Below are 49,996 nucleotides of genomic sequence, written 5' to 3'. Positions count from 1 at the left end.
GCGTCAGGTTTAATTCTTCGCGGGCAGGAACGAGACCACCGCCCCCATCTCCGGCTTGAGGTACGTCCCCGGCACCTCGCCGTCGGGCAGCTTCACCGAACGCCACGCCTACCGCCACGCCTCCCGCCACGCCGAACCAGTCAACGGGAATGTTTATTGCCTGAAAAATTAGACCTATAGCTACAGGTGTAATTACTGTTAAAACTAATCCTTGAAAAAGTAACTGACGTTGGATAGCATTTTGACGCAATAACTCCCATCCCTTCCGCCAATTCATTTCCCCTTCAGGAATATACCCACCCCCGAATGTATCCACATACCACCGCAAGGCTTGGGGAAAGAAAAACACCCAATACAGCAGGCGCAGATAATCTAAGGGGTTCCACAAAGAGAGGCGACGCTTCAACTTAGGGGCTAAGTCTAGGCGGGGTACAGGGGTCATTATTCAACCTCCATCATCACCCGTGAAGAACCTAACCCCCCAGGCCCTTCCAGGGAAGGTAGAATAGGAGCAATTTTGCTCTCCTCTCCTTGTAGGCTAACGTGTACGTACAAATCGTAGTTACTTTGATATCCGGGTTTTACCCCCCTTAATCCCCCCTTGTAAAGGGGGGAAACAAGAAAATCTAGTTCCCTCCCCTTTCCAAGGGGAGGGTTAGGGTGGGGTAATTCGATAACTTGTGTGTACACCGTAGCCCCTTGTAGGGGAGAGGTCAAAGCAGTGTCATTCATTGCAAACTCTCCACATACCGCGAATAAGTTCGATAACACAATTGCATCAGTTTGCGAGGATGTCCGCCACTTTCTTGGATGAGTTGGATGATTTCATCTTCAGTAAAACTCACAGAAGTTCTAGCCAAACGGTTGGTAATAAAAGCACGCATAGTAAATTCATCCCAAGGATGAATGTGTTCCTCTTGGCAAATACCTGCCAACGGAGAAGTATTACCTTGCTCCTGACTATCCTTAAAAAGGTTGTTCAAAGGTTCGGTGGCAGCTAAAATCAGCTTCAGCGGAGCATTACTCCCTTCGGCTAAACCGCGCAAATAATCCCTTATGTTGCGAGTAAAACCTTCGCTTGTAAGTTTTCCTACATTGTCTATAGCCAGTAGTATTTTACAACTTCGCAAATTGCGGGTTAACTGATAGTCTTTACTGTCAGGTATACCGATCTCGTGGCACAATTCACTATAAAATTGACTTTCATTATGAAGTAAATTCAGGTCTAAGAAAACTGGCTGACGTTCGCTTTTGAGAAAATTTCTCGCCTGTTGGTTAATCATCCATAGCAGCGAAGATTTGCCGATTCCTTCTTCTCCAATTAAAACGATACTACTACCACTATTCAGTACTTCAAATATTCGCCGGATTTCGCGCTCTCGATCAAAAAAGAGATACTTTTCTTCTACTCTGCCACTAAAAGGAATAAAGGGATTTTGATTTAGGTCAGATACAGTATTATTAGTTAACTCTGGAGAAGTAGTATAATCTGGTTCTGGTGCAGTGGTATAAGATAGTTTTTTAGTAGAGTTATTATAATTTTTATCAAAAAAGTTTTCAAGTTCTTCCTTAAAATATCTTTTCTCAAGATCGTCTATATTTAAAACTTTCTTAATTTTATCAATTAATTTTTTACCTATTTCTCTGAAATACTGTTCTGTATATGGTTTGCCATTAGATTTATATATTTGACAAATCATATCGCCATAATCCATACCTTGCCAACTTAGTAGAAAAACTTTTTCTTCTAACTTGCCCAGTAATACTACTTTTCCTTTTCTCTCCTCAAATATTTGCTTAATAGACTCTAATGCTTCTTCAGCTTCCATTTAACCTGATTGAGTTGGTAGAGTAAAGTTAACACTTAGATATAAGTTTAGTATTTTACAGCAAAACCTACATAATCCTACGTCTATGTAGATATTCTTTGTATTTATGACCTAATCCTACATTTACCTACATCCTACGTATAACTATGAACTACAGGCGAGTATATAGACATCGGAACAACAGAGGAGTGCAAAACGATGTCTGCTTACTATCCTGTAAATGAAAATTTAGTTGCACAGCAACAGCCAATAGTTCAATCTCTAGATGTTCTAAGTCAGTCAAACAATACAGAACAACTTCTCGATATCGCTGAAAATATTACTGCTGCTTTAAGCAAATCAGATACAGTGGAATTAGTTCAAGCTGGGGGTCAGACAGCAGAAAATATTTTTAAGGTCTTAGTCCAATATGGTGGTAAACCAGTTGCAATTATCCTGGCTACTGCTGTTCTGATTGCAGCTACGGCTATACCGATCTTAGCTGTAAAAGTATCTCTGGGTCAGATAACTCAAATCGATAATATTTCCCAGACAAAATGATAGTTTTGTGTTGGGTTGCGCTTTGCTTAACCCAACCTAGATTTTACTGCTTCATCTAATACAAAAGGGCGGTCAAGATGCCCACCCCACAAGAAGGTTAGAAAGAATTAAGAACTTTTTGCTAGTACCGAATTCGCGGATCTACATAAGCATTTAAAATATCAATTAAAATGCTGGCGCTGACAACGATCGCACCAAAAAAGACTAGCACTCCCTGGACTGTGGGATAATCGCGATCTGCGATCGCTTGATACAGTCGATTCGCTAACCCAGGCCAAGAAAATGTCACTTCTGTCAAAATTGCCCCACCCAACAGAGAAGCAAAAGTTAATCCTAACACTGTAATTACTGGGATTAGAGCATTCTTTAAGGCATGGGAGGCTAAAATTTTATTTTCACCAATACCTCTGGCTCTAGCGGCTTCTACATAATCTGCTTGCAAGGTTTGTTTTAAATTAACTCGCACAATTCGCTCAAAAATCCCACTCAGCAAAATTCCCAAAGTCAGACTCGGTAGGGCAAGATGGTGCAAAGATGTGAAAAACTGGGTGAGATTTCCACCGAGTAAGCTATCAATTGTATACAATCCCGTAACAGGAGTGGGAGCCGGAAGATTAGGTGGAAAGCGGTTGGAATTGGGAAACCAACCCAGTTGGACTGAGAAAATCAACTGCAAAAGCATTCCCGCCCAAAACATGGGGAGTGCGTAGGTGATAATCCCAAACAAGCGCCCACCAACATCAAAATATGTCCCAGGACGAGAAGCTGAAAGAGTCCCAACCGCAATTCCGACGATGAGTGCAACCGCCATACTACATACTGCTAACTCCACCGTCGCCGGGAAATATTGCCCAATTATGTCCCAAACATTCTGTCCGCGACTCATTAAAGACGTTCCCAAGTCAAAGCGCAGTATGCTTCCCAAATAATTGAGATATTGTAGCCACAAAGGAAAGTTTAAACCTAGTTGTTTCCGCAATTCTTCTTTTGCAGCTTCCGGCGCACGTCCACCAAGAATTGCATCTGCGGGATCTCCTGGTGTTGCTCTTAATAAGAGAAAGACAATGGTGATAATTGTTAATAGCTGGAGTGGTGCAAGAAGCAACCGAGAAACTATGTAATATTGTAAAGCCTTAGAGCGAGACATATTTTAGTTATTTGTTATTTGTCATTTGTCATTTATAAAAATAAATGGCAAATGACAGAGGACTAATGACTACTTTTTAATTGTCTGGTAAACCAGAATTTGGGTTGGGTTAAGTTGTACGCTGTTCACACCTTTTTGAGCAAATACATAGTCTTTACTTTGCCATAAGGGAACATAAGGTACATCAGCAGTTACTTGCTTTTGAATTTCTGCAAAAATTTTCTGACGCGCTTCGGGATTCAGTTCTTTGCGTTGTTGATCGATCAGTTTATTCATCGCTTCGTTATAGTAGAACGAACCCTGAGTTTGACTGCCTCCATCTTCACATCCTTTAGCAACTGAACCTTTGTCACAAGACAAAAACGGCTGGACGTAATTATCTGGGTCTAAAAAGTCTGGATACCAATCAAGTAAAGCTCCTGGATATAATCCTTTGGCAATGTCTTTAAAAAATGTTGGCCCTTCAGCAGGGGTAACTTCAAATTGCAGAATTCCATCCATTTTGGCATCGACAAGAGATTTGAGGGTCTGTGCTGCCAAACTACGAGTAGGCGAACTAGAAGGATACCAAATTTGGACTTTTGCCGGATTTTCTTTGGAGAAACCAGCAGTAGTTAACAATTTTTTAGCTTGATCAAAGTTAGCATCGCCATAAGCATCTTTGAATAATGGCACAGAAACTTTAAATGTTGTGGGAATCATGCTATAAAGCGGATCTGCTTGACCAAGCAAGGCCCGCTCATTTAAGAGTGGACGGTCAATTATTGACGCGATCGCTTGTCTGACTTCTAATTTATCTAAAGGCTTTTGATTCCGATTCAATACCAGATAGCTTACTACACTACCTTCAGCTGCGATCGCTTGCCAATCCCCTTTTTTACCACCTTCTTCTAAGCTCCGATTTTGATCTGGCTGTAGCGAAAGATAAGCTACATCTACAGCGCCTGTACGGAAAGCATTAAACAAATTAACCGGACTAGTTTGAATTTGGAGGTTAACACCCTTGTTAATTGGTTTTTCTCCCCAATATTTATCAAACGTATCAAATCTTATTGAATCAGTACCATACTGCGCTAACTTGTAAGGGCCAGTTCCCACAAAAATATTCGGCTTAAATTTACCAGCGCCGAGTTCGTAAGCTTTTGGCGAAACTGCACATACCCCAGGAAACGCTAGCAGTGAAGGAAAGGCTGCAAAGGGCTTTTTCAGCTTAATGGTTAACTCATACTCACTTGTACTTTTTACCGAATCTACTATATCACCTAGTAAGAATGAAGGTTTTCCTTTATTTTGAATAAAGCGGTTGATGGTAAACGCCATTGCTTCGGCATTGAAGGGAGTTCCATCGTGAAAAACCACTCCCTGACGTAAGGGGATGGTATAAGTTAAGGCATCTTGACTGACTTTAGGTAATGCTGTCGCAAGCTGGGGCTTAATTTCCGTACTACCTGGTTCGTAGGTGTAGAGGCGATCGCTCATATTAAACACCAAACCCAAGGATGCCAACTCATAAGCATCAGCTGGATCAAGGGTTCTCGGCTTTGCTGTTGTACCTATCGTAATACGACCATCACCTGTAGGGCTATTTACAGAACCCGATGGTGGCGTAGGAGGCTGTGGACGAGGAGCGCAACTAACAACTAAAAATAAGCATAGACAGAACAAAGATAGGAATTGTGTAATCCGACCCCACCGTTGCACGGACAAGGAAAACCAGGTCATACAGTTAAATTTCATGTAATGAGAAGTCAGTGATCATACTATATATTTGCTAGTTTTATAGAAAACTTTACAATTAATTACTGCTTGAGATCCTTTTTATAGAAGATTTTGCTCGAATAGATAAATTTATGTGTATTCAGGATCATTAACTAAAAACAATTAAATGCTTACTATAATATGCAGAACTTTACCTCATCATAATAATTCAAACTTCTAAATTAACTGTTCCAAATTTGGAGAAGTAGAGTCAAGAGAAGAGTAATTTAATATAAAAATTTCTTTTCCCTTATATCGTCCACCTTTAAAGTTATCTTGCTTACTTTTCGCATTTTTTTGATCATCACTTCTACTAATTGTATAATTCCATTCTTTGTCGTGTATTTCCAATGCCCATTCATATAGATTTCTAATTGTGTCGCTATTATCGTAAGTTAGAAGGAATTTTATTTTTTCCTTATATCTATTTAATATTTGGCATAGCCTGAAATGATCGTCTTTAGAAAATGAATGAGCATAAAGTTTATCTTGATCTGCATTGAAATAAGGAGGGTCAATAAATAAAAAAGATCCATTGGGTACAGATTCGATAACTTCTTCAAAATCGAGATTAGTAATTTTAACGTTTTGAAGTTTCTCTGAAGTTCGACGTATGTTTCTGGGCCAATTCTCTGGACGCATACTGTATTTGTCACCATACCCCCAATAACAGTTTTGATGATTCATAATCCCAGAGTAGGAGGTTCTGTTAAGGTAAAACCATCTACCAGCTCGTTCTAATTGATTTTGTGGAATAAATTCGTTTTTGTAATATGTATGTCTTTCTTTCGTAGCAGATTCACCTGCTAAAAATTTGATTAATTCTTCTGGTTGATCTCGAATTGTTAATAAGGTATTTATTAATAATTCATCAATATCATTGAGCCAATTAATATGTACTTTGTCTTTTACAAAAAAAATAGAACCACCCCCCGCAAAAGGTTCAATATAATAAGAGTGAGAAGGAATATGATTAAGAATCAAATTTCGAGCATAAAATTTGCCACCAGGATATCTAAATGGTGAGTTTATCGGTTTGTCCATAGTTACCTAAAATCTTCCTAATGTTATGCTTGGCATTTAGTATCCAAAGCATACATTAAATTTATTGTAAAGTTAGTAACAGAATACAATTATTAGCTCAATATTTAAATATGTAATCTTGTTATTATTTGTACAGAGCTACGTCTAATACAAGGAAGAATTTATTTTTATTAAAATTAAGCAATAATAATTTAAATAGCTTTAATTTAAATTATTATTAGTTATACATAATTAACAAATAATATAAGATATCGTAATCGTAAACAGCAGATTGAAAGTTTAATAGTGAGACTAAAAGCGTGAAGTATTTCTTTCTATCTGAGGGATGGGCAGTTGCTAGAGTCTGGGCATCTGATGGACTCTGGCAAGTAACTGCATGGCGACGGCAACCAGATATTCAGCGAATGAATATTTGTTTAGTGGAAGAAAACGAATTGCTATGGCTTTATCGAGTTGAAGAAGCCATTTTAACCGTGGAAGTGAAGCCGACAATACCAGTCACAGCAGGTACTAGCATAGGTCAAGTAGTACTCAAGCGTTTGATGAGTGCTGAACAGGTAATTGAACGCCTAAACACAGCTGAGGCAAAGTGCCAACTGCAAAATATCCATTTGGTGGTTCAGTAGGATCGGTATTGGATATTGGGCATGGGCATGGGCATGGGCTATGGGGAATTGGGTATGGGCTATGGGGCATTGAGCATTAGTTATTCTTTCTTCCTTTGCTTCCCCTGCCTCCCCTGCTCCCCCTGCCCTCTGCCCCCCTCATATAAGTTAAAGATTAAAGATAAGTAAATTTAATCTCCAAGAGGGATTGGTAGCGAAAAAACTTTGAGATGCTACGCGATCGCATCAATTTACACGCTTGCAAACAATTCCATCAATAGTTACACTTTTTAAAACATTCTCATTTTTTGCTTGGCGGTGGCTACCCTACAAGGTAAACCTCCCGAAGCGAGTAAGCATTGCCTCATCTCCCACGCTGTCTAACTTATAAGACTAACTGTGGTAGTACTCTGGCTCTGGCAATAACAAAAAACAAGAGAGAGTTTTCTGAGTGGCGAATTTCGTTCCTTAGAATCTCAGTAAGAAAATTGCTTTGTAAACTAACTCATCGAGGAGGAGCGTAGTCGATGGGACTACCCTGGTACCGAGTACATACAGTCGTTCTGAATGATCCAGGGCGACTGATTTCTGTACACCTGATGCACACAGCCTTAGTAGCAGGCTGGGCTGGTTCGATGGCACTCTACGAACTGGCTGTTTATGACCCTAGCGATCCAATTCTCAATCCGATGTGGCGGCAAGGGATGTTCGTCCTACCCTTCATGTCGCGTTTGGGCGTTACCCAATCTTGGGGTGGTTGGAACGTTACTGGTGGCCCAGCAAGTGATCCTGGCTTTTGGTCATTTGAAGGCGTTGCTGCGGCTCACATTGTTCTTTCCGGTCTTTTATTCCTAGCTGCCGTATGGCACTGGGTTTACTGGGATTTGGAACTCTTTAGAGATCCCCGCACTGGTGAACCTGCTCTAGACTTGCCAAAAATGTTTGGCATTCACCTGTTCTTATCTGGTCTACTCTGTTTTGGATTTGGTGCTTTTCACGTCACCGGACTATTTGGCCCAGGAATATGGGTTTCTGATGCTTATGGTATAACTGGGGCTGCCCAGGGAGTAGCACCAGAATGGGGCCCAGATGGTTTTAACCCATATAACCCTGGTGGCATTGCGGCTCACCACATTGCTGCTGGTGTTGTTGGTATTATTGCAGGGTTATTCCACCTCACAGTTAGACCTCCCGAACGGCTCTACAAAGCCCTACGGATGGGTAACATTGAAACAGTACTTTCTAGCAGTATTGCAGCAGTCTTCTTTGCTGCTTTCGTTGTTGCTGGTACTATGTGGTACGGAAACGCTGCCACTCCCATCGAATTGTTTGGCCCTACCCGTTACCAATGGGATCAAGGCTACTTCCGTCAAGAAATTCAGCGCCGCGTCCAAACTGACGTTGCTCAAGGTGCAACCCTTGACCAAGCTTGGTCGCAGATTCCTGAAAAACTGGCTTTCTATGATTACGTCGGTAATAGCCCCGCTAAAGGCGGTCTATTCCGTACAGGGCCGATGGTGAAGGGTGATGGTATTGCCCAATCTTGGCAAGGTCACGCCGTATTCAAAGATTCTGAAGGACGGGAATTGACCGTGCGTCGTCTCCCCAACTTCTTTGAAACCTTCCCAGTAATTTTGACCGATGCTGATGGAGTTGTCCGCGCTGACATTCCCTTCCGTCGGGCAGAATCAAAGTATAGCTTCGAGCAATCTGGTGTCACCGTCAGCTTCTATGGTGGCGATCTGAATGGTAAAACCTTTACAGAACCAGCTGATGTGAAGAAGTATGCCCGTAAAGCTCAAGGTGGCGAAATCTTTGAATTTGACCGCGAAACCTTGAACTCTGATGGTGTATTCCGCACCAGTCCTAGAGGTTGGTTTACCTTTGGACACGCTGTATTTGCTCTGCTGTTCTTCTTTGGTCATCTCTGGCATGGCTCTCGGACAATCTACCGAGACGTATTTGCAGGTGTTGATGCGGATCTAGAAGAGCAAGTTGAGTGGGGGCTATTCCAGAAAGTGGGTGACAAATCAACCCGCCGGAAGGAAGCCCTTTAAGATACTGGGGACTGGGGACTGGGGACTGGGGACTGGCAAGACTTTTCCAAATCCCCAATACCCAGTACCTAATCCCTCATTAACTAGCTGGATAGGCAGGAATTCATAATATGGAAAGCGTTGCGTACATCTTGATTTTTACTCTGTGTATAGGTACTATCTTTTTTGCGATCGCATTTCGCGAACCACCTCGCTTTGAGAAACCAAAAGATAAGTAGATCCTAATTACCAGACGTTTAGCTGATTTAAAGAAGTTAGTATCCGTTGCTACTAATTGTAGGAGCAACGGATATTATTGTGTTTGTCCTTTGTTAATTTTAAATACTAAGTAAATAACCAATCATTTTTATATTGTGATATAATTTCCAATCTTGGGAGTAGATATGTGTTAATACTAGCTTTTCTGCGCTAGGATGAAAAAGGATGTTAAGTGTAAACTGCCATAGAACTGCTTACATAGTACATCGCGCTTGTCGCACAACCTTTACGGAGACTAGAACCAGGAACAAATCAGCATGGTCAATCAGAATTTAACCGCTACAGAAATTGGATTCACTCACGAAGATTTCGCTGCTCTACTTGACAAATACGATTATCATTTTAGCCCTGGCGATGTTGTGCCAGGAACAGTTTTCAGTATAGAGCCGCGCGGCGCTCTGATTGACATTGGTGCTAAAACCGCAGCATATATTCCTATACAAGAAATGTCTATTAACCGGGTGGATAGCCCGGAAGAAGTCTTACAGTCAAACGAAACGCGTGAGTTTTTCATCCTTACCGATGAAAACGAAGATGGTCAATTAACCCTTTCCATTCGCCGTATTGAATATATGCGGGCTTGGGAACGCGTGCGACAGCTGCAAGCAGAAGATGCCACTGTCCGTTCTGGCGTGTTTGCAACCAATCGCGGTGGTGCATTGGTAAGGATTGAAGGATTACGTGGCTTTATCCCAGGTTCTCACATCAGTACTCGCAAACCTAAAGAAGAATTGGTAGGCGAAGAACTGCCATTGAAATTCCTAGAGGTGGATGAAGAACGTAACCGCTTGGTTCTATCTCATCGTCGGGCGTTGGTTGAACGCAAGATGAACCGCCTAGAAGTCGGGGAAGTAGTAATTGGTACAGTTCGTGGTATCAAACCCTACGGTGCTTTCATCGATATTGGTGGTGTCAGTGGTCTACTACACATTTCTGAGATTTCCCACGAACATATTGATACACCTCATAGCGTGTTCAATGTCAATGATGAAGTGAAAGTGATGATCATTGACTTGGATGCAGAAAGGGGTCGCATTTCCCTATCTACCAAGCAGCTAGAACCCGAACCCGGCGACATGATTAAAAACCGGGATTTGGTTTACGATAAGGCAGAAGAAATGGCTGCTAAATATCGTGAACAACTGTTAGCCAAGCAACAAGGTGCTACTGCTGCGCCTGCTGCACCTGCTGATGTTTTAGCAGAAGAAGATATTCCACCAGCAACAGAACTTGAAGACGAGATTCCACCAGCAGCAGAACTAGAAGAAGAAATTCCACCAGCAGCAGAAATTGAAGAAGTAACCCCAGTAGTTGCGGAAGTTCAAGAAGAGATTCCAGCAGCCACGGAAACTGAAGAAGAAATTCCAGCAGCTATTGAAGAATAATACATTTTATAGTTTTACTTGTTTTTAAGTAAGAGTATTAAATCATTGTATAAAGAGGGAAAAACCCTCTTTTTTTATGTGGAAAATTGGGAACAGTTAGGGGTTAGGAATAAAAACTCATAACTTCTGACTAAATAAGTGGGGTGAAATATTGTGGCAACTATTAAATGTAGAAAAATCACTTTTGATAATATTCAGGCAATTTTGTTTGACAAAAACGGTACTCTAGAAGATTCAGAAACGTATTTGCGATCGCTCGCACAAAAGGCAACAAGATTAATAGATGCTCAAATCCCTGGAACTGGGGAACCCCTATTAATGGCATTTGGCATTAATGGCAATCTTCTAGATCCGGCAGGCTTGATATCGGTAGCGAGTCGCCGCGAAACAGAAGTTGCGGCTGCGGCATATATTGCCGAAACAGGGAAAGGATGGTTTGAATCCTTAAAAATAGCCCGTCAAGCTTTGGATGAAGCAGAAAAATACATCGAACAAACTCCTTCACCGCTATTTGTGGGTAGCTTAGACTTGTTAAAATACCTATGCAAAGGAGGCTTAAAACTCGGTATCCTCTCAGCTGCAACAACCAATGAAGTAAATAAATTTGTAGCGCATCACCAATTAAGCGATTATATCCAGTTAAAAATGGGAGTAGATGAGGGACCGAGCAAACCAGATCCAGTCCTATTTTTGCAAGCTTGCGAAGCATTGGGAGTTGAACCAGGTGCTACCTTGATGGTAGGTGATGCCGTTGGTGATATGCAAATGGCACGTGATGCTAAAGCCGCAGGTTGTATTGGTATCACTTGGGTGGGTAAGTCAGATAATGTTCGAGGTGCAGATGTGGTGATCAATCAACTTGATGAAATCCAAATTTTAGAAGATTAGCAGCTTTAACAAGTTGAATTCGCAGAGGTTACGCAATACTTCTAGGTTAAGGGGAAAAGGGGAAGGGGAAAGAAAAAACCTTTAACCCTTACCCTTTTCCCAAAATCCGATTCCGAATTAAAAATGCTTAACCGAGAAGTATTGAGAGGTTATGGGCACACAAACGAGAGTTACACCGATTTGGGCTAAGGTTAAATCAAGAGTCTGAAACCCGCCTGTGCGGGTTTTGACTTTATAGACGCGGTTTCTAACAGCCGATTTTAGGTTAAGTTGACTAAAGCGAAATATCTTGCTAATATCATACTATTTTTTCTGTGTCAAGTAAAACTGGCTAAAATATTAATTACTTCTCGCAATTGTGAAACAAGCCATGCAAAACACAGAAACGACGTTAAGGCTTCGCCTGTGGACAGTTGAAGAATACCATCGGATGGCTGAGGCTGGGATTTTTGGTGCAGATGAACGAGTAGAACTCCTAGAAGGAAAGATTATTTGGATGATTGCTAAAGGGACAGCCCATCGTTCAGCAGTGGGAAGAACAGATAGATTACTGCAAAATAGTTTGAGGAATCGGGCTTGGGTATGTATTCAAGACCCAGTAAAGTTAAACGCACGATCTGAACCAGAACCGGATATAGCTGTCGTTAAAGTAGATCCACTAGACTATGCAGATCACCATCCCACTCCAAAAGAAGTTTATCTGATTATTGAAGTAGCAGATAGCAGCCTGAAACTAGATTGTGAAATCAAAGCTCAAGCCTACTCGCAAGCGGGAATTACAGATTATTGGGTGTTAGATGTGGTTAGTCGTCAATTGCACGTCTTTCGAGAACCAACTCAGGATGGCTATCAAAGTGAAGTGATTTTGGCAGAAGATGCGACTATTTCACCTTTAGAGTTTCCTGATTTGAGCATTACAGTTTTAGAAATGTTACCGCCCGTAATTGTAATTGCTGAAAGTTAATTTTATCAAAAATAACGTGTTTAAGCCCGCCGTAAGCATACCCAGAGTGACAAAATAAAGTTACTTTCTAATATTAATATTATTTATTTTTGTCCCAAGAATTGATTGCTCTTTATCCTTCATTAAAAATTTAGAACTATTAATTTTCATAACTTCATAATTTTCTACCATAAGTACCGAACCTAAAGTAGCAATCATATCTGCAATAGATATCTTAAAAACTAGTGGTATCCTTAAATTCAAAAAGGATTTTGGCATAGTTTTAACATTTAAATACAATTTTTTTTGACTTACGTACCATACCCCGGTAAATTTATTCCCTGTTATAAGTTCTTTAGGTTTAGAGAAAAGCAATGTTTGAACCGTGGTTTGTTCATAAGTCATATCATCTTTAAATTCAATAGTAACTTTTTCGGAGGACGTATCAAAACGCCATTTCCCAAAAAGTAAAATTTCTATTTCTATATCAGAATGCTTACTATTACTCATGTTTATCCTCAAATTAGCTTTAGCTCTAATTTTTCCTATTCTTAATAAATGTGCGATTATCGCATAAGAAAGTTTCTTGACAAGTTTTTATACGAGAAAAGAATAAATGCATCTGCCAAACTAACCAAGACTTGACCCGCCAAGCTCCCATTGAAAGGTGTTCTGTAGATGATTTTTGGGCTAAGTCAAAACTATGTTGATCGTAGTGTAACCATTGGGCTGGCAAGTGTCCCATCGGTGTCATAGGTGACAATTTAAAAGTTAGTTGCTCATAGTCTAACCAGTTTCCCTCTTTTCGCCAACCAAGGCGATCGCCAAGTCTTTTTTCTGTTTCGTAGTCTACCTGACCACCCATTTCACTCCAGATAGTTTGCTGAACAGTGAAGCCGAAATAGCCATAACTATATTGATCCCAAAGTTGATCGATAGTATGAAGGTCTTGACAAGAAAAGTTATCAATATCTTCCTTATAAACTTCATTCCAATAATTTTTACTCATGACTTGTAGCATTATTTTAGTGGTTTCAATATCAGCCTCTTTCCAGTGATGTTGTGCTAGGAGATCCCGCAATTGGGTATAATCAATAGCTTTATTGCTGGGAATTTTTTTTGGCAACGTAACATTATTATTAGTTAGCCCTATCAATCCTGTTTCTTCAACAGGAGATAGAGAATCTGTAGAGACAAAATTTACTTCTGCTATACTTAGCGCTTTTCTTTGATCTGTTAGTTGCTTGGATATATAGTTAGATATTAAATCAATGCCCTTGTCTAAAAAGACATCATTTTCACTCAAATCAAAATTATGGATTTGCCAATCTAATAATTGAGATTGAATAAAAGCATCTTTTAATCTGGCTTTTTTCTCATAACTTGTCACCATGAAATCGAGAAAACTTTCAGAAATAGCCTCGTTTTTTTCCAGGTTAAATAAGTTTGATTGATGCTTTAAAATATTATCACCTAAATTTTTAATATCTCCAACAGTTGCATAAAAATATTCATCTACTTTTATGACTTCATCTATTAAAGATTGAAAGGGACTAAAGTAATCTTGTAAAGAATTTTCAATGTTGATTGCAGTGTGGGCAATTTTAGCTATTTCCTGACGAATTTTATAAGCTTTTCTTTGATATTCGTAAATCTCTTGATATACTTCTAAATCTTTTACTATTTGTTGAACAACTTCTTTTTGATTTTTTGTATCTTCTGCAAGATTTTTAATTCCTTCACCAAGCAATTTTATTTTTTCTAGCATTAAGAAATAAGCATTACTCAGTAGCAAAACTGCTTTGAGATTTTCTTGCTTTTCCCATGTTAGCTCATCAAGTATTTTCGGATTGTTATGATTTTTTAGCTCTAATTTACTTCTTTCGTCTTCTAAGCTTTTTATAGCCAAATATTTTTGTTTAAATAATTCTTTTAAGTCATCCGCAAGATTTAATAAAAAATCATGATAATTATCTTTGTAATTTTCTAAAAAATCAATAATATGACTGTAATCTTTAATAAATAATTGGATTTCCTCAAAAACTTCTCCTTGGCTAATTTCTTCTTTTCGCTTAATTATCCCGCCAAGCTGATGACGATATCGAACGCCTTCTTTAATTAATCTTTGACGTTCTCTAATTTTTTTCTGAACTATTTTTACAGCATTATTTTTTAGAACTGGTAATTGATAGGTTCTTTCATAAATTGAAATAGTCTTGTAAGTAATTAGTTGTCTTTGCTGTTTAGTTAGCATGACCTTGATTTTAAAAAGTAAAAATATTCGTTAAGCTCGTACCCATTTCAACACCTTTGGGTCTTTGTCATAGCGGTAGGTAAAGCCATCATTAGCAGTAATGGACTTCCCAAGGCTAGCCTTGCTTCTGATGGTGTTAATGCTACAGTCTGTTAATATCTGCATTTCTTTATGAGAAAGACCTTCGACTGTATCTATCTCAATAGATGTTTCTGGTTTAGCTTGGGATTCATTGTTGGGTAAAACATCTATTGTGATTTCAGGCTTTTTAGGAAGATTAATGACAACTTCTTTTGCTTTTTGTAGTTGATAATCCTGTATGCTAATAATTTGCCAGCTAGAATCTCCTGATAGTTCCAAAACCCATTGATGATAATTAAATAAACTTTCTCTATGTCCAACACTGATAAAAGTTGTTTTTGTGTCTTGCAACTGTTGATATAAACTCTCTTCATTTTTCAAATCTAAAGCACTTGTTGCTTCATCTAATATAGTAAATCTAGGATGAGTAATTAGTAGTCGTGCAAATGCAAGGCGTTGTTGTTCTCCTAGTGATAATATGTTCTCCCAAGGAACTTCTGTATCAAAGCCATCTACTCGACTCAACAAGTTTTGTAGGTTGACTTGTTGCAAAACTTCTTTGAGTTCTGCATCGGTCATCTTACGAGTTGTATTGGGATAGAGCAATTGTTCACGCAAAGTTCCCAAAATTATATAAGGACGTTGGGGCAAAAATAACACTTCTTCTAATGGAGGTCGCACCAGACGACCAGTACCTGCATTCCACAAGCCAGCGATCGCTCTCAGCAGAGAACTTTTACCTCGACCACTTGGCCCAACAATCAATAAACCTTCTCCAGGTTGAACCTCAAGTGACAAATCTTCAACAATCACCTGTTCATAGTTGGGTGTTTGTAAAGTGATATTCTCAAAAGCGAGATGGTTTTCTTCTATTGTTTTAATAGTACTTACTTTCTCTGGTTCTTTGGTAACAAATTCTAACGCATCTGTAAACTCACCCAAACGTTTAACGTAACTAGAAAATCGTCCTGAAGTTGCAAATTCTCTAATTAATTCTGCCATAGCAGTAGCAAACAAATTACAAGCTAAACTGGCTTGAGCAATTTCTCCAAATTCAATTTCACCTTTAATCTGTAAAGGACCGAATACTATAAATGGAAATATTTGGATAACCGCCTGATATCCTCTATTAAAAATATCCTGAGTTAACTCCCAATTAATCTTGCGTTTAGCACTGTGAATAATATTATTAAATCTTTGCTGGATTATATTTAGTTCTTTTTTTTCTCCCTGAAAGAAAGCTATTGATTCAGCGTGATTACGTACATGAGTCAGGCTATAAGCATAGTTTGCATCAAATTCGAGTTCCTCTTGTTTAATTTTATTCAATTCTTGAGCCAAATAAACAGCAATTAAATTGCCTATTATCGTATAAACAACCAATACAACTGCAACAAATTGGGAAAGAGACCAGATAATTATTAAAAAAGTTGCCATTTCCAGCACTTTTTCTAGGAAAGTAGCCGAAAACGTGAGAGCATTTCTGATTAAAGGTTCAATTTCTTGGGATATTCGTTGATCTGGATTATCAATATCGGATTTGAAATTGATTTTATAATAGGCACGATTGCTTAAATATTTTTCTAAAACATGATTATTTAGCCATTGATACCAATCAAGAGCGATTTTTTTTCTAACAAATTTAGAAAATCCTACTAAGAGTGTTACGCAGATAAGGGCAGCACCATAAACTAATAATGTATTAATAAATTCATTAATATCTTTTTCTTCAGTAATGATATCTAGCAAATAGCGGCTAACAAAACTATTAAAGGCAGTTACGCCGACAAGCATTATTATTAATAATATCAGGATAATGAGCATTCCCCATGCACGAATCACGTCTGAAAATGCTCGTCCCCATGCCTCTGTGGGATACCAGTAAGGGTCTGCGATCGCTTTGATATCTTCCCAAAATTGAGTAAAAGCTGAAGGGGTATTGGTTAGGGATTGATTATGAACGGTTTTAGATTGCATATTCTAGAAATCAGTTAAGACTCTTGAGGCTGACTGAATAATTTTGGTATTTTACTATATTGACTACATTCTTTGTTTTGCAATGCTTTTAGGGTTTTACAGTAATGTGCAAACAAAGTCTATATGTTTTAGCTGTAGGATGTAGCTCGCGGATATTTTTTCCCATCCCATGAGAGTAGCGAGCTACTATACGAGAGCATAGATTATTTAAAGACCCCATTTTTCCATAACTCTAATACCTCGTTGGCTGTAAAATAACGTTCTTGCTCAACAGCAAGAGATTTGATCACTGAGCGCATTTTTTCATATTGATTTCTGGGTTGGGGATTTTGTAATTGCTTTTCAAATAGATATTGAAAATTACTGACTCCACTCCATTTGCCGAAGAGAACTTCTATAGTGCTGTAACGCAAAGCAGCGTAGCTTTGAGGATCGCTAAACAAAGAATTGACATGGATACCTGATTCGTGGCGTTGAGCAGTTTGAGAGTAAGGGGGAGCAGGACGAATCCCCAGTTGCTCAATGTAATTAGTCACTGCGGCGATCGCATCATAATTAATCCCTTTGACTTCGATTCCGAAACGGACTCGCAATCCATTTAATACCTGCTCGATCGCAACATTTCCAGCTCTCTCACCAATCCCGGAAAATGTACCCGATACTAAAGTCGCTCCAGCCATAACGGACTGGAGAGTATTTTCGAGAGCCAAGCCCATGTCATTGTGGTAGTGTACCCCGAAAGCAACGCCTGTTGTACGTTGGAGCAGATCATTAACCCAGATATAGCTCTTTTCTGGACTGAGGATTCCGACTGTATCACAAAGCAAAAAGTGTTCAATATAAGGGCTACATGAGCGGATACATTGCACTAAAAAGTCAAAATCGGCTCTTGAGGCATCCTCGGCGGCAAAATCTACCCTAAGACCAGCAACCTTAGTGGCATAGCGCAAATTTTCGACAATTGTATCAATAGCGTTTTGGCGAATTATCTCGATTACTTTTTTAGGGATATCGTCATCAATGGTTTTTCCTTTAAACTCATTCAACAAACGGATCTGAGGATCTCGCAAAAACAGCAGGCGATCGGAAAGACCATAAAAAAGAATAATGCGCTTAACTCCGTACATTTTGGCTTTATCAATGTACTCCTTTCCCATTAAGGTACAAGCAGTGATCAGACTATCCAATCCCTCTAATACTAATGATTTGACTAATTCTTCTTCTTGTTTACAAACACTGGGCATGATAGCGAGTCCATGTACTCCCGTTTGAGCAATGGAATAGGCAAGTTTTTGTTTAGTTGGATAAGAGAAGAAGATGCCTGCTTGTTGTTCTCCATCACGCAGGGTTTCATCGGAAATTCTGATAGAAGTAGTTTCCATTATACCTATTGCAGAATCATTTTATAGTGGACTAAAAAAGGGTAAGAATAGACTATTGAAATACTCTATTCTGCTGTATTTACCATCAAATTATGTAATTGTGCGGCTAATAGTTTGACATTGGGTTCATAAAGCATTTGTCCGTGGTTTCCAGGTACAGAAATTACTTTGACAGGCTTTTGAGTATAGGTTTGCCATCCCCAATCGGGTAGATCGTAATCAGAAAAAGCTTGGAGTTCTTGCAAGACAATCTCCTTAACTTCTTGAGCGCGGAATAAAACAATAGGAGCAGAAATTGGATGAGAAGGCTGATAATTTGCGTAATTGAGCGTTAGCACTTTCATCACTTTCATATTGGTTTTGAGTAAAGAAAGGGTGGAGTGTTCCGGTAAAACATTATTTTGGTACAAATACTCTGCTGCTAGATTCCACCTAGCCAGATCATTAGGTTGAGCAGCTAAATCGTCGTATTGTAGTCTTAAAGAAACTCCCTTTAATACTTCAATTCGTCGAATTAATTGCCAGATCCAATCAAGCTCTGCTCTATCAGTAAAATACTCAGGCTGAGAAACCAGTCCAGCATCCAAGATAGCTAGTAAACTTACCGTTTCACCTTGCTGTTCGAGTTGGGAAGCAATTTCAAAAGCAACGGCACAACCTGAAGAGTATCCTGCTAATATATATGGGCTTTTCGCTTGCTGTTGACGCAATATATCAATCAATTGATTTGCATGGGTTACTACTGATTCAGGGAGTGCGCTAGAGCCGTCTCTTCCTGGAGTTTCGAGTCCATATACTGGTCGCTCAGTTCCTAAATTGATGGTCAAATCTCGAAAATAGAAGCCATGTCCGTTTGCGCCAGGAAGAAAAAATAGAGGGGTTGCATTTCCTTGAGGTTGGAGTAAAAGTAAATCGGGATTTGACTGTTGAAGCTCAGTATTACAGAGTTGTTCTGCGAGTTGAGCAATAGTAGGATTCTGAAATAAACTACTTAAAGAAAGATGTTGCCCAAACACCTGTTGAATATTATTGAGCAGTTTGATTGCTAATAAAGAATGACCGCCCAAATCGAAAAAGTTATCATGAATCCCAATATCTTGATGTTCGAGTACAGCAGACCAAACTTGCGCCAGTTGTTGTTCAATTTCGTTACGTGGAGCTACATATAAGCCCTCAATTACTCCATTTGGAGTAGGTAAAGATTTCCGGTCAACTTTGCCATTGGGAGTTAAAGGCAACTCATCCAATACGATGATCTGAGCCGGAATCATATAATCGGGCAGACAGGATTTTAGATGATTTTTTAATTGGGTAGACAAATCATTATTGATTCCCGTTACATAAGCAATTAAACTCTGGTTACTCTCAGTTTTATATAAGGTGACAATTGCTTCTTTAACTAATGAATGTTGCAACAAAATCGATTCAATTTCACCGAGTTCAATTCTAAAGCCCCGTAATTTAATCTGATCGTCTATTCGACCCAGATATTCAAGGTTTCCGTCAGATTTCCATCTTGCTAAGTCGCCAGTTTTGTAAATTCGCTCAATTTGACCGAATAATTCAATTTTGATAAATTTTTCGGCTGTTAAATCTGGACGATTTAGATAGCCTCGTGCCAAACCCACACCAGCGATGCATAATTCTCCAGGTATGCCAGGAGGTAATGGTTGGTTGTGAGGATCTAATATATAAACGCGGATATTAGATAATGGTTGACCAATCGGTGGTTTCTTTCCATTAGGATGACAAAGTGCGATCGCAGCATTAACCGTAGATTCTGTAGGCCCGTAACAATTGAATAAATACTGCTCTATTCCCCACTGTGCCACCAATTCTGCTGAACAAGCCTCACCACCAACAGTTAGACACTGCAAATCGGGTAAGGTTGCTTGAGGCAAGACAGATAAGGCTGAAGGAGATAAAAATCCGTGTGAAATTTTATGATGAGTTAAGAAGTCAACTAAAATTTGACTGGGTAACAAGGTTTCTTTTTTAGCAAGATACAAGCAAGCACCAGTGACGAAGGTAGTCGCAATTTCAGCAACAGATAGATCAAAACTAAAGGAACCAAACTGAAGTAAACGGCTGTTTTGTTTAACTTGAAAAGTTTCAGACCAAGCCAAGCTTAAATTGACAATTGCTTGATGCTCAATCATTACCCCTTTTGGTCGCCCCGTCGAACCAGAAGTATAGATTACATAAGCCAAATTATTAGGCGTACTTTGAGGGCTAGGATTTTCTTTTAACGTAGTAAAAGTTTCCTGATCCAAACAAATTACTTGACAGGGTTTTTTCAGTTCAGCGATTGGTAATTGATTTAGCAGAAAACTTTGGGTCAGCAACACTGATGTCCCAGAATCTTCTAACATGAACTCAATACGCTCTTTAGGATAGTTGGGATCAATCGGCACATAAGCCCCGCCTGCTTTCAGGATAGCGAGTACACCGATAATCATTTCACTAGACCGTTCAACGCAGATACCAATTAAAGTGTCTGGTTTAATTTGGTGATTTTGAATTAGATAATGAGCAAGTTGGTTCGCTTTTTGATTGAGTTGCTGATAAGTTAAGCTTTGGGATTCAAACACCAAAGCGAGATTATTAGGGTTTTTAGCAACTTGTTGTTCAAATATATCAACTAAAGTTTTATCGTCAGGATAATCTTTTTGAGTTTGATTCCAGCGTTGCAGTTGCAGAAGTTCGGGCGCTGTCATCAAAGGTAAAGTATTGATAGGTTGTTGAGGATTATCAATAATTCCCTTCAGCAGAACTTCAAATTGTTCCGCCATTCGTTGGATAGTACCCTTTTCAAAAAGATCGGTGGCGTATTCCCAAGTTAAATATAACTGGTTATTAGATTCTATTACCATAAGTGCTAAGTCAAACTTAGCAAACGGATAGCTTAATGGAAACCATTCAATCTCTAATCCTGGCAAACTTAGGTCGGGACTTTCGTTATTTTCCAGTGCTAACATGACCTGGAATAAGGGGTTATGGCTCATACTGCGTTCTGGTTGCAACTGTTCTACCAGATACTCAAAGGGAATGTCTTGATGAGAGTATGCATCTAAACAATTTTGGCGAGTTTGTTGCAGGAACTCGATAAAACTTTGCTCAGGCTTGATTTGGTTACGCAGTATCAAAGTATTGACAAAAAAGCCAATTAATCCTTCCGTATGGCTATGGATGCGGTTAGCAATAGGAGAACCAATACATAAGTCTTCTTGGCGACTGTAACGAGAAAGCAAAATACTGAAAGCCGCCAACAAAGTCATAAATAAACTTGTCCCTTGTTGTTGACTTAGAGTTTTAATGGCAAGAGTTAAGTCAGCCGATAAAGAATAGCGATCGCGATCGCCTCGGTAGCTTTGCTGCGCTGGACGAGGATAATCGGTAGGCAACTCCAGTAATGGAAGAGCATCGCCCAGTTGATTTTTCCAGTAATTAATCTGATTTTCTAATACTTCCCCTTGTAACCAGTGGCGTTGCCAGTTTGCGTAGTCGCTATATTGAATGGGCAATGGTGCAAGTTTTGGGGTCTTACCTTGAGCAAAGGCGGTATAGACTTGCCGTAACTCACGAACAAAGATCCCCATTGACCAGCCGTCACTAATAATATGGTGCATATTGATAAGCAACACATATTTCTGCCCTTTGAGTTGTAGCAGTTTTGCTTTAAACAAAGGCCCAGTATTTAAGTCAAACGGTTCTTGAACATGAGCATCGATAAAACGCTGAACGCTTGTTTCTTGATTCCCAGTCCCTAATCCCCAGTTCCCAGTCCCCAGTACCTGGTACGTTAAAACTTCGATGTCGTCTAAATTTGCGATCGCAACCTGGGGTTGTCCCGCCACTGTGGGAAAATACATTCTCAGACTGTCATGCCGATTAAGCAGATAAGCCAAACTAGAATGCAAAGCATCAATATTGAGGTTTCCATCCAGTTGTAAAGCGATCGGCATATTATAACTAGCTGATGGCCCTTGGAGTTGCCCTAACAGCCAGAGGCGTTGTTGAGCAAAGGAAAGCGGTTTGGGGACATCATTTGGTAAAGTTGGAATTTCCTCTGCCATGACAGATCCAGCTTTGGCAGAATTTAAGAAAGCTAATATATCTGCTTTGTTGGCTTGAATTTCTTGCTTGAGTTCAGAAGTTAAGGCATTTTTACTAGTACGAAGCCGTAACTTATCATCTTCAGCCCAAATTTTGCAGCCTATGTTCTGCAAACGAAGCATTAAAGAAACTATTTGCTGATTTTGTGTCATAGTCATAGTTCAATTTCCTCTTCGTCTGAGTTTAAAGGTTGTATATCTGCTGTGGAAAAATTAACCCAAATGCAGCTATCTATATAATTTGCCAATTCGCTGAGGATAGGAGACTCAAATACTTGACGCAGTGGCAGTTCTACTTTAAAAGTGTCGCGGATGCGGTAGCACATTTGGGTGGCTAATAGGGAATGTCCTCCCAACTTGAAGAAGTTATCATGGCGGGCAATCGCTTCATATTTAAGCAGCTTCGCCCACAATTCGGCCAGCAATTTTTCTGTCGGGGTTACAGGCAATTCAATGTTTGTTGATGAAATGGTTGCATTTGGTGCGGGTAAAGCTTTGCGATCTACTTTGCCATTTGGTGTTAGCGGCAGTTTTTCTAAAACAATAAAATGGCTAGGAATCATATAATCTGGAAGAGTTTTTTCCAGATTATCTCGCCATTCTTCTAATAACGCTGGCTCAACTTGATTGGTGCGATATTGTAATGGTTGGTTAGCATAATGTTGCCAAGGTTTCAACCGCAAATTTCCCTCTTGATTAAATCTTGGTAGTGTCACCTGTCCAGGAATATTCCGTTGAAAAACAACATCGTAATCAGAAAATTCTGTGGGGCTATATTGGATAAAAGCCGTATAGGGCAAATCTCGTACTAAATTTCGGAATTCTTCGGGTTCTATCCCTGATCTGACTTCGGCAACAGCGGCTTTTAAGTCTGAAATAGTACCATCCAATTGACTAATTTTTTCTAACAGCAACATTTCTGAAGTTAGACGTGCATTCGGAATATTCTTAATACCTATAAAATCGGGTTGCTGAGTAGTTAAAATTCTCTCGATTGTTTCTAAATTAAGTTCCTCAGTTTGCCAATCTAACCATTCAGGTTCCACAATGGGAGTATCTGTTTGATCCAAATGTAAAACAACGTCATAACGAAAACGGTTCATTTCCGTCTGACCATCACCTCGTTTCAATTGAATTTGTACATGACTAATCCGAGGAAATCGTTGTTTTAGGGCGATAAATAAATCAGGGTCAATTAGTAACTCGCCTTCGGTGTGAATACTTTTTTGAATCTGTTGACGCAAATCCTTAATTGATAATTCATCAGGGGCACGATAAAATTTCACTGCGGTGTGAAAAACCTCTAGTAAATGGAGATTTCGCACATCTCCAATAAATATTTTTCCTTGATTTCTCACCGCACTAACAGCACCTCTGATAACTTCTAATAAGTAATCTAAAGAAGGAAAATACTGAATAACAGAATTGAGTATTACCAGATCATAATTATTTGTCTCAATACCGTTAAATTGGTTAGCTGCACTTTGTTTTAAAGTAACTTTTTCTTTGAGAGATTGCTGTTGAAGATGTTGTTCAATATAATGTAACCCTGCTGTGGCAATATCTGTACCCAGGTACTTTTGACAATGGGGAGCAATTTTTAACAATAACATCCCAGTCCCGCAACCGATTTCCCAGATCCGTTTGGGTGCAAGTTCCAGAATTTGGTCAATAGTTTTATCCCGCCATTCTTGCATTACAGCTTTGGGATAAGGTTTATCTGTATAACTATCATTCCAGCTAGCCAAATTCAGCGTTGGGTCATCTTCTGGATCTTGTGATTTATGGTAAGCATCATTGAAAACTTGTTGCCATAATTCTACCTGTTCACCTTGAAGGTCTTCATCCTCTGTTCCTGTTGGGACAATGTATGCTACTAGACGTTGATCGAAATCACTGTCCTCTCGGATAATGACAACTGCTTCCTGAATTTTTGAGTGTTTGAGTAAAGACGCTTCAATCTCACCTAATTCAATGCGGAAACCACGAAGTTTGACCTGGCGATCGATGCGACCTAAATATTGCAAATTGCCGTCAGGTAGCCAACGAGCTAAATCGCCAGTTTTATAAATCCGCTCAGTTTGGTTGAAGAGATTGAGGTCAATGAATTTTTCAGCACTCAAATCGGGACGATTCAAATAACCCTGTGCTAAACCCGCACCTGCAATGCAGAGTTCCCCAGGAATACCAGGAGGAAGGGGTTGGTTATAGGTGTCTAGAATATAAATCCGGGTGTTAGCAATGGGCTTCCCGATAGATACCACAGCGCCTTGAGAATAGTTTTTTCTCTCAAAATTATTTATCTGATAAATATCTGACCAAATAGTGGTTTCTGTCGGGCCATAAAGATTCCAGAGTTCAGCACTTCTTTCTAGTAGTTGATTAGCAAGTTCCCAGGTTAAAGCCTCACCGCCGCAGAGGATTTTTAGTTGTGTTGAACCTTTCCATCCGGCGGCTAATAATATGCGCCAAGTCGCTGGAGTCGCTTGCATGAAAGTGATACCATTAAGCAATTGTTCTGATAACTGTAAACTGTCAGAAGCAATTTCACGACTGACTAGAACAATTTTGGCTCCCACTATAAGAGGCAAATAAATTTCTAGTGCAGCAATATCAAAGGATATAGTGGTGATAGCCAGAAGAGTATCGGATGCAGCTATTCCAGGCTTTTCCTTCATTGAATATAAGAAATTCGTCAGTGAAGAGTGACAAACTGCTACACCTTTTGGCCTTCCCGTAGAACCAGAAGTATAAATTACATAAGCTAAATCATCAGGGCTACTTTGTAAGTTGAGATTATTTGTTGGCTGATTAGCGCATGTTTCTTTCTCTAGAAATACTACTTGACAGGGGTTTTTTAGTTTTTCTAGGGGAAGTTGCTTTTTGATGGGGTTTGTTGTTAGTAATACAGAAGTATTACTATCTTCCAGCATTAAATGAATGCGTTCTTGAGGATAACTCGGATCAATCGGCACATAAGCACCACCCGCTTTGAGAATAGCAAACAAGCCAATGACCATTAAGAGCGATCGCTCCACACAAATCGCAATTAATGGATTATCAGGTAATTGTTGCTCCCTTTTGAGTTCCAACAAATAATGGGCTAGCTGGTTAGCTTTTTGGTTGAGTTCTTGATAACTCAGGCTTTGATCTTCAAACACCATCGCAATGTTATCGGGCATTTGTGCTGCTTGTTGTTCAAACAGACTCACCAAAGTCTGATTTTTGGGATAATTGATCTTGGTTTGATTCCAAATTTGCAGTTGTTGAATTTCTGCGGTTGTGATTAAGGGTAGTTTACTGATCGGTTGTTGGGGATTTTGGGCGATTGCTTCTAGCAAGACTTCAAAGTGTCCCGCCATCCGTTGAATTGTTTCTACTTCAAATAAATCTGTGGCATATTCCCACATACAATGGAGTTGGCCGCCCCTTTCGCAAAGATCCAGTGTTAGGTCAAACTTGGCAAATGGTAAACTTTGCTCTAAATATTGAATATCCAGCCCTGGTAAACTAATATTTTTCCCTGCTTCTTGAGTATTTTGGAACACCATCATCACTTGGAATAAGGGATTATGGCTCAGACTGCGTTCTGGTTGTAACTGTTCTACTAAATACTCAAAGGGAATATCTTGATGAGCGTAGGCATCTAAGCAAGTTTGGCGGGTTTGTTGGAGTAACTGACTAAATCCTTGCTCTGGCTTAATTTTACTCCGCAATACTAAGGTGTTGACAAAAAATCCAATTAATGATTCTGTGTTGCTATGGGTGCGGTTAGCGATCGCAGAACCAATACATAAATCCTCTTGACGGCTGTAACGAGATAGTAAAATACTAAAAGCCGTTAACAGGGTCATAAACAAACTAACCCCGTGTTTTTGACTGACGATTTTGAGTTTCTGAGTCAGTTCACTGCTTAAAGGATATTCCTCACGCCCACCTTGGTAACTTTGTTGCGCTGGACGGGGATGATCGGTAGGCAAATCCAGCAATCGGGGAGCATCGCCTAGTTGTTGTTTCCAGTAATTTTCCTGGCTTTCTAAAATCTCCCCTTGTAGCCAACTGCGCTGCCAAGCTGCATAATCGCTATACTGAATCGGCAACGGTGACAAATTTGGAGTATACCCCGTAGCAAAAGCAGCATAAGCTTGTTCCCATTCGCGCTTAAACACACCCATTGACCAGCCATCGCTGATAATGTGGTGCATATTAATCATCAGTACATTTTTCTGTTCGCTAAGTTGCAGCAGTTGCGCTTTGAACAGGGGGCCAGTATTTAAATCGAAGGGTTCTTGTGCATGGGTATCGGCTAAACGTTGTACAGTTTCTGCTTGAGACTGAGGATCGAGTGACTGTAAATCTGCGATCGCTAGTACTTCTATATCCTCCGAATTTTGGACGACTACTTGCGCCTCTCCCTCCAGTGCTGGAAAATAAGTGCGTAGAATGGCATGGCGATCGAGGAGATAATCAAAACTTGCACGCAACGCCTTTATATTCAACTTGCCGTCAAGTTGCAGCGCTGTTGACATATTGTAGGTAGCCGAAGTTCCTATGCCTTCAAGTTGGTCTAAAAACCAGAGTCTTGATTGGGAAGATGACAAAATTTTGGGAGCATTTTCAGGCTGTGGTGTAATCGGTGGTAAGGCGACACTCGAAGTAGCCTTGTCAATTTCCCCAGCCAAATCAGACAAAACACTTTGCTCAAATATCTTGCGGACGGCTACTTCTACTCCAAAACTGTCACGAATGCGGGCAACCAATTGGGTTGCTAACAGGGAATGTCCACCCAATTCAAAGAAGTTATCTTGACGACCAATAGACTTAGCTTTTAAAAGACTTTGCCATAAAGTAGCCAGCAGTTCTTCAGTTGGAGTAACAAGGGCTTCAAAGTTAGTAGAAGTAGCTGTATCTGGTGCTGGTAATGCTCTACGATCTAGCTTACCGTTAGGGGTAAGGGGCAACTGATCCAATACCATAATCTGGCTAGGAATCATGTAATTCGGCAGGTGAATTTTTAGGTAGTCTTTGAGTTGACTGCTTAAATTGCTGGATTTTTCCGATGCCGTGACATAAGCTACTAACCTGGGATTATTATCAGTTTCATATAAAATAACAACAGCTTCTTTAACTAAAGAGTGCTGCAATAATAGCGATTCAATCTCACCAAGTTCGATTCGGAAGCCCCGTAGTTTAACTTGATCGTCAATGCGACCGAGATATTCAAGATTTCCATCGTCTCTCCATCTTGCTAAGTCGCCAGTTTTGTAAATTCGCTCAGTTTTGCCAAATATTTCAACTTCAACAAATTTTTCGGCGGTAGTTTCTGGACGATTGAGATAGCCTCGTGCTAAACCCACTCCAGCGATGCACAATTCCCCAGGAAGCCCAGGCGGTAATGGTTGATGATGAGCATCTAAAATGTAGATGCTGTTATTAGCTATAGGTTGCCCAATGGAAGGTTTTTTCCCATTCGGTTCACAACTAGATATACTGGCGATAACCGTCGATTCCGTCGGCCCATAGCAGTTAAAGAAACGTCTTTCTGTGCCCCATTGTGTAACCAACTCGGCTGCACAAGCTTCACCACCAACGATTACGGCTTGCAAATCCGGTAACGAGGCTTGAGGTAATACATATAAGGCGGAAGGAGATAAGGTGAAATGGGAAATTTTGCGATCGCGCAATAAGTCAACTAAAGTTTGACTAGGTAACAAAGTTTCTTTCTTAGCTAAGTACAAACAAGCACCTGCGGATAAAGCAGTGGCAATTTCACCAATAGACAAATCGAAACTAAAAGAGCCAAACTGAAGCCAACGGCTATCGTATTGAACTTGAAAAGTTTCAGCCCAGGCTAAACTTAGGTTGACAATTGCGCGATGCTCAATCATTACCCCTTTGGGTTGTCCCGTTGAACCAGAGGTATAAATTATATAAGCTAAATTATCAGGAGTACTTTGAGGATTGGGATTATCTGTTAATGCTGAATTAAAATTTTCTCGATCTAAACAAATGATCTGGTGTTTCAGTTTAGTTAAAGGTAATTGCTCTTTGAGGTGACTTTGGGTTAGCAACACCGATGTCCTAGAATTTTCTAACATGAACTCAATTCGTTCTTGAGGATAATTTGGATCAATCGGCACATAAGCTCCACCCGCTTTGAGGATACCGAGGACACCAATAATCATTTCTAAAGAACGTTCAACGCAGATACCAATTAAAGTATCTGGCTTAATTTGATAATTTTGAATTAAATAATGAGCTAGTTGGTTTGCTTTTTGATTAAGTTGTTGGTAGGTTAAGCTTTGAGATTCAAATACTAAAGCGAGATTATTAGGGTTTTTGGCAGCTTGAGCTTCAAACAAGTCAACCAAAGTTTGATTCAGGGGATAATCAGTTTTAGTTTGATTCCAGTTTTGGAGTTGCTGACGTTCGCTTTCTGCTATTAATGGCAGATTATTAATGTTTTGTTGAGGATTATCAACAATTCCCTGAAGTAAAACGGCAAAATGCCCCGTCAGCCGTTGAATGGTTTTAGCGTCAAACAAATCGGTTGCGTATTCCCATTCTCCTACCAAGCCTTGAGGAGTTTCACGGAACATCAGCGACAAATCAAACAGCGTCGTTGTGTTTTCCCACTTGAAACGGGTTAGGGTTAATCCAGGAATTTCTAATTTCTCTTGGGTTTCATTTTGCAAACCAAACGCCACTTGAAACAGAGGATGATGAGAAAGCGATCGCTCTAAACCCAATTCATCGACTAGTTTCTCAAAGGGTAAATCTTGATGGTCATAAGCATCTAGGGTTACTTGCTTGACTCGTTCGAGTAATTCTAAGAAACTTGGATTCCCTTGTAGATTGGTACGTAATGCCAAGGTATTGACAAAAAAGCCAATTAGGGATTCTGTCTCACGACGGTTGCGATTAGCGATCGCAGAACCAACTACAATATCCTGTTGACCACTGTAGCGCGACAATAACAGCGTAAATGCTGCAAGCATTGTCATAAACAGGGTAGTTCCTGACTCCTGACTCAAACGCTTCAACTTCTCCGTTAAATCTTGATTGAGTTCTAAAAACTCACTCCGTCCCCTAAAACTTTGCACTGATGGGCGGGGTCTATCTGTGGGAAATTCTAACAGAGGCGGGACTCCGGCTAATTGTTTTTGCCAGTAATTGAGTTGGGTTTGCAGTACCTCTCCCTGCAACCATTGTCTTTGCCAGTGGGCGAAATCGGCATATTGTAGAGATAATTCCGGTAAAGGAGAAGGTTTTCCAGCGCAGAAAGCAGTATAAAGGCTGAACAATTCCCGGCGAAAGATGTCCATTGACCAGCCATCACAAACAATATGATGGATAACCAGCAACAGCAGATGAGATTGATCGGCCAGTTGCAACAACTTTACCCGCAGCAAAGGAGGATTTGATAAGTCAAAGGGCTGTTGTAATTCTTCTGCTGCTAACTGCTGCGCCTTGCTTAACTGGTCTGCTTGTGTCAATTGTCGCCAATCTAGCAGTTGCATTGTCAGTTGAGGATGAGCATGAATCAACTGTATCGGTGACTCATCGGCAACATAGAAACTAGTACGTAAGACCTCATGACGTTGGACAATTTCTGCGATCGCTTTTTCTAACGCACTTATATTCAAAAATCCGCTAATTTGCCAGAAAAACGGTACGTTATAGACACAATTTTCGCCTTCTAGTTGGTCGAGAAACCACAGTCTTTGTTGAGCAAAGGAGAGGGGAAGGTGTTGCTCTCTTGATACGGGTGTTAGGGGTGGAGTTAGCCTGTTATTATTTTGTGCAGATTGTTGCTGCTTTTTCAGCTTTTGTAAAACTAATTCTCGCTTTTCTGGTGAAAGTCCTTCTAGACGTTTTAGTATATCGCTCATAATATTTATTGTTTAAAATTAATTTTTTATCGAACCACAGAGACGCAGAGAACACAGAGAGATAACAAAAATATTGATTAGTTGAATTAATACTTACAAAAGCAATTCTTGCGTCACTTCTTGGTCTGATAACTGATCAACTTCCTTTAAAATCTGTGCTAGGGCATCATTTTCTGCTTGTTCAATCTGGTGGGCAATCGCTTTTTGAGCAAGTTCAGCAATGGTCGGATTTTCAAACAGATAACGGAGAGGAAAATCTACAGAAAAGGCTTCTCTTAATCGAGAAATCGCTTGTGTAGCTAGTAAAGAATGTCCCCCTAACTCAAAAAAGTTATCGTGAATTCCAACCTGTTTTACTTTGAGAACTTCAACCCAAATCGTAGCTAATTCTTGTTCGGTAGATGTGCGAGGAGCAACAAAATCAACCTCTAGATTTCTTTGGGAAGTATCTGGTGCGGGCAAAGCACGGCGATTGATTTTACTATTAGGTGTTAAGGGGAATGCCTCTAGAAATACGAAGGTGGTGGGAATCATGTAATCAGGCAGCTTTTTCTTGAGGAAGTTTCGCAGTGTACTAGGCGTTGGTTGATTATCTTTGGTGACAAGATAAGCCACTAAATACTTATTACCAGGTTCATCTTCTCGCACAATAACAACAACTTGCTTGATGTCAGGGTGCTGATTTAAAAATGCCTCAATTTCTCCTAATTCAATGCGAAAACCGCGAATTTTAACTTGTGTATCAATTCGACCTATAAATTCCAGGTTTCCATCAGGGAGACGGCGTGCTAAATCTCCGCTTCTGTAAAGTGTATCTCCCTTAATAAAAGGATTAGGAATAAATTTTTCACTCGTTAATGTTGGTTGATTTAAGTAACCTCTAGCAACGCTTGCTCCACCCACATAAAGTTCCCCAGGAATGCCAATTGCAACTCTGTGTAAATCCCCATCTAGTAAGTAAACTATCCTGTCACCGATGGGTTTTCCAATGGGAATTGAATTCACATCTTCAGCAAGTTGTTTAGGAATCGGGTAACAACAAGTAAAAACTGTACATTCGGAAGGGCCATAGCCATTAATTAATTGCGTTCCCGGCAATAGTTCTAAGGCGCGACGAACATGAGTTACAGAAACGGATTCTCCCCCAAACAGTAGTTGTTTTACGCCTGACAATCCTTGCGGTATTGTCTCAATCATGAGATTGAATAAGGCTGTAGTCAGAAATAAGGTGTTAACTTTTTGTTCTTGAATAATCTGGCTTAAGCCTTCTGGTGTGGGAATTTTATCTGGATAAAGTACACAACGCCCACCGTAAAGCAATGGCGGCCAAAGTTCTAAGGTTAGTGCATCCCAAGAAATCGATGAATGTTGTAGCCAAATCTGTTCTGCATCAAGGTGAATATAATCAACCCCAAACATAAAACCAATAATGCTACGATGGGTAACTTCTGTTCCCTTTGGTGTTCCCGTCGTGCCAGAGGTATAAATGATATAAGCTAAGTTTTCTGGATTAACTTCACTGAGCAAATTGTCTTCTTTGTGTTGAGCGATTATTTCCCAATCTGAGTCAAGATTAACTACAGTTTGATTATCAATTGGGAGTCTATTTTGTGAATGAGTTTGTGTTAGTAAGATGGGTGTCTGTAAATCTTCCAGCATGAGCGTTAGTCGATCTGTTGGATAAGCAGGATCTAACGGAACATAAGCCCCGCCTGCTTTTAGGATTGCCAGTATTCCTACTACCATTTCTAGCGATCGCTCTATACAAATTCCCACCCGTACTTCTGGTTTAACTCCCAGCCCTTGTAAATAATGGGCTAATTGATTGGCGCGGTTATTCAACTCCCGATAAGTTAAATGTTGCTTTTCATATATAAGTGCGACTGCATCAGGAGTTTTTTCTACCTGTTCTTCAAATAAAATATGAATACATTTGTAATGAATAGAATCTATATTTTTATTATTCTCTTGTAGAATTATCTCTTCCTCTTCGGCTGCACCGAGCAGGGATAATTGGCAAATATCCTGTTGTAAATTTGCTCCCATCCCTGATAGCAATGTTTGGAAATGTCCAATCATCCGCTCAATTGTCTCTTGCTCAAAACGACCAATATCATAGACAATCCTTCCAGACAATTGTGATTCAGGATTAATCACTACTGTTAACGGATAATTCGTGCGTTCAAAACAACGAAGATGACTAATTTCTAAAGTTTTTTTGGTTTCCTGTTCAGCAGAATCTAGTGGATAATTTTCAAATACTAAAAGGCTCTCAAACAGAGGCATTCCTGGAGGAACATCACTCAAACGCTGAATTTCTGCCAGTGAATAATAAGCATACTGTTCCTGTTCAAATGCTTGACTTTGTAATTGCTTGAGCCAGGGTAATAATTCTGCTTTTGGTGTAATTTTTACCCGTATGGGGAGGGTGTTGATTAATAGCCCCACCATCGAATCCACTCCCACAAGCGTTGGTGGACGACCAGATACAGTTGCACCAAAGACCACATCGCTTTCCCCTCTGTAGCGGGAAATTAGTAATGCCCATGCTCCCTGCACCAAATTATTCAAAGTTAAATGGTGCTGTCGCGCCGCATATTGCAATTTTTCAGTTACCGTTTGGGATAATTGAAAACGTTGCTCATTATATATTTCCAGTCCCCTACGATGCACTGAGCCAGTCGAAGTGTTCCCTGTTCCTTGTACCCTGTTTCCTATTAAAGGTGTAGGAACTTCAAACCCCTGGAGAGTTTTTTGCCAAAATTTCTTTGCTTGATCAATATCCCGTTGCTGTAACCAATTAATATACTCTCGATAGGGGCGAACGTGTTGGAGGCGTAAATGTTCGCCTCGCTGATGTGCTTCATAGAAAGCTAAAACTTCTTTGAGAATAATCTGCATCGACCAACCATCAAAGAGGATATGATGATGACTCCAAATAAATTGGTAGGTTTCCTCCCCTAGCCTAATGATGGTGAAGCGCATCAGAGGAGCAACATCTAGTCCAAATCCTTTTTGGCGATCGCATTTCAAAAAATTCTCTAAATGCTCTTGTTGTTCATCAGGTGTAAAATGCCGCCAGTCCAATTCCTCCCACGGGAGATTCACTTGCTTACTCACCATTTGCAAGGGCTTTTCTATCTCCTCCCAATAAAAGGAACTGCGTAAAATTGGGTGTCGTGCAACAACCTGTTCCCAAGCTTGCTGGAAGGCAGGAAAATTTAATTTTCCTTGGAGGATACAAAGCAACTGCTCAAAATAAACTTCCGATTCTGGCGCATAAAGGGTATGAAACAGCATCCCCTGCTGCATGGGCGAAAGTTCATAAAGGTCTTCGATATTGTTCATGATAATGGGGAATGGGGAATGGGGAATGGGGAATGGGAAAGAGGCAGAGGGGCAGGGGGAGCAGGGGAAGAATAACTATTAATTATTGACCAATGACAAATGACTACTTCGTTTTATTTTTTTTGATTTTGGTCATAAATTTGTCAAGCTGTTTTTGGCTAAGTCTGGCTGCTGAAAAATCTGAGGGTGTATGACCGATCGCATCAGGGGATTGACAGTGGGTAATGAGCGATCGCAATGCCTCCATAAATCCAAAGGCCAAACCCTCAATAGTGTCTCGTTTATGAATTTTCTCGCTGTAAGCCCAAGTCATCTCTAGCCTTCCTGCACGAATGAATCCGCTTACCCCTAACAGGTGGCTGCGCTGATTAAGTAGACTCTGTTCAGCTTTGAATTCTTGAGCCAAACCCAAGGCGGTAGAAGCCTTAATCACCTGATCGAATTGACCAAGGTAGTTAAAACTTACTTGTGCTTGGGGTAGCGCTTGTAGTTTCGTGCGGATTGTGTCATCCGGGTGTAAATATCTCAAAACACCATAGCCAATGCCCCGGTTTGGGATGCGCCGCAGTTGTTCTTTAACTAACTTTAAAACCTCTCCTGGATGGTCAATTTCTTCTAGCTGCAAATGAACGGGGAATAAGGTAGTAAACCAACCTACAGTCCGCGACAAATCCACATCCTCAAACAAGTCTTCTCGTCCATGTCCCTCTAAATCAACAAGCAGAGAACGTTCTCCCGTCCATTGGGCAAAGCTTTGCACTAGGGCAGTCAACAGCACATCATTAATTTGAGTGTTGTAGGCAGAGGGTACATCCTGCAAAAGGGCGCGGGTCTGTTCTTCATTTAAGGAAAGTGACACAGACGCAGTTGCGGCTATGGTGTTGTCCTCTTCACCTGAAAGATGATCTACTGGCAAGGCGGTCACTTTCAAGCTAGACTCACTTAGCCAGTAATCTAGTTCATCTTTAATCGCCTTTGATTTTGCGTATTCTGTTAGGCGATCGCTCCAATATTGAAAAGAAGTTGTTTTAGCTGGTAATTTAATGGCTTCACCACGGCTGATTTTCTGGTAAGCCATAGCCAAGTCTTCAAGCAAAATCCGCCACGAAATACCATCTACTACTAAATGATGGATGATGAACAGTAACCGACCAGGTTGATCGTTGCCCAACCTAAATAGTACTACTCGTGCGATCGCCCCAGTCGATAGATTCAAACTAGCTTGGAGTTCAGCATCTGCCGCTTTCATTACTGTTTGTTGTTCTTCTGCCGATAGGTGCGACAAATTGATGACGCTAAATGGCACAGCTTCTAGGGTAGGGGCGTTAAACTGCTGCCAGTTTTCCCCTTCTTGTACAAAGCGCGATTCTCCCAAAGGGAGACGTGCAAAGCACGAACGCAAAGCATCGTGATGCAATAACAATTCTTGTACAACTTGCTGCAATAGCTCTGGTTGCAAATCTGGCGGCACTTCCAGCATGGCTGACTGGTTAAAGTAATCAGGTTCGGGCAATTTCTGCTCAAAAAACCAGTGTTGGATAGGTGTTAGTGCCACCTTGCCAGTTACTAATCCTTGTTCGGCTTTGACAGAGCGAGTCATGCCTGCCACAGCAGCTAACTCAGCAATGGTTTGGTACTGAAATAGCTGTTTAGGGGCAATTTGGATACCCGCTTGATTGGCTCTTGAAATTACCTGAATGCTGAGAATGGAGTCGCCGCCCAATTCAAAGAAGTTATCGTGGATGCCGACTTGTTTTAGTCTTAAGATTTCCGACCAAATTGCTGCTAATCTCTCTTCTGTAGGGGTTTGGGGGGCAACAAAGTTATCTTCTGTGCCACGAGAGAGGTCGGGGGCTGGTAGGGAGCGGTAGTCTATCTTGCGGTTCGGAGTCATCGGCAGGGCTTTCAGCTGCACGAAAGCTGAAGGGACCATATAATTAGGCAACTTTGCTTTTAGAAAATGGCGCAGTTCATCAGTGGTTGGTTGCGGCTCGTGCGCTACAACATAAGCTACAAGCCGCTTTTGTCCCGGAATGTCTTCACGAGCAATGACCACAGTTTGAAACACCTGTGGGTGTTGTCTCAGCACCGTTTCGATTTCTCCCAACTCAATGCGGAAGCCGCGAATTTTCACCTGATCGTCAATTCGACCAAGATATTCTAGATGGCCATCTGCGCGAAATCGTGCTAAATCTCCTGTTTTGTAGAGGCGATCCAATTTTGCATTTTGGATAAATTTCTCTGCGGTAAGTTCAGTCCGTTGCCAATAGCCTCTAGCTAATCCGGCTCCGCCAATATGCAGTTCTCCGGGAACTCCTATCGGTACAGGTTGCAGATATTTATCCAGGACATAAACCTGAACATTGCTAATCGGTCGTCCAATGCTAACAGAGGAGGCTGATGGGGTTAAGCGATCTAAGGTGGCTATAACCGTTGCTTCTGTTGGCCCATAACTATTAAGTAATTGGGGTAGATGCCAGAAGTGAGCCACACTACTGTGCCAGCGCTTCACTTTTTCGAGTTGAACTTCTTCCCCACCAATAATCACTATTCTGATACTTTCAGGAATTCGGGAGTCTTCAGGGGTAAGTTCTGCGACTAATTGATGCCAATACGCTGTGGGAAGATCCAAAACAGTTAACTGCCATTCTCGGCAACACCGCCAAAATTCATCGCTGGAGTGCAACATCTGTTCGGTTCGCAGCACTAATGTTGCGCCGACTAAAAGACAAGGTAGGATTTCTTCAATAGATGTATCAAAACAGATTGACGCAAATTGCAGAATATTATCGCCCGCATTAATTCCATATTCATGAGTGGCAGTGATGACAAAATTTATTAGCGATCGCTGTTTAATCATCACCCCTTTGGGTTTACCTGTAGAACCAGAGGTGTAAATAATGTAAGCAAGGTTATGGGGCTTAACTTCGGTAATAGGATTAGCTGTACTGTGTTGAGCAATTATTTCCCAATCTCTATCTAAACAGATCGTTTTTCCGGCATAATCTCGTAATTTGCCCTGGAATCTTTCTTGAGTCAGCAGAATGCTCAGTTGCGTATCTTCGAGAATATCAGCCAGTCGCTCTTCGGGATAGGCAGGGTCAAGGGGAATGTATGCACCCCCAGCTTTGAGAATGCCGAGTAAGGCGATAATCATCTCTGGGGAACGCTCAACGCAGATACCGACTAAGGTTTCTGGTTTGACTCCCAAACTTTGCAGATAGTGGGCTAATTGATTGGCGCGATCGCTCAATTCACGGTAAGTTAACTGTTGACCTTCTTGTTGAATAGCTACAGCGTCGGGAGTTAACTCCACCCGATCCGCAAATAATTCATGGACACATTGCTGAGACGGATACTCTCTGTGAGTCTGATTCCATTCCACCAGTAACTGCTGCTGAGTCTGCGTTAACAGTGGTAATTCAGAAACTCGCTGCTCTGGATTAGCAACAATTCCTACTAGTAAAGTTTGATACTGCTCTGCCATCTGCTGGATTGTGGCAGCGTCGAATAAATCGGTGTTGTATTCCCAAATAACACTAATTCCCTTCTCCCCACCATGTTGCGGGATGAGAACGACATCAAGATCAAACTTTGTTGATTTGTTGCTGAGGGCTACATTCGTGGTGATGTTCAACTCTGGGAGAGTTAAGTCTGGACGAGGAGAATCATGGAAGCTAAACATCACCTGAAACAGGGGATTATAACTCAGGTTCCGTATTGGTTTCAGAACCTCCACGACCTTATCGAAGGGTAAATCTTCGTTAGCAAAAGCTTCCAGACTGACTTGGCGGACTCGATCTAGTAACTCCCGAAATGTGGGATTCCCAGACAAATCGGTGCGTAAAACCAAATTATTGACGATCATGCCAATTAATTGTTCTGTCTCGCGCATCCGCCGATTCGCAACAGCTGTCCCTACACAGAGATCGTCCTGTCTGGTGTATCGGTGCAATATTACTAAAAAAGTTGCCAGCGTCGTCATGAATAAGGTGATTCCCTCTTGACGGCTCAAAACTCTCAAAGATTCACACAAGCTAATGGGCAACTCTACCCTGACTTGAGCGCCGTTGTAGGTTTGTTCTGCTGGTCGCGGGCGGTCTGATGGTAATTCCAATAGGGGCGGACTGCCGGATAACTGTTGTTGCCAATAAGCTAATTGAGCTTCGGCTTCCTGGCTTTTAACCCACTCTCGCTGCCAATGGGCATAATCTCCAAACTGGAATGTTAATTCTGGCAGTGGGGAGGGATTACCCAAACAGAAGGCTTGATAAAGTTCCAGGAACTCATTCAAGAACACATTGTTGAAAGACCAGCCATCATGAACCATGTGATGTTCGATGTGGATCAAAAGATGGTTTTGGTCGCTCAACTTCAACAATAACCACCTAACTAACGGCAGTTGATTTAAGTAGAAGGGCTTTTGCACCTCTGCGTCAAATAGGCGCTGACTTTCTGCTTCTTGCTCAAACTCAGGAAATGTCTGGAGGTCTACCACTGTTAACTTAAGTGGTGAGGCTGGGTGGATTACTTGAAATAACCGTCCATCTATTGCCGGAAAAGTTGTGCGGAAGATTTCATGCCGTCGGACAATCTCACTGAGGCACTGCTCTAATGCAGACACATTAAGTTTCCCGGTGAATCGCAGAGTTACCTGAGCTTGATAGGCAGCACTTTCAGGAGCTACTTCTTGAATGAAATATACTCGCTCTTGAGCAAAGGATGCAGGCAAGTATCCTGACCGTGGAATTGGCTGCATAGCAGGACGTTGCAACTGTTGTTTCAGGTGGCTGTGCTGTTCAATCAGCCCAGCTAGACCCGCTATGGTAGGATTAGCAAAAATGTGGTGAAAGAATAACTCGACTTGGAAACCCTCGCGGATGCGGGAAAGCATCTGAGCCGCTATTAAGGAATGACCGCCCAAATTGAAAAAATTATCATAGATTCCTATCTGCTCAAGTCCCAATAACTCAGCCCAGATACTGAAGAGTGTCTCTTCAGTGGGGTTACGAGGTGCGACAAAGGTTTCTTCGAGATCGGGGCGTGAGCGATCGCCAGCTGGAAGATTTTGACGATCAACTTTACCATTGGGAGTAAGGGGCAAGGAGTCTAGGATTACAAAGACTGCTGGCACCATGTAGTTAGGCAGTTTTTCTTGAAGAAAGCGTTTGAGGGTAGTCACGCTCACATCAATTTGCTTAAGCACAATATAGGCGACAAGACGCTGATCACCAGGGATGTCTTCACGTCTGATTACCACCGCTTGCTGTACATCTGGGTGTTGACTCAAAAGCGCCTCAATTTCTCCCAGTTCAATCCGAAAACCGCGAATCTTCACCTGATGATCGATTCGCCCCAAAAACTCAATGTTGCCATCTGGTAAGAAGCGGGCTAAGTCCCCAGTCTTGTAGAGACGTTCCGAATTTGAGGATTGGTCTTCTTTCTCTCCCCTGCTCCCCTGCTCCCCTGCTCCTCTGCTTTTTTGGAAGGGATTAGAGATGAATCTCTCTTTAGTCAACTCTGGGCGGTTCAGATAGCCTCTAGCCAAGCCGTCGCCACCAATATACAATTCGCCAGGAGTACCAATCGGAACTGGTTGTTGATGGTTGTCGAGGATATAAATTTGTGTATTAGCGATCGCTCGACCAATTGTCAGTTGAGTGTCGCCAGTATATTCTGCTACTGTGGCACAGACTGTTGATTCCGTTGGGCCGTAAGCATTAAAAAAGCGCCGCCCTTTTGACCATTCAGCAATCAGTTTCGGATTACAAGCTTCTCCGGCGACGATCAGGGTTTGTAAGTTTGGCAATTCCTCTTTTGGTAACGCTGCTAGTGCTGTGGGTGGTAATGTTACCTGAGTTATTGATTGCTTACGCAAAAATTGAATTAAATCTATTCCTGGGCGCAAGGAATCCTGAGTTCCAATGTAAAGGCTAGCTCCTGAACACAGAGCCATAAAAATTTCCCAAACTGAAGCATCAAAGCTGAAAGAAGCAAACTGGAGAACACGGCTATTTTGCTGTACATCAAACAGTTTTACTTGTGCTTGGATTAAATTACACACACCTTGATGCTGGAGTAGCACGCCTTTGGGTGTTCCTGTTGACCCTGATGTATAAATTACATAAGCCAGATTTTCGGGTGCAACCCCACTACCAAGATTCTCGTTACTTTCTCGCTGAAAAGATTCCCAACCAGTATCCAGACAAATCAACTTCGCCCCACTTGCAGCCAATTCTTCAACGAATTTTTCTTGGGTTAACACCACCTGGACTTGCGAATCTGAGAGCATAAACGATAGACGCTCTTTGGGATACGTTGGATCTAGCGGAATGTATGCTCCACCCGCCTTGAGGATACCCAACATTCCTATAATCATTTCTAGCGATCGCTCAACGCAAATACCTACCAGCACCTCTGGTTTTACACCCCAAATTTGTAGATAATGTGCTATTTTGTTGGCTTGGTAGTTCAACTCTTGATAAGTTAGTTGTTCCTCCTTGAACACAACAGCGATGCTGTCTGGAGTTTTTTCTACTTGTGCTTCAAATAACTGATGTATACATAAGTGCTTTGGATAATCTACCGTTGTATGATTCCATTCCACCAATATTTTATGTTGCTCCTGCTCAGTTAAGGCAGACAAATTATTAATATTTTGAATAGAGTTAATGATAGTTTCTTCCATAATAAATTTGGTACAGAAAGTAAATGTTTTCCTATTTTTGTAAATTTTTGCTATGTGCTTGCCCAGGCTTTACAGTTATTTTTTTCACAAGCATTTAGAGCGATTTTTGGGCTTCTGCGAAGTAACACATTTATTGCATAGATATCCCAAAAAATAGGCCTTTGAGGTTTTAATCGGTGAGATTGAACTCAGAGGATGTTTTAAAAGTCCTTTCGTCGGTAGCAAAACCTTATCGATCCCCCCAACCCCCCTTAAAAAAGGGGGGCTTTAATTCCGGTTCCCCCCTTTTTAAGGGGGGTTAGGGGGGATCTAAAAGTGTCTAAAGTTACAGTGAAATACTTTTCAAACAACCTCTCAGAGGCTATTTTCTTTGCTCGCAGAAATTTGGTGCGATCGGTTAACTGATACTGATTTTAAATAGAATCCGAATGGATATCTTAAAGCAAAATCCAATCAGCTTTTAATAACCCCAAATCCCTAATCTAAAATCCCAAATAGGAGTTGTGCCATTTGATTTTAAATGTTACCGAATCTAACCGTGAAATTATTCCTCGACAATTTCAATTGTTTTTGGAGGCTGAACATCTTCCACCTCAGTAACAGTTTCTGGACTAAGGTGATTTTTCAGTTTGAGTTTTAACTCCTCTGAAATGGGTAAATCTTTAATTTCTTTCAGGAGATATCTTACAGATTCGGTTTTACTCCGTTCTGTATAGACAGCTTTGAGAACAGCTTCAATTCCATATCCCGCTACAGTATCCCCTACAACCGTTATCAGACCGAGTATTCCTATACCTCCAACGATGCCAAATGGGCCTCCTATTGCTGTGAGGGCAGCAACAATAGCAGCATTACTACCTGCTGATGTAACTGTTAAAATCACGAGAATTATCCCAGGAAGACCCAGACCAGCAAGTTTTTTAGCGATTTCGTCCATTTTAATTACCTAAAATCCTTTTTTCTTGGTTAAGACATTACTAAGGGTAAGAGCATAGAGTCTTTGTAAATCAAGAAACTTCTCTCAAAACCTAGACTAAGCTAAATAAGAGTAATTCACGTTCAGATTGGGTTAATATTCTTTGAGTTTTATCTCTAATTCAACCCCATCTGATAGCTCAGTCTTTAATCAAAGCGATCGCTAATTTTTCCATTTACAGCAGAGATAGCTACTGTTCTCGGTGAGGCTAAATAATTTTTGCCTGTTGGATCGCCACTGCGTCCTTTAAAATTGCGATTGGTTGCATAAATACCTGTTTCTTCTTTCGCCAAAACCCCAAATCCAGAATTGATACAAGCCCCACAACCTGTCTTGAGAATTTGTGCCCCTGCTTGTTCAAAAATGTCGAGATAGCCCAATTCTTGAGCTTGTTCTCTAATTTCAATGGTTGCAGGTACAATAAACAAGTTTACACCGTCTGCCAGTTGGCGACCATTTAAAACTTCGGCTGCCTGAGCTAAGTCATAGAGTTTTCCTCCAGTACAAGACCCAATAAAGGCTTTGGTAATCGGAATGTTTTCTAACTGACTAATGGCAACTACTTGATCTGGTTTCGGGGGACGTGCAACTTGTGGTTCTAAACTACTGAGGTCAAATTGATAAACCCTTTCGTACTCAGCATCAGCATCGCCGATAATCTCTTGAAATTCTTCTGAAACTCGGTTTTTTAGATAGTCACGGGTTACTTCATCAGGAACAATCAACCCACAGATTGCCCCACACTCCACGGCCATATTGGCTAAAGTTAACCGTTCATCAAAAGGCAGTTGTGCCAGGATTGACCCTCTAAACTCCATTACTTTACTGGTAGCGCCAGCACAGCCGATTTGTCCCAGAATAAACAGGATAATATCTTTGGCACTGATTGTAGGAGGTAAGGTTCCAGATAACTCAAATACTAGGGTTGGAGGAACACGAATCCACATATCTCCTGTGGCATATATATTAGCCATATCTGTCGTTCCCACGCCTGTGGAAAAGGCTCCCAATGCTCCGTAGGTGCAAGTATGGGAATCTGTACCGGCAATTATCATCCCTGGTCGGACAAACCCTTTTTCTGGGAGTAAAACGTGACAGATACCTGCTGCTTCACCAGGGGAAACCACATCAAATAAGTGGCATTCTTGGAATTTAGCAAATGCAATCATCTGTTCGTACATCAGATATGCTTTGTCATCAGCACGGATGTCGTTGATTTGGATGAAGTGATCTGCTACTAAGACCACCTTTTGGGAGTCCCATAACTTTGCTCCTTCTCCATACTGTTTATAGAATGTTTTAGCTACAGGCCCGGCTACAGCATCATGGGATAATGCTAAATCGACCTGAGCAAAAACCACTTCTCCAGGCTGGACGTAGGAATTTCTAGAGGCTTTGGCCAAAAGTTTTTCTACTAAAGTCATGGGTCGGGTCGGGGTCAGGCTGCGAGGAATGGTAATCTGACCCTGACGACGCAGCTGATTAAAAGACATTAACCCACCTGCTGCTGCGATCGCATCAACGACAGGATTCTCCTGTTTCTCCCCTAGAATTTCTAGAGAAAGTCCAATATTGATGCTATTACGATAAAAAATTTCGGCGAACGATCGCGCCCGAATCTTTGTAATTCCAGCAGCTTGTAGGGCAATGGGAGCAATTTCTCGACTGGAACCACAGCCGAAATTTTCTCCTGCTTCAATCACATCATATTTTAGCAGTTCACCTGCTCCAATCACATATTCTAAAGCATAATGTTTTAAGCTATCTAGATCATCATTTGTCGCTCGATTAGCAGGAATAATATCATCAGTATTAATATCATCCGCAAGGTGCAAAACTTTATTTTCGTGACTCATGAAGCACTCCTAATTGAGAATGTTGCACAACTGAAAGTTCTTCAAGTAAAAGGTCAACTAAGGTTGCAGTGTTAACTAAAATTTCTTCTCCTTGGGTAAACAAATCAGCTGTTCGGTATCCCTTAGCTAAAATTCGGTCTTGCGCTGCAATAATCTGTTGAGCAGCCTGCACTTCTCCCCATTGCTGAAGCATTAAAACACACGCTCCCAAGGTTCCGAGGGGATTAGCAATTCCTAAGCCTGCAATATCTGGAGCCGTACCATGAATGGCCTCGTACAAACCAAATCCATTAGCGTTAAGACTTGCCGATCCTAATAAGCCAATTGAGCCAACTAATGCACCGCCAATATCGCTGAGAATATCTCCAAACAAATTACCAGCCAAAATGACATCAAACCGTTGGGGATTTAAAACCATAAGCATGGCTAAGTTATCTACCAGCATTGGCTCAACAACAACGCCGGAAAATTGTCTAGCTTCTTCTTGAACTAGACGAGTCCAAGGCAAATGAGGTAAAGCGTTTTCTTTGTGAGCTACGGTCAGTAATCCTCGGCGAGATTGCGCTTTTTCTAATGCTTTGTGAGCAATTCGACGAATCTCTTCATCGTAATAGCGCATTGTATGGTATCCATAATTTCCTTGTTCATCGCAAGAGCGTCCAGATGGGCCAAAATAGATTCCACTGACTAGTTCTCGAACGATGAGAATATCAAGTCCTTGAATTTTCTCTGGTCGAAGACTAGATTTATGCACAAGACTGTTAACGCTGAGGATTGGACGAAGATTGCAAAAGAAGTCGAAGTGCTTTCGGAGTTCCAGCAATCCGCCTTGACTAACTGCACCAAATACAATCCCATCGGCTCCATCGCACAGTTCGGCGGTGGCTTGAGGGAAGTAACTACCAAGTTGTTCAAAGGCAGTTGCGCCGAGCCAGCCATAGTCTACCTGTAAGCTAAATCCTTGAAGTTTAGCAACGTGTTGCAGAATTTTTAAGGAAGCTTCCACTACTTCAGGCCCAATCCCTTCTCCAGGAATGGCAACAATCCGATAAGATGCCTTACTTAAAGACTCCATTTGGCCACAACTCCAATACCTCGTTGTTTTACATACTTACTCAGAAAGCCTCAAAGGTTGTTTTAAAAGTTTTTATCTATGATTTTAGACACTTAATTTATTCCCTCTGTTCTCCTAAAAAGGCAGGAGACTGGAATCAAAGTTTCCCAATTTATCGAGTGATTTAGAGGGAACTAAAACTTTTGATATTGCTAAGGCAACTTTTAAAACATCCTCTCAGATTTAGCTTGTTAAAATACTACACAACTCATCGATTTGTTGACTTCTTTCTTGAATTAGTATGCTACCTAAAGTTTGTAACTGTCGGACATTTTCTAGTTTGGCATTATCTATTGCTTCAAGTTCGCTTTTTAGGAATGTTTGGAATCGATAATAAGAAGCTTTACTCCCTTTATTAGTAGCCTCAAATAACCGTTCTAATTCTCCGGCTACTACTTCGCTCCCACCGTCCAGTACAATATTTAACAGTGGTTTTGCCCATTGTAATAGTCCCCATTGTTTGACTTCATCATAAGCGTAGACACTGGTCAAGGAACCAGTACCCAAGGATACTAATAAGATATCCTCTATATTCAGGGCTTGTTTGGTTTCTTGTCTACTGATTTGTGCTTCTAAAATAGCCAAATTAGCTGGATTATTAGCAACTACTCCACCATCGACTAAAGTATAAAATCCGTTGGTATTATGGGAGCTAGAAACGCGATAGGGAGCGAAATAAGTTGGAGTTGCACTAGTTGCTAATGCCGCATCTGCGAGGGTAAAACCTGCACATAACTTACGAAACTTTTTCGATTCTGTCTGTTGTTTTTCCAGTTTGTTAGTAAAGAATATTGGAATTCGCTGCTCGATATCGTAGCTAGTTACAAAAACTTCTTTGAGATTATTTTCTAGAGGAGTATCACCAAAATATTGCCTAATAATTTCTTCTCTTCCTTCGGAAGAATATTTTGGTTGAACGAATATATCCTCTATTTGACCGAGTACTTTTTCCCAGAATGGCTCGTAAAATATCTCAGCCCCATACTCAATATATATTTGCAGGAGATCCTCAGCACTATATTGGGCGGTGGGTGAGGTATCAGTGGCCTCTAAATCTAATCGGGGTTTAGTTAATCCGAGTGCCAGAATTCCGCCGCTAGAAGTGCCAGAAATTAAATCGAACAAACTAAAAATCGGCTTTTGTGTCCGCTTTTCAATTTCTGCCAGGATCATGGTGGGGATAATGCCCCGAATACCGCCTCCGTCAATGGCAAGGATTTTATATTTGGAATTGGCTTTAGTATTCATAGTTTTTGGCGATCGCTCCTGAGTTAATGTTTGTGGTTGTTCCTGTTGTTGGATATTGACTGCAACTGTTTGGGCTGTTTCTGATTTCTGTCCCTTTGGCTGATTAGTTTGAATATTTGCAGATTTTTCGGTCTGTCTTTTTGTCCCTTTTTTTCCCTTTGTTGTTGTCTCTGTGGGGATGTCAGTTTCTACAACCGGAGGAACCTCAACGGATAGTTGCCGCAAATCACCTTCAGCGATCGCAGTTACTTGAATGGGGATAACTTCTGCAATCAACTGGTTTTCTTCGTCGAGTACCACAGTTTCTGATGGTTTTTCCTCATCGGGATTAGTCAACGTCTGATCTTGTGTCTCAGTCTCGTTGGATGATTGTGTAATTCCAAAGGGAAGTTGTGCAACATCCCAACTGGGATTGCCACGCAATTTTCCATCATGGCCATTGCCAGTTTGGTCTTTTACACTTGTCCCTTGTCCTTCGTTTAATGCCCAGTAAGCGATTAATCCTTGTTCATTGCCAACTAAAGGTTGATAGCGATGCCTCTGGATTTCCACTGGGGGACAAGGGTAATTCCAGACGCTAATGTTAGCTAATTGACCGGTGAAATATATGTTGTTGTGTAAAGTCGCGCCCAGAGTCACAGAACTCGTTGCTTTGTTTAAAGAGTCACCTGTAAAGTAGCCAAAGTACTCATGTTCGTCAAGGTATATACTTACTTGACCCTTATTAAAAACAATAGCAAAAAAGTGCCATTGTCCGACAGTTAACTCTCCATTACCAAAGGGTTTGATAAACTTTTCAACATTCTCATCAATGTATACATCTAGGTTTCCTGATTCACTGATGCCAAACTCAAAATTATCACTATATCGATCTGAAGAACGAGCGAAAAAAACGTTGCGCGTTCCATAAGTGGTGGCTTTATCTGTTAGTTGATGAGGATTCACCCATCCTGAAATTGTAAAGGCTGAACTTCCTTGAGCAAAAACACCATCAAAATCGTTTTTGCCAAAATCTATGTAATCATCTTGACCATCAAATGTTAGTACTGATTGGCTATATATCTGGTTTATCACAATATTTTAATCTCCACAAAAAAATAAATTTGTAATTTTGCTTTCATAATTTACGGTAGAACTAGTTAGAAATAGTATTGGCATTACCCAGTAATATATCAATCTGTTTAATGATTGCTTTAAACTCACCTGCATTAAAGCGCTGGCTAAGTTGCGATCGCTGAATTTTGCCAATTGCAGTTTTAGGAATAATTTCTTTATCTACTGGAATCAAATAATCGGGATTTACTCTCAGACTGTTCACAATTCGAGGGTGAATTTCTTTTATGAGACTCACTAAACTCTCATCATTAAAAAGTTTTGGACTAAAAAAGATGTCTAATTGATCGGTATTACTTCCAGTGGCTCGGATGGCATAAGCTGCTGCATAATAAACTTCTACGCCTGCAATTTCTTCAATAGGGGCTTCAATTTCATGATAATATTTAAAACTTAAATGACTTGAATTTTCTAAAAGCTGATTATAATTATGTAATTGCATTAGCTTTTATATCCTTATTAAAGTCCCCTTTTGATAAAAATAGTATTATTTTGCTGTACATGGTCAACCTAAATGTTGACAATTTTACAGTTTATATAAAAACTATTCCTCAATAATTTCAATTTTTTTTAGATATCGAACTTCTTTAGTATCAGTAATCATTGCTACGCTAAGTTGATTTTTTAGTTTTATTTTTAGCTCCTCTGTAATCGGTAAACCTTGAATTTCTTTGAGGAGAAATATCACAGATTCGGTTTTGCTACGTTCTGTATAGATGCCTTTAAGAATGGCTTCAATTCCATATCCCGTTACAGTATCTCCTACCAAAGTTACTAGACCTAGCAGGGCTATACCTCCGACGATGCCAAACGGCCCTCCCAAGGCTGTCAGAATAGCTGCAACCGCAGCAGAACTCCCCCCTGTTGTTACCGTTAGAATCACGAGTATTACACCAGGAAGACCCAGACCAGCAAGTTTTTTAACTATGTCATCCATTATAATAATTACCTAAAATCCTTACACTTGGATGCTGATGAAAACACTACTTAAGTATCTAATTCAGAGAAATATTTTCATGGGGATAATATATTCTCTATTGAAGAAACTATATGTTTAAATAATAGCTCGTAAAATATCTCATTCCTGTACTGATATTTTTAATGAGATTTTCAATACTATATTCAGGGCTCGGAAATGTATGAGATTTGTTTAAGTTTAATAAAATTCTGTTAGTCTGATTGTAAGAATACCTCCGGTTTAAATATCAGCAATTAAATCTAACAAACTAAAAATAATCTTTAGTATTCGCTTTTGTATTTATGCTAGTACAATTGCCCCGATACCGCCTCCATTAATGACAAGCATTTTATATTTTTATGGGTGTGACCTCTATAGTTTTTTGGAGTGGATTAGGGATTTCTTATGAGATAATATTTATGGTTATTCCTGCTATTTAATATCGGACAAAACTTTCATTACAATAGATTTATTAAAATAGACTAATTTTTAATTTAATAACTGCATTTTAAAGAACAGGCTCAACTTCAACCTACAAATCATCTCAGCTTTATCTACAAAATGCAATAGCAGTTAAGACAGTTAAGCGGACAGTTAAGCGGATGGTTAAGATAGCTAAACAGACATTTAAGACATTTAAGACAGTTAAGCGGACAGTTAAGACAGTTAAGACAGTTAAGGAGATAGTTAAAATTTTTAAAATTACTAATTACACAGAAGTTACTAACTGTAACTTCTGTGTAATTAGGTAAAGAATTATGCAGATTCCCAGAGGTACTTGCTTTTTTTCGTCCCTAGGAGCTACCGCCTCATACATACACTTATTCAAAAAACCCTGCTGATGTTGGATCGTTGAATGGAGCAGAGGTGGCTGTTTTGTGTTTAGAAGGTGGTTCACCTATTATTTAACCTTTTGAACAGTGCTTGCAAGTGATTCATGTCATTGTTTACTAGTCCGCTCCAATTCCTGATCGTCCCAGGATACAGGGTCTTCTAATGGTTCCAGATGAGTTGTGATGCTGCTTTTTGGCAATGCTTGAATGATGCTCAACTCAATTGCTTCGCATAAATCATGTCCTTGCTGCACTGTCCATACTCCAGGTACTAAAACATGAAAGGAAATAAACCGACGTGTTCCAGCAATCCGAGAACGCACTGCATGGAACTGGATACCTTGGCGTTCATATTTACTGAGAATAACCCGGATTGTCTCTATTTCTTCAATAGGCAAGGCAGTATCCAGTAATCCAAAAAAGCTTTCTCGTAGCAAACGAAATCCTGTCCAGACAATATTGACTGCTACCAACAAAGCGATGATTGGGTCAAGTACTAGCCAGCCTGTTACCTGAACTAAAAAGATTCCCACTATCACACCACCCGAAGTCCAGACATCAGTAAATAGGTGGTGAGCATCAGCTCGCAGTGTAATCGAACGCAAACGTCGTCCTGCTTTTAGCAAGACAAAAGCAACTACACCATTGACTGCTGTTGCCAACACTGATAGAGTCAACCCCAATCCCACTTGAGCGATCGCTTCTGGATGCAGTAATCTTCCCCAAGCTTCAACTCCAATACTGATAGCTGCAACTATAATCAATGCACCTTCTGCTCCACTGGAAAAATATTCCGCTTTAGAATGCCCAAAGGTGTGTTCTGCATCAGCTGGTTTGGCAGCATAAGTTACTGCCCACAGTGCTACCAATGCTGCGGCCAGATTCACACACGATTCAATTGCATCCGAAAGCAACCCTACCGATCCGGTTAGCAGATAAGCCCCAAACTTCAAAGCAATAGTAACAACTGCTGCCCCAATTGATAGGAAAGCGTAGGAGCGCACTGTTCGAACACTCATCAAATTTACTCAACTGTAATTTTCAGCCAACAGTAACAAATTTAGCTCATAGCTTCATCCACCTTGAGACTTTGATTAGAATTTTGTATCCATATAGAAACGGGTAATCTCGCTCTTGGAGGGAATGAGGAACACCATTGTTTCTCTGGGTAACGGTAGTAATGTCTGCGATCGCAGACATTAGTATTTCTGGCTCCAAAGCGCGGCTTTGATTGCCTAGGAAAGTAATAAATAAAGTTCAATATACGCTATGCCTAAAGATACACGCTTTTGAGTAGTAGTTTATGTGAATCTCAATTGGGTAAAATAGTTATCTTGAAATCAGAAATTATGCCACAATACTTTGGACAACTGCACACAACTGAAGCGCCTTGGTCAATCCTGGGAGCAGTACAAGCAATACAACAGAATGAACGCCATATCCTCTTGCTATGCGGCGGCCCCTGTCTAATAGTTAGTGTGCTAGCACCAAACTTAATTCGGGTAAGGATGGCCCCAAGTGGTGAATTTCTCTCTAGGCGATCGTGGGCAGTTGCACTTGCGGATGAAGAATGGCCTAATGTGCCGTTTGAAGTGCGGGAAAAAGCAGAGACTATAGAAATTGAAACTGAGCAATTGTGTATTGTCGTGTCCCGCAATCCGTGTCGTATCCAGTGTTTTGACTCAGCAGGACAGCCTTTTGCACAAG

At 40.7% G+C, this 49,996-nt stretch carries 28 protein-coding genes and 1 pseudogene (1 of these 29 running past the window's edge); 8 read left to right on the top strand and 21 right to left on the bottom strand.

The genetic code is table 11. The features are described from left to right. The 3 genes and pseudogenes from IQ274_RS36460 to IQ274_RS10865 form a co-directional block, all read right to left on the bottom strand. Nucleotides 1–442, bottom strand: a pseudogene (locus IQ274_RS36460) (hypothetical protein); the annotation flags it as partial. Continuing rightward, nucleotides 442–732 carry a hypothetical protein gene (locus IQ274_RS10870; protein WP_194142252.1) on the bottom strand — a complete coding sequence of 97 codons (291 nt, stop codon included), beginning with the start codon at nt 730–732 and terminating at the stop codon, nt 442–444. The pseudogene IQ274_RS36460 and the gene IQ274_RS10870, both read right to left, overlap by 1 nt. Then, complete coding sequence (locus tag IQ274_RS10865; RefSeq protein ID WP_194142251.1) at nt 729–1,829, bottom strand: ATP-binding protein; 1,101 nt, start codon at nt 1,827–1,829, stop codon at nt 729–731. Before IQ274_RS10865 ends, IQ274_RS10870 begins: the two co-directional genes overlap by 4 nt. Nucleotides 1,830–2,027: 198 nt before the next feature. On the opposite strand from IQ274_RS10865, the gene IQ274_RS10860 reads away from it, so the two are divergent. After that, on the top strand, nt 2,028–2,369 hold the full coding sequence (locus tag IQ274_RS10860; RefSeq protein ID WP_194142250.1) for a hypothetical protein: 342 nt from the start codon (nt 2,028–2,030) through the stop codon (nt 2,367–2,369). A gap of 121 nt (nt 2,370–2,490) precedes the next feature. On the opposite strand, the gene IQ274_RS10855 is transcribed toward IQ274_RS10860, so the two are convergent. The 3 genes from IQ274_RS10855 to IQ274_RS10845 form a co-directional block, all read right to left on the bottom strand. Beyond that, entirely contained in the window at nt 2,491–3,516 is a 1,026-nt protein-coding gene (locus tag IQ274_RS10855) for an ABC transporter permease (protein ID WP_012409030.1), read from the bottom strand. 69 nt (nt 3,517–3,585) lie between these two features. Next, nucleotides 3,586–5,238 carry an ABC transporter substrate-binding protein gene (locus IQ274_RS10850; protein ID WP_194142249.1) on the bottom strand — a complete coding sequence of 551 codons (1,653 nt, stop codon included), beginning with the start codon at nt 5,236–5,238 and terminating at the stop codon, nt 3,586–3,588. Nucleotides 5,239–5,451: 213 nt separating this feature from the next. Continuing rightward, nucleotides 5,452–6,318: a DNA adenine methylase gene (locus tag IQ274_RS10845; protein ID WP_194142248.1), complete on the bottom strand. Its 867-nt coding sequence runs from the start codon at nt 6,316–6,318 to the stop codon at nt 5,452–5,454. 299 nt (nt 6,319–6,617) lie between these two features. Here IQ274_RS10845 and IQ274_RS10840 point away from each other — a divergent pair, with 299 nt between their 5' ends. The 6 genes from IQ274_RS10840 to IQ274_RS10815 all read left to right on the top strand — a co-directional run bounded on the left by IQ274_RS10840 (nt 6,618) and on the right by IQ274_RS10815 (nt 12,475). Continuing rightward, nucleotides 6,618–6,944 carry a hypothetical protein gene (locus tag IQ274_RS10840; protein WP_163936087.1) on the top strand — a complete coding sequence of 109 codons (327 nt, stop codon included), beginning with the start codon at nt 6,618–6,620 and terminating at the stop codon, nt 6,942–6,944. Between the two features lie 506 nt (nt 6,945–7,450). Further along, a complete protein-coding gene (gene psbB, locus IQ274_RS10835) occupies nt 7,451–8,980 on the top strand; it encodes a photosystem II chlorophyll-binding protein CP47 (RefSeq protein WP_163939591.1) in 1,530 nt (509 codons plus the stop codon). 110 nt (nt 8,981–9,090) lie between these two features. Then, on the top strand, nt 9,091–9,198 hold the full coding sequence (locus tag IQ274_RS10830; RefSeq protein ID WP_012409025.1) for a photosystem II reaction center protein T: 108 nt from the start codon (nt 9,091–9,093) through the stop codon (nt 9,196–9,198). Between the two features lie 297 nt (nt 9,199–9,495). Further along, on the top strand, nt 9,496–10,623 hold the full coding sequence (locus IQ274_RS10825; RefSeq protein ID WP_114081687.1) for a 30S ribosomal protein S1: 1,128 nt from the start codon (nt 9,496–9,498) through the stop codon (nt 10,621–10,623). A 153-nt stretch (nt 10,624–10,776) separates the two neighbouring features. Beyond that, a complete protein-coding gene (locus IQ274_RS10820) occupies nt 10,777–11,511 on the top strand; it encodes an HAD-IA family hydrolase (protein ID WP_163929142.1) in 735 nt (244 codons plus the stop codon). A 370-nt stretch (nt 11,512–11,881) separates the two neighbouring features. Beyond that, nucleotides 11,882–12,475 carry a Uma2 family endonuclease gene (locus tag IQ274_RS10815; protein WP_163929143.1) on the top strand — a complete coding sequence of 198 codons (594 nt, stop codon included), beginning with the start codon at nt 11,882–11,884 and terminating at the stop codon, nt 12,473–12,475. Nucleotides 12,476–12,535: 60 nt separating this feature from the next. Here IQ274_RS10815 and IQ274_RS10810 read toward each other — a convergent pair whose 3' ends face one another. From IQ274_RS10810 to IQ274_RS10740, 15 genes are all read right to left on the bottom strand, one after another. Beyond that, the gene (locus IQ274_RS10810) at nt 12,536–12,964 is read right to left on the bottom strand and encodes a hypothetical protein (RefSeq protein WP_163929144.1); all 429 of its coding nucleotides are present in this window, start codon (nt 12,962–12,964) and stop codon (nt 12,536–12,538) included. A gap of 25 nt (nt 12,965–12,989) precedes the next feature. Then, on the bottom strand, nt 12,990–14,708 hold the full coding sequence (locus tag IQ274_RS10805; RefSeq protein ID WP_194142247.1) for a GUN4 domain-containing protein: 1,719 nt from the start codon (nt 14,706–14,708) through the stop codon (nt 12,990–12,992). A 30-nt stretch (nt 14,709–14,738) separates the two neighbouring features. After that, on the bottom strand, nt 14,739–16,766 hold the full coding sequence (locus IQ274_RS10800) for an ABC transporter ATP-binding protein/permease (protein ID WP_194142246.1): 2,028 nt from the start codon (nt 16,764–16,766) through the stop codon (nt 14,739–14,741). Between the two features lie 203 nt (nt 16,767–16,969). Next, a complete protein-coding gene (locus tag IQ274_RS10795) occupies nt 16,970–18,148 on the bottom strand; it encodes a 2-isopropylmalate synthase (protein WP_163929147.1) in 1,179 nt (392 codons plus the stop codon). A gap of 65 nt (nt 18,149–18,213) precedes the next feature. After that, a complete protein-coding gene (locus IQ274_RS10790; RefSeq protein WP_194142245.1) occupies nt 18,214–22,422 on the bottom strand; it encodes a non-ribosomal peptide synthetase in 4,209 nt (1,402 codons plus the stop codon). Beyond that, nucleotides 22,419–30,155, bottom strand: a complete 7,737-nt coding sequence (locus tag IQ274_RS10785; protein WP_194142244.1) for a non-ribosomal peptide synthetase — start codon at nt 30,153–30,155, stop codon at nt 22,419–22,421. Before IQ274_RS10785 ends, IQ274_RS10790 begins: the two co-directional genes overlap by 4 nt. A gap of 93 nt (nt 30,156–30,248) precedes the next feature. Continuing rightward, entirely contained in the window at nt 30,249–33,503 is a 3,255-nt protein-coding gene (locus IQ274_RS10780) for a non-ribosomal peptide synthetase (protein ID WP_194142243.1), read from the bottom strand. Nucleotides 33,504–33,606: 103 nt separating this feature from the next. Continuing rightward, the gene (locus IQ274_RS10775) at nt 33,607–40,191 is read right to left on the bottom strand and encodes a non-ribosomal peptide synthetase (RefSeq protein WP_194142242.1); all 6,585 of its coding nucleotides are present in this window, start codon (nt 40,189–40,191) and stop codon (nt 33,607–33,609) included. 544 nt (nt 40,192–40,735) lie between these two features. Further along, nucleotides 40,736–41,128, bottom strand: coding sequence for a hypothetical protein (locus IQ274_RS10770; protein ID WP_194142241.1), 393 nt, complete (start codon nt 41,126–41,128; stop codon nt 40,736–40,738). 185 nt (nt 41,129–41,313) lie between these two features. Further along, on the bottom strand, nt 41,314–43,023 hold the full coding sequence (locus IQ274_RS10765; protein WP_194142240.1) for an aconitase/3-isopropylmalate dehydratase large subunit family protein: 1,710 nt from the start codon (nt 43,021–43,023) through the stop codon (nt 41,314–41,316). Continuing rightward, the gene (locus IQ274_RS10760; protein WP_194142239.1) at nt 43,007–44,098 is read right to left on the bottom strand and encodes an isocitrate/isopropylmalate family dehydrogenase; all 1,092 of its coding nucleotides are present in this window, start codon (nt 44,096–44,098) and stop codon (nt 43,007–43,009) included. Before IQ274_RS10760 ends, IQ274_RS10765 begins: the two co-directional genes overlap by 17 nt. 222 nt (nt 44,099–44,320) lie before the next feature. Beyond that, complete coding sequence (locus tag IQ274_RS10755; protein ID WP_194142238.1) at nt 44,321–46,459, bottom strand: patatin-like phospholipase family protein; 2,139 nt, start codon at nt 46,457–46,459, stop codon at nt 44,321–44,323. A gap of 61 nt (nt 46,460–46,520) precedes the next feature. Beyond that, nucleotides 46,521–46,940 (bottom strand): hypothetical protein, encoded by a 420-nt coding sequence (locus tag IQ274_RS10750; protein ID WP_194142237.1) that lies wholly within the window; start codon nt 46,938–46,940, stop codon nt 46,521–46,523. 102 nt (nt 46,941–47,042) lie between these two features. Continuing rightward, nucleotides 47,043–47,435, bottom strand: a complete 393-nt coding sequence (locus IQ274_RS10745; RefSeq protein WP_163929157.1) for a hypothetical protein — start codon at nt 47,433–47,435, stop codon at nt 47,043–47,045. A gap of 961 nt (nt 47,436–48,396) precedes the next feature. Beyond that, the gene (locus tag IQ274_RS10740; RefSeq protein ID WP_194142236.1) at nt 48,397–49,308 is read right to left on the bottom strand and encodes a cation diffusion facilitator family transporter; all 912 of its coding nucleotides are present in this window, start codon (nt 49,306–49,308) and stop codon (nt 48,397–48,399) included. A 330-nt stretch (nt 49,309–49,638) separates the two neighbouring features. Here IQ274_RS10740 and IQ274_RS10735 point away from each other — a divergent pair, with 330 nt between their 5' ends. After that, a protein-coding gene (locus IQ274_RS10735; RefSeq protein ID WP_194142235.1) for a glycoside hydrolase family 31 protein crosses the window boundary here: on the top strand, nt 49,639–49,996 show its 5' portion. Its footprint extends 1,985 nt past the window's final position; 358 of the gene's 2,343 nt are visible here — the first part of the coding sequence; it begins with the start codon at nt 49,639–49,641; its stop codon lies off the right edge, out of view.

It is taken from the genome of Nostoc sp. LEGE 12447, assembly GCF_015206985.1.
Classification (GTDB): domain Bacteria; phylum Cyanobacteriota; class Cyanobacteriia; order Cyanobacteriales; family Nostocaceae; genus Nostoc.
Note: the sequence above shows the minus strand (reverse complement) of the source record. Positions and strands in the feature narration are given on the sequence as shown.

What these genes read in the sequence shown, in the direction of transcription:
- IQ274_RS10790 (WP_194142245.1), bottom strand. Translation starts at nt 22,422, where the DNA reads ATGACTATGACACAAAATCAGCAAATAGTTTCTTTAATGCTTCGTTTG.
- IQ274_RS10870 (WP_194142252.1), bottom strand. Translation starts at nt 732, where the DNA reads ATGAATGACACTGCTTTGACCTCTCCCCTACAAGGGGCTACGGTGTAC.
- psbB (WP_163939591.1), top strand. Translation starts at nt 7,451, where the DNA reads ATGGGACTACCCTGGTACCGAGTACATACAGTCGTTCTGAATGATCCA.
- IQ274_RS10850 (WP_194142249.1), bottom strand. Translation starts at nt 5,238, where the DNA reads ATGACCTGGTTTTCCTTGTCCGTGCAACGGTGGGGTCGGATTACACAA.
- IQ274_RS10805 (WP_194142247.1), bottom strand. Translation starts at nt 14,708, where the DNA reads ATGCTAACTAAACAGCAAAGACAACTAATTACTTACAAGACTATTTCA.
- IQ274_RS10860 (WP_194142250.1), top strand. Translation starts at nt 2,028, where the DNA reads ATGTCTGCTTACTATCCTGTAAATGAAAATTTAGTTGCACAGCAACAG.
- IQ274_RS10780 (WP_194142243.1), bottom strand. Translation starts at nt 33,503, where the DNA reads ATGAACAATATCGAAGACCTTTATGAACTTTCGCCCATGCAGCAGGGG.
- IQ274_RS10825 (WP_114081687.1), top strand. Translation starts at nt 9,496, where the DNA reads ATGGTCAATCAGAATTTAACCGCTACAGAAATTGGATTCACTCACGAA.
- IQ274_RS10745 (WP_163929157.1), bottom strand. Translation starts at nt 47,435, where the DNA reads ATGGATGACATAGTTAAAAAACTTGCTGGTCTGGGTCTTCCTGGTGTA.
- IQ274_RS10795 (WP_163929147.1), bottom strand. Translation starts at nt 18,148, where the DNA reads ATGGAAACTACTTCTATCAGAATTTCCGATGAAACCCTGCGTGATGGA.
- IQ274_RS10740 (WP_194142236.1), bottom strand. Translation starts at nt 49,308, where the DNA reads ATGAGTGTTCGAACAGTGCGCTCCTACGCTTTCCTATCAATTGGGGCA.
- IQ274_RS10815 (WP_163929143.1), top strand. Translation starts at nt 11,882, where the DNA reads ATGCAAAACACAGAAACGACGTTAAGGCTTCGCCTGTGGACAGTTGAA.
- IQ274_RS10800 (WP_194142246.1), bottom strand. Translation starts at nt 16,766, where the DNA reads ATGCAATCTAAAACCGTTCATAATCAATCCCTAACCAATACCCCTTCA.
- IQ274_RS10765 (WP_194142240.1), bottom strand. Translation starts at nt 43,023, where the DNA reads ATGAGTCACGAAAATAAAGTTTTGCACCTTGCGGATGATATTAATACT.
- IQ274_RS10810 (WP_163929144.1), bottom strand. Translation starts at nt 12,964, where the DNA reads ATGAGTAATAGTAAGCATTCTGATATAGAAATAGAAATTTTACTTTTT.
- IQ274_RS10855 (WP_012409030.1), bottom strand. Translation starts at nt 3,516, where the DNA reads ATGTCTCGCTCTAAGGCTTTACAATATTACATAGTTTCTCGGTTGCTT.
- IQ274_RS10785 (WP_194142244.1), bottom strand. Translation starts at nt 30,155, where the DNA reads ATGAGCGATATACTAAAACGTCTAGAAGGACTTTCACCAGAAAAGCGA.
- IQ274_RS10760 (WP_194142239.1), bottom strand. Translation starts at nt 44,098, where the DNA reads ATGGAGTCTTTAAGTAAGGCATCTTATCGGATTGTTGCCATTCCTGGA.
- IQ274_RS10750 (WP_194142237.1), bottom strand. Translation starts at nt 46,940, where the DNA reads ATGCAATTACATAATTATAATCAGCTTTTAGAAAATTCAAGTCATTTA.
- IQ274_RS10845 (WP_194142248.1), bottom strand. Translation starts at nt 6,318, where the DNA reads ATGGACAAACCGATAAACTCACCATTTAGATATCCTGGTGGCAAATTT.
- IQ274_RS10775 (WP_194142242.1), bottom strand. Translation starts at nt 40,191, where the DNA reads ATGGAAGAAACTATCATTAACTCTATTCAAAATATTAATAATTTGTCT.
- IQ274_RS10865 (WP_194142251.1), bottom strand. Translation starts at nt 1,829, where the DNA reads ATGGAAGCTGAAGAAGCATTAGAGTCTATTAAGCAAATATTTGAGGAG.
- IQ274_RS10770 (WP_194142241.1), bottom strand. Translation starts at nt 41,128, where the DNA reads ATGGACGAAATCGCTAAAAAACTTGCTGGTCTGGGTCTTCCTGGGATA.
- IQ274_RS10830 (WP_012409025.1), top strand. Translation starts at nt 9,091, where the DNA reads ATGGAAAGCGTTGCGTACATCTTGATTTTTACTCTGTGTATAGGTACT.